Source organism: Bradyrhizobium sp. NP1 (genome assembly GCF_030378205.1).
Lineage (GTDB): Bacteria > Pseudomonadota > Alphaproteobacteria > Rhizobiales > Xanthobacteraceae > Bradyrhizobium.
Genome location: NZ_CP127385.1, coordinates 1781535 through 1839205 on the forward strand (window position 1 = coordinate 1781535; position 57671 = coordinate 1839205).

Genomic DNA, 57671 nt, shown 5'->3' on the forward strand with positions numbered 1-57671 from the left:
TTCCTCGTCGATCGGTTCGGATCGAGCGCCAGCTGATCGCGCGCTAGTCGGTGGCTCTTTCGCGCGACCAGCGATTGCCGAGCGCGAGGCCGTATTGGTAGAGGGCGTTGCCATGTTCCAGCTGCAGCCGCTCTGTGGATTGGAGCGCGACGTCAACATTCGCGCGCGCCAACTTCAATGCGCGTGCGAGAACCGAGGCCTCATAGGCCGCCTTGGCGGTTCCGCCCGCGGTGTGAGGCCGCACGACGAAAGCCGCATCGCCGGTCAAGAGGGTTCGACCGAACAGGGTTTTCGGTACTGTCACGTCGAGGATGGTCTGAAGGAAAGGATCGCGCGTTTCCGAGACCAGCGCGGCCATCTTCGGATGGATCTCGCGCAAGGCGCGTGCTCTCAGCTTCGCGACGGCGTTCTCCGGTGCGGTGCCGCGCGGAAGCGAAGATCGATGGCGAATGCCGTTCTTGTCGGTCAGCACATTCGCCAGATCGGCTGCATCAACATGCACGTACCAGACCCAGTTGAGGCGCCGCGATCCTCTTGTGACGACGCCGTCGCTTCCCGGAATGAAATAGGCCAGCATGTGGCCTCCGCAGCGGGCTTCCGAGAAGGTGAAGAGATTGTCGAAGAATGGCAGAAGGTCGGGAGGAACGTCGCTTTCGTCCAGCGTGCCTCTCCAGGCGACGTAGCCGGCATATCTCGCATCGATATCGGGAAGCATTTTGCGCCGTATTGCAGAGCCCGAACCGTCGGCAGCCAGGAACAGATCGCTTTCCACCACGGAGCCATCGCCAAGGGTCGCCAAGACCTTGGAGCCCGTCTGGGACACCTTCACGACCTCAGAGCCTGCCTGATAACATTGATCCGGAACAGCGGCCCGCAGTGCCGCGTGGATGGCTTCCCAGGACGTGAATTCCTGCGGCATATCCTGAAGGACGCCGTCTCCGCCGTCCGGGTTGAGATATCGCCGACCGCGGCAGGACGTGAAGGGGAGAGGACCTGCACCGTTTTCCTCGAGCAGCCCGATCAATTCGTTTTGAACGACGATGCCGGCCCCTCGGGCCATCATCGGGCCTGGCACACGTTCGTGAACCTTTACGGTCGCACCGATCTTGCGAAGCGCGATCGCGTTGCAAAGTCCGGCAACCGATCCACCACTGATCGTAACCGTGAAGGCATGGTCGGCGTGCCAACTCATTCAGCTTCTCCCGATATTCACTGTTTCGACCAACGGAAGGCTCATGCGAGATGCGCGCTCAATTCGCGGCCTGACGCGGCGATGGCTGCACCCGCCTTGACCCGTTCTTGTCTGTATTCCCGGAGCGCGTCGCCGAGCGACGCCGATGAGAGGTGCTTTCGCAGCGCAAGCGCGTCCGCCGCCGCCTTCGCAATGCCCATCCCCGTATGCGGTCGCACGACGAATGCCGCGTCTCCCACGAGGGCAACCCGTCGCGAGGTCATTTGCCGTGTTTCGTAGTCGAAGATCCCCTGCACGAACGGATGGGCCGTCGCTTCGATTGCGGCAGCGAAAGAACGCGGCAACAGCCGCCTGGCGTCGTCGACGAGCCGCTCGCGGGCTCGTTCGGGAACCGCGCCTGGAGGAAGTGAATAGGGGTGGATGCGGCCTTCGAGGTCCGTGAGTACCTCGTCCCGCGCGGCCGGTTCGACGGCCGGCCGATACCAGACCCAGTTGTATCTGCGATTTCCGGTTTCGGTTTCCCCGTTTGGTCCGGGCACCAGGAAACCGATCACGTGGGAATGCGGCATCCGGAAATATGCGAAGCGCTCGAGGAGCTCATCGGCTGCAAAGCCCGGCAAGGCATGTTCCGGAAGAAGGCCACGCCATCCGACATAGCCGGCGTACACATTGGCGGCCGTTGGGCCGTCGACCATGGCGCGTGCGACGGATGCTATTCCGTCAGCACCAATGACGACGTCGGCCAGCGCCTCGCTGCCGTCGGCGAAGCCAACAACAATCTGATCGGCTTCTTCGCGAAGATGTTCGACCCTTCGGTCGAGCAGGTATGAGCCGTTCGCGATGTGCCGTCGAAAGACACGATAGATGGCGTCCCACGATATCTGCATCTGAGGCGCCATCGTTTGATCGACGGTCGCCCCCATATCGCCGAACACGATGCGCTCCCGCGCAACTACGCCGACGCGCGCCACATGCTCGCATCCGGCGGCGCGCAGAATGGCAAATGTCTCGCGCTTACCCAGCAGGCCGGCCCCGCGCCCTTCGAGCCCATGGACCGATCGCTCGTAGACGGTGACATCGTGTCCATCCTGGGCAAGCAGCGTAGCCGTGAACAGTCCCGCAAGAGAACCTCCGACGACCGCGATGCGCATGCGTGGCAATCTCCAAATGAGGCCGTTCTCAGAACAAGAGCGGGCGTCAGTGATGTGATGCTTTCCAGCCGGTCCGGGACAAGAGAGTCGGCAATTGCAAAAGCAGGCCTGCCGTCGCCAGCGCCGCGCCATAGGCACAGACGCCCAGCCACGACAAATGCGCATAGGCCCAACTGCCGCCGAGCGATCCGAGCGACCCACCCATGAACATTGCTGTCATGAACACGGTGTTCAGCCTGCTCCTTGCCTCGGGACGCAGGGCGAAAATCAGATGCTGATTTGAAACAAGCGCGGCATTCACGCCCACGTCGAGCAGCACCACGCCGACGGTCAGCCCCGCGAGGGCGTTCCAGCCTGCGAAAACGATCCAGGAGGAAAGCGTGATCGCGGCGGCGATCGCAACCACGAGATGAGGACCGCGCTTGTCGGCCAGTCGACCTGCGAGGGGTGCCGCGAGTATTCCCGACGCACCGATGACGCCAAACAGGCCGGCGATCTCGGGACCGAGGCCAAACTCCGGTTCCTGCAGATGGAGAGACAAGACCGTCCAGAAGGCGATGAATGAGGCGAACAGCATCGCTTGCGTTGCGGCGGCCAGCCGAAGCGCCGGCTCCTCGATCACCAGGTGGACGAGCGAACGCAGCGCGGCAGCGTATCCGATCTCTTGCGTCGCATGGTGGCGCGGCAGGGTCAGACGGACCAGCGCTGCGGCACCAAGCGCCAGAGGGGCGCCAAGCCAAAACATCTCGCGCCACCCAAAGTGCGATCCGACGAAGCCGGCTATCGTGCGGCTGAGCAGAATGCCACCGAGGATTCCGCTCACCACCGTTCCGACTGCGGCGCCCCGCGTCCGGTTGTCGGCGAGCGTCGCAGCGAATGGGACGATCTGTTGCGCCACTGTGGCTGATACGCCGAGCAAAAGGGACGCGACGATCAGCGCCGATGTGGACGGTGCGACGGCAGCAAATGCGAGAGCCACCGCCAGGACAATGAATTGCACGGTGATGACGCGGCGTCTCTCCACGAGATCGCCCAGGGGGACCAGCAACAGGAGACCGACCGCGTAACCAAATTGCGTGGCCGTGGGTATCAGGCCGATGGCCGAGGAATTCGGATAGCTTGCTTCGATGAGGCCCAGCAAAGGCTGATTGTAGTAGATGTTTGCAACGGCAATACCCGCGCAAACCGCCATGGCAAAAGTTTGTGCGCGGGTGAGTTGGGTGGCCGTCGTGAAAGTTGACGCTGACATGGCTGCAATCCTCGTTCGTCGGCAGTTGCGCGGCTCGTATCGGGCCTCCCTTGACCTGCAGGCAGGATCATAGTTAATTATCGATCGATAAATAGCAAGGGAGTGGACGATGAATAGCCCCTACGTCTGGCCGGCCGCGCCGGCACAGTGGCCACAGCCGCTGCGCGAGGAGTTCGTTGCGAAGCGCGGCAACGGTCGCGTGGGCAGCACGCTGGTTTCGCAGACTGACAAGGTCCGTGTCTGGCACCTTACGTTGCTGCCTGGCGAGCGTATTGGATTCCACACGCACGTTTTGGATTATTTCTGGACCGCGATGACGCCGGGCAGGGCGCGCTCGCATTATGGCGACGGCGATATCCGCGAAGTGAGCTATGCGGCGGGCGATACTAAGCATCACGAATACGGTCAGGGCGAATTCATGATCCACGACCTGGAGAACATCGGCGATACGCCGCTGGTCTTCGCCACGGTGGAATTCCTGGAGAGCGCAAACAAGCCGCTCTTGCTCGACTGACGGGAAGCCCGGCCAGGGGCAGTGTGCGCACGGCTGGTCGGGGGGCGCCGCCTCGTCAGGTCATCTCGAGGATGTACAGGCCCGCATTGTAATCGGTCGCGTAGATCAGGCCGGAGGCATCGACAAAGACATCGCTCGACTGGACCACGTGAGGTCGATCGGGGCGATGATCCATCAGGCGCGCAGGCGTTGGCGGCACGAAGGCCGCGATCTCCTCGGGGCGGTAAGGGTTGGCGATGTCGAAGACCCGAATTCCCGCGTTCTGGTAGGTCGCGAAGACGAGGTTGGAATTGACGAAACTGCCGGGTCGATTTTCATGCAGGTTGTGTGGCCCGAAATGTCCGCCCTTCCTCGCGTAGTCAATCTCGCGCGGGACCGGGAAGGTCGCGATCGAGATCGGGTTGGATATCTCGCGGGCGTCCATCACCCAGATGTGCTTGAGCCCGTCCTCGAGATTGTCGAGCACGGCCTCGTCGAGCACCACGATGAGATCGCGGTCCGGGAGCGGCAGACAATTGTGGGTGCCTCCGCCGAAAGGCGGTGACCAGTTGCGGTGCACGATCTTTCTCGGGGCGTGACGGTCCTTGACGTCGATCAGGACCATGCCGGCGTCACGCCAGGCCGCATAGGCGACGTCACCGTGCACGATCGCATGATGGAGGCCAAACCTGCGTCCAGAGGTCCAGCTCGGCCTCTCGCCGGCCGCGGCGTTCATTCCCTCCAGCCAGAACCTGCCTGCTTCCACAGGACGCGTGGGATCGCTCATGTCCACGGTCATGAAGATGTAGTCGGTGAAGCCGTCAAGCAGCGCAGACACATAGGCCCAGCGCCCTCCGGTGTACCAGATGCGATGTATCCCCCCGCCGTCGACGGGCATGAAGCCGATCTTGCGCGGCGCCTCGGGCCGCGAAATGTCGTAGACGGAGAGTCCGGCGGTCCAGTCCCGGCCTCCGGAGGCTTGTTGTGGCGCGGCGGTCCCGACCTTCTCGCCCAGTGAACCCGTGTAGTACGCCCTCTCATCCTGAAAGATGCTCGCGGCGAACATGTCCTTGGCTTCGATCACCAGAAGAAGGTCGCCGTGGGTCTGCAGATGGATGTTCCAGGTGTTCGGCGGGGCTGCGACATAGGCAGCGGCGCGCGGGTTGGCGGGATCACGCACGTCGATCACGCTGAACCCTTTCGAGAACATGTGGCCGACATAGGCATGTCCCCGCTCGACCATGACCTGGACGCCATCGCTGCGACCGGCCTGATCGCTGTAGCCGACCAGGCGCATGTTGCGGGCAAATTCCGGTCGGATGTGTCGATCCGTCGCCATCGTTCACGGCCGCAGAAAATGGTCCGCCGCGGTGTTGCGCAGCAGATCGTCATAATCATGTGTGGCGGCGCCATCCGCTTGCGTCAGAAGAGCGCCGAGCTCGCGGCCTCGCGCGACGACGCGATCCCCGATCGGCTTGCGGATGTCGTTGAACGTCCGCAAGCCGGCCGTGACGTCGTCGCCTGCGGCCGCAAGCGAGTCCGCGAGGCATTTTGCATCTGCCGCGCCTTTGGTGACCCCGAGGCCGACGTGCGGACGCCCGACGAAGGCGGCGTCTCCGATCAGCGCGACCCGGCCGAAAACCATGGCGGGAGAGGCGAGATCGTAGATCGGCGTGAAGAAGGCGGTCTTCACTGCGCGCAGGACTTGCAACATCGGTGCGCACATGAAGGCCTCGGCAGCTTCTCTCATCTCGCGCACGACGTCTGCCCTGACGAGCGGAGGCGGAATCGAGATCGCATGTGCGCGGCCGCTGTCGTCCGTGAGCATGTCGTCCAGACGCGCCTGGTCCGTGTTGCGATACCAGACGAAATTGTATCGACGCTTTCCGGGCCGCAGATCGTTGTCCGGCCCCGCGATCGGATAGCCTATCACTTCGTGTCCGGGCGCGACGAAGAACGTGAACTTCTCGAATACGGCCGCGTGGGTTTCAGCGTCGAGATCGGCTTCGTCGACAAGCGCGCGCCATATCACATACCCGGCGTAGATCGGCTGAACCGCCGGGGCGAGCCGGTTCCGCGCTGCCGAGCGGAAGCCGTCGGCGGCAACCAGCAGATCGGCCCGTTCGGTGTGGCCGTTCTCGAAACGGACGGTGACGCCGTCGTCGTCCTGCGCGAAATCCAACAGATTGTGATTGAGGTGATATGAGCCCTGCGGCTGTACGCTGCGGCAAAGATTCTGCAGGCGGTCCCACGAGGTGACGATTTGCGGATGGTGGTGATGTCCGATCACACGGCTTTCGCGGTCGAACAGCACGCGATCTTCGACATAAACGCCGAGATCTGCGATCCCGGCGCCGCTTTCGACCAGAATGTCCTGCAATTCCCCGTGGCTGACGATGCCGGCGCCGCGCCCCTTCAGTTCGACGTCGGAACGCTCGAACACGTCGACCGACCATCCGGCCTTTCGCAGCAAGGCGGCCGCAAACAAGCCGGAAATCGAACCTCCGACGACGACGGCTCTTTTGCCCATGGCTGTCGCTCCCAGTTAATTATCGATCGATAAATAACAGGGCGACCCTTCCCGAGTCAAGCAGAGCGATTGCTAGCGGTGTTTGGCGACGACGGCGGGCATTCCCTTCAACAAATTGTCCACGCTCGCCTCGATGAAGGCGGGGAGGTCGAGATGGACCGGGACGCCATAGGCAAAGCGTCGGACCCCGTAATAGAAGATGCCGCCGTGGAAATCCCAATACAGCTCAAGTTCAAGGCCGCTGATCGGCCCGCTCCTGGCAATGCCGTTCTCGGCGCGGATCTCGGCGCACACCCTCTTGTGGACGCGTTCTTCCACAAATTTGATGTACCAGCGGTTGAGGTCCAAAGCCTTCAGCCCGGCGAAGAGGAAGATGCGCATCCACTTCGGATGAAAGATGACGTCGGTATAGCTGTTGTAGAACTCAATCAGCCGATCCCGCAGTGGGCGCGAGCGATCCTCGAGGAGATGCTCCCACTCGATGCGCCATCGCGACAGGAATACCTCGCTATAGACGGCCTGAAGAAGGTCGTCCTTGTTAGGAAAATAGCGAAAAATAAGCGGTTGCGTGACGCCAAGCCGCGCGGCGAGGGGACGCGTGCCGGCATCGAAGCCGACTTCCGCGAAATATTTGATGGCTTCCTCGACGATCAGCTTCTTCCGTGCGTCCGGCGATAGCCGGGCACTGCGGGATGGCTTGGCGCCGGCGGCAAGCGCTTTCCTGGCCGGTTTTGCCGCCTTCTTCCGTTTGCTTGCCCTGGTCCGGACCCGCGAAGTGTCTAGATTGGTCACGTTATCTCTCTTGGCTAAGGGCGTCAGGCGAGGCTGACTGGCTATCGGCTGCATGCACTGGTTGTCGAAGCGGCCACGAGCCGCCGGCCACGGGTCCCGAACTGTCCCATAGCACGGTCTCCCGGGCGCTCTCGACCCGGCGCTTCCGAGATAATCTCCGAAAAATTGCGCTGGATCAAAGACAAACGCGCCCAGTTGACTCTTGACGCAATTTATCGTTTGCTAAATACTAATTGAGCGATCGATAAATAAAATCGGTTTTCGACAGCTGCAAGGAGGCAACCGTGACGTCCCATCCTCGTTCGGGCGGCTTGAGCCGCCGTTCCGCGTTCAAAGTCGCCACCGGCGCCATGCTTTTCTCCGCGCTTGGTCGGCCGGCCAGTGCGCAGCCGGCACCGATCAAGGTGGGTTTCCCGGTGCCGCTCACCGGCCCCTACGGCTCCGAGGCGGCAGACCAGGTGCGCTGCGCCCAACTCGCGATCGAGGACTTCAATCGGACGGGCGGGCTCAACGGACGGCCGGCAGAGCTGCTCGTCAGGGACGACAAGCTTAATCCCGCCGAGGCGGTCAGCCGGACCCTTGAGCTGATCGAGAAGGACAAGGTCGACATGGTCGTCGGATCGCTTTCGGGCGCGGTGCAGCTCGCGGTCAACGATGCCTGCAAGGCGAGGGGCATGATCTACAACGCACTCAGCCTTTCCGACCGGATCAACGAAGCCTCGGACTTCGGACCCACGACCTATCACGAGGGAATGGCGCCGCACTTCTCCGTCGGAGCGCTCGGGCGCTACGTGTTCGCGAACATGGGCAAGAAGGTGGCCTATCTTATCGCAGACTACGAGTTCGGATACGAGATGCGGCGCGCCTTCCAGACGATCGGCGACCAGATGGGCGCGCAGGTCGTTGCCGAAGTGAAGCATCCGCTCGGCGCGCAGGACTTTAGCAGCCTGTTTCCGAGGTTCATCAGCGCCAAGCCCGACATTCTGTGCGTCCTCAATTTCGGCCGCGATCAGCTCAACGCGCTGAAGCAGGCCAACGAGTTCGGCCTGAAGGATCGCATGAAGATCGTCGTCGGCGCCCTTTCCAGCACCCAGAGGATCGCGGGCGGCGCCGACGCCTACGCCGACGTGGTCGGCGCTTCCAACTATTACTGGGCGGCCGAGGACATGTACGCCTCGTCAAAGGCCTTCAACGCTGCCTACGCCGCGAAATACAAGGGCGGCGTGCCGTCCGACTACGGCAGCTACGGCTACGGCGGCGTCCGCTCGATGTTGGAGCTCGCCAGAAAGGCGGGAGCCGTCGATCCTGCGGCGCTCTCTGCCGCCGTCGGAACGGGGTTCGACTTCGATCTCTACAAGGGCCCGCAAAGGATCAGGGCATGCGACCACCAGTCGGTGCAGTCGGTGTTCATCCTGAAATCAAAATCCGAAGCGCAGATGAAGACAACACACGACACGTTCGAAATCGTCTCCGTTGCCCAGGCAGACGAGGGCATGCTGCGGAGCTGTGCCGAACTCGGTCACAAGAGCTAGGAGCCGTTCATGGGTGACGTCTCCCTCGGGCTCCTCGAACTGCAGTTCCTGACGGGTCTCGCGCTGGGCTGCATCTTCGTGCTCGTCGCGACCGGCCTCACGCTGATCTTCGGGCTCCTTAACGTGGTCAATTTCGCGCATGGCGCGTTCTACGCGACTGGTGCCTATCTCGGCGTATTTGCCTTCGGTTTGACCGGAAGCTTCTGGATTTCGCTGGTCGCCGTTCCGCTCGGGATGGCCGCTTTGGGAATGGCGATCGAGAAATTCCTGCTGCGGCCTTTGTATGGACTTGATCCGAGTTATCCGCTGCTTGCCACGTTTGGTGTCGGCTACGTGCTGGTCGAGCTGATCCGTATCCTGTTTGGCACGGACGGCATCCCGTTCAGCGCACCCGGGGCGTTTCGCGGAAGTGTTCTGCTCGGCGACATATCCTTTCCGCGCTACCGGATCTTCGTGATGTGCGCGACCGTCGCGTTGCTGACCGCGCTGTGGCTGTTCATCGAGAAGACCTCTTATGGCCTGATCGTGAGGGCCGGCGCAAAAAGTCCCGAGATCGTCGAAGTGCTCGGCGTCGATACGTCCAAGGTATGGCTGCTCGTGTTCGCGATCGGTACGGCAGTCGCGGGCCTCGCCGGCTTCCTTGCTGCGCCGATGCGCGGGGTCATTCCCGAGATGGGTGTCAACGTCCTGATCGAGGCGTTCGTGGTGACGGTGGTCGGCGGAATGGGATCGCTGGCCGGCGCCGTGATCGCCGGATTGGCGATGGGGGTCATCATCAGCATCACCTCGTTCTTCGCCGCGGATTTTTCCAATGTGGTGATGTTTGCGATCATGGCCGCGGTGCTGCTGGTGCGGCCGCAGGGCCTGTTTGGACGATTGGATGCGGCAAGATGAGGCTCATCGCGGTGCAGACACAATGCAATGAGGCCTCATTGGTCGACGAGCGACCGTCGCCGTTTGGGTGGCCGGAACGCCATCGTGTGCTGGTTTCCGCCGCGGTCCTGGCGGCGCTGCCCGCGGTAGCGCCGCATCCGGCCCTCGCGATCAACATCCTGATCTATGGTCTGTTCGCGACCGGGTTTAACCTGTTGTTCGGCTATACCGGGCTTCTTTCGCTCGGGCACGCCGCCTTCTTCGGTGCAGGCGCCTATGGCTGCGGCTTGGCGATTGTTGCGCTCCATCTGCCCTGGTATGCGGCCATTCTCGGCGGCATCGCGTTCGCCGCGCTCGCCGGTGCGGTCATCGGCGGACTCGCGATCCGGACCAGCGGGGTCTATTTCGGCATGGTAACCTTGGCGCTCGCGCAGTGCCTCTATTTTATCTTCTATCAATGGACGTCCGTGACCGGAGGCGAAAGCGGATTGCGCGGCGTGTCGGTGCCGGCGATAGACCTCGGGCCGCTTCATCTGTCCCTGCTGGATCCGCTTTCAAAATTTTATTTCCTGCTGTTCTTCGTCGTCCTGGCCCTGGCCGCCTTCTCACGCATCCTCGAATCGCCGTTCGGCGCCGTCATCGAAGGTATCCGGGAGAACGAAAACAGGGCGAGGGCATCGGGATACGCGCTGCGGTCGACCAAATGGATGAGCTTCGTGCTGTCGGCGGCCTTTTGCGGCCTGGCTGGAGCGCTCAATACGATCCATCTCGGCATCGTGTCGATCGATACACTTTTCTACACGACGTCCGGAACGGTCGTCATGATGACGGTGCTCGGTGGCATGGGAACTTATTTCGGACCCTTCATCGGCGCTGCGCTGTTCCTGTGTCTCGAAGACTTGACGACGAACTGGACCTCGCATTGGCAGTTGATTGCGGGACTGATCTTCATTGCCTGCGTGCGCTTCTTCCCAGCCGGCGTCTGGGGCTCGCTCCTGGAAAGGATCCGAAAGTGAGCGATCACATCGTGCTCAGTGCGGAGAACGTCACCCTCCGCTACGGCAGCTTCACGGCGGTCGAGGGCGTCTCCGTTGCGTTTCGGGCGGGAGAACTCACCTCCATCATCGGTCCGAACGGAGCAGGCAAGAGCAGCTTCTTCAACGTGATTTCGGGGGCTCGAACGCCGAGCGCGGGACGAATTATCTTCGAGGGGCGAGACATTACCGGATTGCCGCAGCATCGTTATGTGCACGCCGGGATATCGAAGTCGTTCCAGATCACCAACGTGTTCCCGGCGCTGACGGCGCACGAGAACGTCAGGTTGGCGGCCCAGGCGACGGTCGGAGGCAAAAACTTCTGGTCGAAGCGATCGGCCCTGACGGCGACGGACGAAACGGCGGTCCGATTGCTCAATGAGGTAGGTCTGAGCGGTGTTGGAAGGCGACGCGCTTCCGAACTCGCTCACGGGCAGCAGCGCGCCCTGGAGATCGCGATGTCGCTGGCTTGCTCTCCCCGCCTGCTTCTGATGGACGAACCGACGGCCGGGATGAGTCCCGAAGAGACGAAAGACATGGTCTCGCTGATCGAGCGTCTCGCGCAGACAAAAACCGTGGTGCTCGTCGAGCACAAGATGAAGCTGGTGCTGGGCATCAGTCGACGGATCGTCGTCCTCCATCATGGGAAACTGCTCGCCGACGGCACCCCGGACGAGGTGCGCAACGATCCCGAAGTGAAGCGGGTCTATCTGGGGCAGGAGGCGCATTGATGCTGGTCGTAAACGGTCTCAATGCCTGGTACGCCCGCAGCCACGTGATCCAGGACGTCACCTTCGAGGTGGAGCGCGGCGAGATCGTCACCCTGCTCGGACGTAACGGCGCGGGCAAGACGACGACGCTTCGGGCGATCATGGGGCTTGTGGCCAGGCGTTCGGGATCCGTGACCTTCAAGGGCAGCGAGATTCTCCCGCGGCCCACCTGGAAACGCTTTGTCGACGGGCTGGCCTACGTTCCCGAACAGCGCGGGATCGTTCCGGGCCTGACCGTCCTCGAAAATCTCCGGCTGGGCCTGGTCGCGGCGCCATCACGACTGGACGAGCAGGAGGTCATCGATCGGATGGCCTCGACATTTCCACGTCTCAAGCAGCGGCTGAACCAGGAAGCTGTGACCCTGTCCGGCGGCGAGCAGCAGATGCTCGCGATTGCAAGGGCGATGGCGTCGGGGCCGTCCCTGGTAATGCTCGACGAGCCGTCCGAAGGGATCATGCCGGTCCTCGTCAAGGAGATGTTCGATTACTTCGCACGACTTCGCGATCAGGGAACGACCATTTTGCTGGTTGAGCAAAACGTCGAACTGGCCCTCAAAATTTCTGATCGCGCCTACATCATCGATCAGGGCCAAATCGTGCACGAAGGTCGCGCCGCGAGCCTGCTCGCCGACGCGGCGATCCAGGAGAAGTATTGCTCGGTATAGGCCAAAATCCAGGGCACGACATGAGACGAGTCCGGCGCGTCGACCGTCTCGGCGGTGTGCCGTCATGCCCTTGGCGCAGGGTCGGACCGTTCGGCGCAGATCGTTCAAAACGCGTGGCAAAGAGACAAGAGCCGATTTCGCCGACCTGATACAGCCGCTGTCATCCAGGAGGCTGGCCGGGTGAAGTTCAGATTTGTCTTCTTTTCGTTGGCTTCAGCCGCGATCGCAGGGAGCCTGGTTGCGATATTCTACGCCTGGCAACCGTCAATCGCGCCAATTGTCTCCGAGGGTCCGTTCGATTCAGCGCTGGTGCGCAAGGGAGCACAGCTTGCGCTGCTCGGCGATTGCGTTACGTGCCATACCGCCGACGGCGGAGCGGCCTATGCCGGCGGCCTTGCCATGCCGACCCCCTTCGGCACCATCTATTCGACCAACATCACGCCCGATCCGGACACCGGAATCGGTCACTGGTCGGAACAGGCCTTTGTCCGGGCACTTCGCGCAGGTGTCGATCGGGAGGGGCGCCATCTCTATCCGGCCTTTCCCTACGACCACTTCACTTTGGTGTCGAATGAGGACGCCAGGGCGCTTTATGCCTTCTTCATGTCGAGAGATCCGGTCAAGGCGGCGGCACGACCGAACGAACTTCCGTTTCCGATCAATATTCGCCTCGTGCTTGCTGGCTGGAAACTGCTTTTTCTGCGGCAAGATCGTTTCGTCCCTGACCCCGCGCGTGATGCGAAGTGGAACAGGGGGAAGTATCTCGTCGACGGACTCGGCCATTGCGGCGCCTGTCACTCGCCGCGCAACCTGATGGGAGCGGAGGAAAAATCTCGCGGTTTCGCGGGGGGCGAAGCGGAAGGCTGGCACGCTTATGCGCTCGGCGCCTCTTCGCACGCGGCCGTTCCATGGGACGAAGCATCCCTCGCGGAATATTTGGCGAATGGGTTCCACGCTATGCACGGTGTCGCGAAAGGACCGATGGCGAATGTGCTCGACAACCTTGCACAGGTCGACCGCGCGGACGTGGACTCGATGGCTCACTATCTCGCTTCATTGGCTGACCGCCGCAGCGAGGCGCCTGTTGAAGTTGCACCAAACGCTCGAGCTGCGGCGCCGTCCGGTCCGGGCAAAATGCCCCAGGCGGCGGGTGCACAGGCTGCGACGCCGGCGGTTGCGGGCGATGCCGGTGCGGCCATCTATGCTGCAGCGTGCGCCTCATGCCATGAGAGCGCGCGGCCGTTGCCGCTGGGCGGAGCAGCTTTGTCCAGGTCCTCAGCGCTGACCGGGGAAAGCCCGACAAATCTCGTGAACGTCGTCATGCAGGGTTTGCCGGCCGCTGACGGCACGGCACGTCCCATCATGCCGGGCTTCGCTGACGTGCTCAGCGACAGCCAACTCATCGACCTCGTGCACTTTGTTCGCGAGCGCTTCTCCGGGAAGCAGGACTGGACGGACGTCGCAACGGCAATCCGCGCTGCAAGGTCGACGCGAGAATTTGCGCGGCGTTCTACCGCTAACAACGCTCGATGAGGCCGCATGTCAAACCTTACCATCAATGAAAAAACGATATCAGTCAGCGCATCGCCGGACACGCCGTTGCTCTACGTCCTGCGCGACGAGCTCGGCCTCAACGCCGCAAAGTACGGCTGCGGGCTTGGGCAATGTGGTGCGTGCACGGTGATTGTCGATGGAGCCGCGGTGTTATCCTGCGTAACGCCCTTGGGTTTGTTGGAAGGGCGTCGCGTGACGACGCTTGAAGGTTTGGGCTCGGCGGACGCTCCCGGCCCCATGCAGCGGGCCTTTATCGCCGAGCAGGCCGCGCAGTGCGGATTTTGCATCCCCGGCGTGATGATGCGCGCCCAGGCGCTTCTGGATCGCAATCCCAACGCGACAGACGCCGCTATTCGCGCTGAACTCCAGCCGCATCTGTGCCGCTGCGGCACTCATATGCGCATACTCCGTGCGATCAGGCGCGCCTCTGACGAGAGGAAAGCCAAGGCGGCCGATGCGAGGTCGCCGCAATGACGATCTCCATCTCGCGACGTGCGGTGCTGGCCGGTACTGGCGCTCTGATCGTCGCGTTTCAAATGCATGGCGCCTCGGCCCAAACCGAGACCGGCAAGGGCGACGGTCCGTCGAAGCGTGGCCTGCCGGGTAGTCTGGATGACACCCCGAGGATTGATTCCTGGATTCGTGTCGAAGCCTCGGGCGCCGTCACGATTCTGACCGGAAAGGCCGAACTTGGGCAGGGTCTCAAGACCGCGTTACTGCAGGTTGCCGCCGAAGAGCTCAAGGTCCCCATGGAAAAGCTCTCCCTGGTGACGGCTGACACGGCGCGCACAGCTGACGAAGGATATACGGCGGCCAGTCATTCGATGCAGGATTCCGGGACCGCGATCCGAAATGCGGCCGCCCAGGCCCGCGACCTTCTCGTCGCGGAAGCGGCCCGGCGGCTCGGCCTCGCCGAGGCGGACCTCAAAGCGGCGAACGGAGCCGTTCTCGGTCCGAATGGCGCTCGGATCGCATATGGCGCGTTGGTACGCGACCAACTGCTTTCCGTCGACGCGAAGCCAACTTCCCGTTTGACCCTTCCGTCCGATTTCACAGTCATGGGCCGCCCGCTGCAGCGGGTTGATATCCCCGCCAAGGTGACGGGCGGCACGGCATATGTCCAGGACCTTCGCCCCGAAGGCAAGTTGCACGGTCGCGTGGTGCGACCACCGAGTTACGGCGCGACGCTCCGCGACATCGACATTGCGTCCATAGAGGGCATGCGAGGAGTCGTGAAGGTGGTGCGCGACGGCAATTTCGTTGGCGTGCTCGCAGAAACCGAATGGGCGGCGATCCAGGGCATGCGGGCGCTCGCGGCAAGTACCACCTGGATTGAAAAGGAAGCCTTGCCCGATAGCGCGATGCTTGCTTCGGCCCTCATGAGCCTGCCATCCAAGGATACGACGATCCATGATACAGGAGTTTCCGGCACGCCCGGTACCGTTGTCGAGGGTACCTTCAGCAGGCCCTATCTGACGCACGGCTCGATAGGTCCGTCCTGCGCGGTGGCCGAACTCCGCGACGGCATGCTCACTATCTCGACGCATACGCAAGGCGTCTTTCCTCTCCGCCGGGCCATCGCCGGAATGCTGCGGATGCCGAGCGAAAAGGTCCGTTGTATCCACGTCGAGGGAGCAGGCTGCTATGGGCAAAACGGCGCCGACGACGCGGCTGCGGACGCGGCGATGCTCGCTGTCGCCATGCCCGGAAGGCCCATCCGCGTCCAACTGATGCGCGAGCAGGAGCATGCGTGGGATCCGTTTGGTCCGGGCATGGTCGTGAAGCTTCGCGCATCAGTCGGGGTGAGCGGCGCGATTGCGGACTGGCATCACGAAGTCTGGAGCCAGTCTCACATGATGCGGCCCGGCCCGCCGGGCACGCTGCTTGCCGCCCGCCTGAAGGCCGACGCAGCTGTGCCGGCGCCGCCCGTCGAACTCGCACAGCCGGAAGGCGGCGGGGATCGCAACGCCATCCCGCTTTATTCGATTCCTAACGCCAGGGTGATCAGCCATTTCCTTCGCGACATGCCGTTGCGCGGCTCGTCCATGCGTTCGCTCGGCGGCTATCTGAACGTGTTGGCGATCGAGAGCACCATGGACGATCTGGCCCGCGCTTCCGGTCAGGATGCGGTAGCGTTCCGGCTTCGTCATCTCGATGACCCGCGCGCCCGAGAGGTGGTGGAGACTGCCGCCTCCCGGTTCGGCTGGTCTCCGCATGTCGAGGGACCGTCCGGCGCCGGCCGTGGTTTCGCCTTTGCTCGCTACAAGAACCTCGAAGCCTGGTGTGCGGTAGCTGTGGAGGTCGTGGTCGAGCGCGAGACAGGCCGGGTTCGCGTGAAGCGCATGGTCGCGGCAGTCGATACCGGTCAGGTCGTCAATCCCGACGGGATCCGTAACCAGGTCGAGGGCGGGCTGCTGCAGGCGCTGAGCTGGACCCTGTTCGAGCGGGTGACGTTCGACCGAACCCGCGTCACGTCGGTGGATTGGTCGGCATATCCGATCCTTCGTTTTGGCGACGTTCCCGATTCCGTCGAGGTCCACATCATCGATCGCCCGAACGACGGTTTCTATGGCGTTGCCGAAGCCGCCCAGGGCCCATCCGGTGCGGCGCTCGCCAATGCGATCCGCGACGCGACGGGTTTGCGCTTGCACGAGCTTCCGTTCACCGCTTCGCGAATCAGGGCGGCGACAGGATCGCGATGACGACCTTCATTCGCTGGAATCGGATCATGGCAAGGATCGACGGCAACATGATGCCGACGGAATTCGAGCGGTCATGGTTGACGCTACGCACGAGGTGACCGCTCGTCTCGGTCTGCGCGATCTGCTGCGTCATCCTGCGCTTCACGCGCTTCTCGCCGTCGCCATTGCCGCAACGGCGTGGATCGTCGCGGGGCAGTGGGACAGGTGGACGGGCGCCTTCCGCTTCCAGCGCACCGACGACGCCTACATGGCGGGCGACATCACCCCACTGGCGGCCAAGGTGTCGGGATATATCGTCCGCGTTTCGGTGCAGGATTATCAGCGCGTCAATCGCGGTGATCCAATCGTCGAGATCGATCCGACGGATTACCAAGCGCAGTTCGATCTTGCCTCCGCCAACCTGGCGGCCGCCAGGGCTGCCGAAGCGCAGATCGCGTTCCGTCGGGAAACGCAACGGACGCTGATCGAGCAGGCGCAAGCGACCATTCGGGCCAGCCAGGCCGAGCTGGACCGGGCCTCCGCCGAGGCCAGGCGTCAGCGTAACCTGCTTCAGACGCAGATCGCCGGCACCGAACAACGCGTCGAGCAGGCCGACGCCGATGCCCTTAAGGCCGAGGCGACGCTGGCCCTCAACCGGGCTCAACTCGAGCAGCAAAAGGTGCTGCTGTCCGAGCTCGATGTCCAGGAGAAGCAGCTCGCCGCTCAAACGAAGGCCGCCGAGGCACAGGCGACGCTGGCACACAACAACCTCATCGACACGCGGATCGTGTCGCCGGCGGACGGCATGGTCGGAGCCCGGCAGGTGCGCCCCGGTCAGTTCGTAAACGTCGGTAGCCAGGTGGTTACCGTCGTGCCGTTGCCGCATCTGTGGGTGGTAGCAAATTTCAAGGAGACGCAAATGACGCGCGTGCGCGCCGCGAATCCCGCGCGCGTCACGGTGGACGCCTTTCCCTCGCTCGTCTTGACGGGACGGGTGGACAGTTGGTCCCCCGGCACTGGGGCGACTTTCGCGCTTCTCCCTCCGGACAATGCAACCGGTAACTTCACCAAGGTCGTGCAGCGCGTGCCGGTGAAGATTGTGTTGGACCCAAATCCTGCGCTCGGTACGCTGGTCCGACCGGGGATGTCGGTTGTTGCGACGATCGACACAGGTTCGAGTGCCGATGCGCTTTTCGCGCCCCTCGCGGCCGGCGAGACCGCGCCGTGACGGTTGCCGTCACGGCGCCCGCGGCCGACGCCCGTGAGTCGGGATCATTCGCACCCTATGTTGGCCTGCTCGGCGTCATGCTGGGCTCGATGATGTCGACCCTGAATACGCGAGTGACCGTGTTCGGGGTGGCGGATCTGCGCGGAGCGCTCGGTGCCGGCTTTGACGAGGGCGCCTGGATCACCTCGGCCTTGGGAATCGGTCAGTTGATTGGAGGCATTTCCTGTCCATATCTTGCGACGGTAATCGGCCCTCGGCGTATGCTGATGGGCGCGATCCTGGTCTTTTTCGCAGCCAGCGTGCTCGCGCCGTTCTCGCCGAACCTCAAGGCCTATCTCGCGGCCGAGTTTATCAGCGGACTGGGATCAGGGACCTTCATCCCGCTCACCATAATCTTTATTCTCCGTCACGTTCCCAAGGGGCTGACACTCTACGGCCTCGCCATCTACGCGATGAACTCCGAGTTTTCCCAGAACGTCGCAGCTTCCCTGGAAGGCTTCTATACCGACCATTGGTCCTGGCGCTGGATCAACTGGCAATATGGCCTTCTGCTTCCAGCCATGTTCGCATGTGTATGGTTCGGCATGCCTCGCGATGAACCCTACGACCGTGCGAAGTTGCGCCTGCTCGATTGGCCGGGCGTGCTTTACGCCACGCTCGGCTTCAGCCTTCTCTATGCGGGCATCGATCAGGGCAATCGGCTGGATTGGGTGCGCAGCGGCATGGTCAGCGGATTGCTTCTGGCCGGCGCGCTCGCGGTCGCATGCTTCGTAATCCGCGAACTGACTGCCGCGAGCCCGGCGATCGACTTGCGCATCCTTTCGCGCGGCTATCTCATCCTTTTCTTCACGCTTTTGGCAGGATTTCGGTTCATCATACTGTCCACTGGCTACATCATCCCGAACTATCTGCAGACAGTTCAGAATTATCGTGCGCTGCAGGTCGGTAGCGTGCTCGTGTGGATCGCGTTGCCGCAATTTCTCATCGTCCTTCCCCTGGCGGCGACGTTGAAGCGAGTCGATCCGCGATGGACGCTGGGCATCGGCGCGGCCCTGGTCGCGGCTGCGTGCCTACTGGCTACGGGTCTGACTGACCAATGGGCGACCGAGGATTTCATCCGCTCCCAGGCCTTGCAGGCGATCGGTCAGTCATTCGCGTTGACCAGCCTGATCGTACTCGTGGCTCGCACGATCAGTCCGGCCGAAGCTGTCACGATCGGCACCTTCATGCAGACCAGTCGCCTGTTTGGCGGGGAGGTAGGTGTGGGGTTCATGCAGACTTTCGTCCGTGAGCGTGAGCAGATCCATTCCAATCTTCTCGGCCTCCACATCCAGTCGCAAGACGCTCTCACAACGTCCAGGCTGCTGGACTACGGGCGCATCGTCGGCGGTCATCTGGCCGACGCTTCCGAGACAGCCATACAGTCGATGAAGCTTCTGGCGAACTCGGTGGCCAAACAAGCATCTGTGCTCGCCTATATCGACGGGTTCGAGGCCGCGGCTGCGGTCGCGGTGATATGTTGGATTCTCGCCGCCTTCGTGCCCCGCCCGCCGGCTGCCGGCGAGTGTTGCGCTCCACTCCAAGCCAGACACTAATCCGCGGAAAAGAACGCCTGGATTTCGGTTGCGAAGTACACAGGGGTTTCCTGCATCGGATAGTGACCCGAGTTCGCAATGATCTTGAGCGAGCTATTCGGATAGTCGGCAAGATAGGTTTGTTTCATGGCTTCCGCTGTCAGGCCGGCATCGTGCTCGCCGACCATCACGAGGATGGGCATTGCGAGACCGCGGGCTGCGTCGGCGAACCCGCCCGCGCTCCACGACCGGAAGTAATCCGCGAACGCTCGCTGGTTCGATCGTTCCATGGAAAGCTTCGCGATCGTCCTCGACCAGGCTCCGGACAGCCGGCTTCCGGTCGAAAAGTCGATGATGGCCTGGCGTGAATCGGGTTGTTCGGTCGCGCTCTCGAAGAGCTTCTTCGCGGCGGGGTCGAAGGGCACGCCGTGGGCCGGAACGGGCGTCGCAGCGAGTATCTTCGTGATGCGATCCGGCGCTGCAACCGCCGTTCGCAACGCCGCGGCGCCTCCCATCGAGTGGCCGAGAAGGCCGAAGCGGTGCCATCCCAGGGCGTCAGCCAGATCGAGCGCGTCGCTTGCGATTTCCGCGAGCGTGTGTTCGCCGGCAATATCGCGCGACTTGCCGTACCCCCGGTAGTCGATGAAGGCTATCGACAGCGCTCCGCCGTCGAGCGATTGGAGTATCGGGTCGAAGATCGAGGAATCGCCGAACCAGCCGTGCAAAGCGATGACCTTGTTCGGTCCGCTGCCGAAGAGAGTGTGCCCGATCACGTGGAGAAGCCCTCGATGGTGTCGATACCAGACACCTTATGGCGCATCGCCTGCTGTGGCACGGGCCGAATTGGCCGAATCGTCCGATTAGTCGAGGGAGCCGGCAGATCGCGCTTCCTCAAGGACATAAGCGCGGCGGCGGAAGATACCCGGCGAGAGTCCCAGGTGTTGTCGGACAAATCTGGTGAAATGCGTCAGTTCGGCGAAGCCCAATTCTGCTGCGACTTCCTGCAATCTGGACGTTCGATAGACCAGCGCTTCGGTGACGAGGCTCATGCGAGCCCAATCAAGGTACTGCTGCGGCGATGCACCGACGGTTCGCTTGAATTGCTCGAAGAAGCGCGATCGAGACATCCCGACTTCGCAGGCGATCGCCTCCATGCTCGGATTTTCGTGGGCTCGATCCCGAAGGATGCGGACGGCGCGGCGGATCCGAGCATCGGTCATGCGACGCTCACCGCGGTGCTCGCTCGACGCATCTGCGTCCGTGACCGCTCGGAGGAAATCGGCAACGAGCGTCTCGTAGATTCCGTCCGCTTCGACGGCAGCCCCTGCTACAGCGTGCGCAAGCCTCCTTGCCTTCCGCCTCACTTCGTCGGTGTTCGGCACCAGCTGGCTGGAAAAGATTGCGTCGGCGTGGGCCGACGTGGTCGGTAAGATCCGGCTCAGCCAATCCGGCTTGATCAGAAGCGCCAGGACCTGCGAGGGACCGTTCGCACTCGGCTCCTTTTTGTGCGGCTGCCAAGGATTGAACGCGATCGTCACCTCCTCGCTGAGGTGGAGCGGCCGCTTTTCCGAGATGAAGAGCGGGTCGGGGCCCTCCAGCCGGAACAGCAGGTTGTACTCGGCGTGAACATGGGGGACCAGCGCGCGGGCTATTGGACCGACTGTCACCCGTCCGAAAGATCCCTGAATGATGCCGGCGCCATAAGACTCGCCGTCTCTGATGATCCGATGTGGTCCAAGGCGATGAGGCATCCGCGCGGCCTGTTCAATTTCCGGACGATTCGATCAGTCGTGGGACGGTCGGACGTCCCGAGTCTGATCGGCCCCTCCTATACCAGCATGGAAGCGTCCTGGCACCGAACCTGCCCGAAGGAGGAAGCCGAAACAATGTTCTTCTATTTTCCCGGTAATTACATGTGGTCGTTGGGAGTCAACCGCTGCCTCGCGGCCGGCGGTCACTTTGGCGAGATCAATTGGGCGCTGCAAGGGCTTCAGGCGGCCGCCAAGGCGCCTCCTCAGGGCGACTCCGAAGCCTGGTATGCAGCATGGCTGAAGCTGGCGCATCAAACCGCAGCGATCGGAGAAGAAGCCGAAAGCAAGGGGCACCGCATTACCGCCTCCTCGCAATTCTACCGTGCCGCTCAATACTATCAGTGGGCGGAGGCGTTCCTCGATCCGGACGACGAGCGCGCTTCGCCAACTTACGGGCTTCACCTCAAGAGCTTCGATCGCTTCGCCTTGCATGCGCCTTCCCGTGTGGAGGTCGTAGACGTGCCCTTCGGGTCGACCACCCTGTCGGCCTACTTCGTTCCGGCGCGCGGAACGACCGACCGTAGTCCCGCTGTCATTCTCTGGGACGGCCTGGACGGCACCAAGGAAGAGATGTTTCCGATGGCGTCTCATCTGGCCGCGCGCGGCATTTCGTGTCTCGGAATCGACATCACAGGCCAGGGTGCCTCCCTGCGCTTGAACGGTCTGAAGGCACGGCACGATACCGAAGTCTGCGCCACGGCCGCCTACGAGTGGCTCAGCGCGAGGCCCGAAGTAGATGCATCTCGGGTGGGATTGATCGGTGCGAGCATGGGCGGCTATTCCGCCCCGCGCGCGGTCGCATACGAGAAAAGGATAAAGGCGTGCGTCGCATGGGGGGCGATCTACGATTATCACGATGTTTGGGTTCGACGCCTCAACTCGATCGGCAGGGGCGCGACCCTGGATTACGGGCAGGCGCTGGGCACGACGGGCAAGCACCTGCTCAACATCGTCGGGGCCACGGATTTCGACGAGGCGCTGAAGCTGCTCGAGCCTTTCCATCTTCGCGAAGCGGCGCTGCTGATCTCCTGCGACATTCTCCTGGTTCACGGCGAGCATGATCGGCAGACCAGCCTCGAGAACGCGAAGGCGCTGTTCGCCGCGATCGGATCGAAAAACAAGCAAATGCGCGTTTACACCGCGGAGGAGGGCGGCGCTGCCCACGTGCAGCTCGATCGCCAGGAGCCGGCGGCGAGTCTGATCGCCGACTGGTTCACCGATCACCTTTGACTCGCTGATGGCGTAACTCGAGCGACGGGAGGGTGACGTGGGTTCCCTGCAACTGCGTGTCGTCCTCCTTTGCTCGGTGGTGGCATTCCTGGACGGGTTCGACATGCAATCGGTCGGGCCCGCCGCGAAGGAAATTGCGACCGATCTGAATGTTCTGACCGTCCATTTCGGTTGGCTGTCCAGCGCCTTTCAGATCGGCTTTCTTACCGGCTCGATGGTGTTCGGACCTCTCGGCGACCGGCTGGGTCGAAAGTGGCCGCTGGTCGGCACGACGGCGCTGTTTGCCGTTTGCTCCCTGGCGATGGCCGTTACGAGCTCTTTCGATCTGTTGTTGTTGTTTCGGCTGTTTGCCGGCATCGGTCTTGGAGGTGCCACGCCGATTTATGTGAGCCTCGCCTCCGATCAGGCTCCGCCCGACAAACGGGCGCGCGTCGTCACTCTGATGTCGGTGGCTGTGCCGCTCGGCGGCATGGCCGCCGGCCTCGTCAGCTCGGTGCTGATTCCCATGTTCGGTTGGAGAGCGGTGTTCTTTCTCGGCGGGATCGTGCCGCTCGCGGCCACGGCGGTCATAGCCGTCGCCCTGCCCAAGGAGGACGTGAAGCGGCCACCTGCGGCAGGACAACGGATGGGCACGACGACAACGGTCCAGCAACTTTTCGTCGCCGAAGAGCGAGTAAAGACGACGTGGTTGTGGCTCACCTCGCTGATGGTGTGGTCTGCGCTTGTCGTGAATGCTTTCTGGTCGCCGACCCTCATGCAGCAGGCGGGCTGGTCGGTTGCAACAGCCGGTCAGATGACCGGCGTCTACAATCTCGGCGGGGTTTTGGGAACGATAGCTATCGGAGCCGCGCCCGCGCGGCTGCGGTCCGATCAGGTACTGATGATCGCGCTCGCGGTCGGCGGCATATTGATTGCGCTCGTCGGCCTTTCTCTGGGCAGCAAGCCGCTTATGACAGGCGTAGTGTTCCTCTCCGGATTTTGCACGTCTGCGGCGGGGTATGCCTTGCTGGCGTTTTCCGCGACCGTCTATTCGGCCTTCATGCGTGCGACCGGCGTCGGCTGGGCGCTCGGATTTGGTCGCATCGGCGCGGTTCTGGCGCCGCCGGCAGCGGGGTTTTTGGTAGCGGGTGCTTTCCCCGTCGAACAGATGTATCTCTTCTTCGGCGTACCGTTCGTTCTGGCAAGCGTCTTCGTCAGTCTCCTGTGGCGAGAGATGGAACGACGTCCGAGCCATACGAGGACGACAACGGGCGCGAATCCTGAGAATGTTGCGCCGTGAACAGAAACCAACCGGCGCCGTTCAGGACACAACCGGGCGAGCTCTCGCCTGGAAACGGCATGCGCGCGCCGGATTAAAGGTCCTTCTGCGCAAGCTCGCGAAACGCGTCAGGGACGGAACGGGCGAAATCCAGCGCGACGGATCCATATCCGGCCGCCTCGTGCCCGAAGCGATCGCGGATCAGGTCGATGGCGTGGTCAGCCGACCAGCGCGCCATCCCTTGCCTCGTGCCGGGCCGGCGCTTCTCGTCGTCGAGTCCGAGTGGCAGTTCGAGTTGCATGTCCCAGCGCGTCTCGAGGTGCGACACAGAGATCGCCAGCAGCGAGATCGTCTTCTCGTCGGGATGATCAGCAAGCACCCTGCGTACGAGCTGCTCGGCGATCTCGGCCAGGATCGCGGTCGCCGAGATCGGCGCATCGAGCGTGACGGAGCGCGTGACCGATCGAAGGTCGGCGAAACGAACGCGGACGGTCACGGTTCGCCCGGGCCGCACGCTCGCCCGCAGCCGGGTGGCAACCCTGTCGGCAAGATGACGCAGCGCAGGGCCGAACACCTGCTCGTCGGCAGGCCTTTTGCCGAGTGCCGCCTGCGCGCCGGCCGAGTGCGCCCGGCCATGCGCTTTGATCTCTCGCGCATCGCGGTTCCACGCCAATGCTGTCAACTTCTTCCTGGCCGCGCGACCGAGTAGCTGCTCGAGCGACGATCCCGGCGCCCTCGCAAGCTGCCCGATGGTATGGATGTCGATTTCGGCGAGTCGGGCTCTGGTGACCGGGCCGACACCCCACATCAGCTCGACGGGTAGCTCATGCAGAAAAGCGAGCTCGGCGTCGGGATCGACCACCACCAGCCCGTCGGGCTTAGCCACTTGCGAGGCGACTTTGGCCAGGTGCTTGGTGCGTGCGACGCCAATCGAGATCGGCAGGCCAAGCTCTGCGCGGACGCGGCGCCGGACCGCACTGGCGATCTCGCCCGGCGATCCGAACAGATGCGTGCAGCCTGCAACGTCGGCGAAGGCCTCGTCGATTGAAATCCGCTCGACCAGCGGGGTGAAATCATTGAGCACATCGATCGCCGCATCACCCAGCCGCTTGTATTGCTCGAAATGGCCGTCGACGAAGATCAGGTGTGGACAGAGTTCGCGCGCCCGCCATCCGGACATGCCACCGCTGACGCCGAAGGCCTTGGCTTCGTAGGACGCGGCGAGCACGACGCCGCCGCCGACCGCGATCGGCTTGCCGCGCAGAGATGGGTTGAGCAGCTGCTCGACGGATGCATAGAAGGCGTCGAGATCCGCGTGGAGGATGCTGGCCGTCGTTTCCATCCCGACCGTTCCGCCGCGACATTTGGAGTATTTGACCATAAGAACAAAAAGAGAACATTAAGTCAATGGTGGTTCTGCCTCCCGGGGCTCCGGCGTGGCGCTTCACAATGCAAGCCAAAGAGGCGGACGCGGGAGGCACGTGCCCTTTCAACATTCGACTTTGGGCACGCAGGAGCTGAGCTCGTTCAGGACGAACTAACGAGCTGCATCATGCGTAAGGTCCGACAGGTAACAGATCGCACCTGAGACATCGGTGACAACCTCGTGCCGAACGGGTTGTCGAGGGGCTGCGAGGTTTTCTGCGCGAGGTCGAAATATCCATCGCGACTACTCGCTGGCCCGACGCCTCGGGTGACCGGATCCATCACCTAATCTTGTTGGATTAAGGCTGCGATAAATCGGTCTCGAAGGAAGAAGAGCCAGCCCTTTCCGGGTCCGCTCTATGGTGCGCCATAACCCTGCTACACGGGAGAATCGCAGTGAGTGCTGATCGATCGCGACGTGCTGTTCTCGTTTACGCAATGTTGGCAGTGAGAACCATTGCGCTTGGCATTCCTGCCGCGCGTGCACCTGACGCCGCGTATGTTCCGGACCAGTATGTGGTCCGGCCGAGCGTCCAAGTTCGCCACGTGGATTGCGGATCCGCGCCGCGAACCGTGCAACCCCATATGCCTGCGCGCGATCCTTTCGCGCAGATGTTGCTGGGGTAAATGGCCCTCAAGCTCGGCGGCCGCAGGATGGTCACCGCTCTGCCGCGCAAGCTTCTTCACTCGTGGAGTCGGTGACTTTTGACTTCGTTCAAGATCGACAACTGGGAGCGAGCCATGCCAGGCAAGATCGTTTTTGTTGGTGTAATGGTTCTGGCGTCGTTGTTGCCGGCGAGCGCTGGATTGGCAGAGGATGCTCGGCTACCTCACAAAGGTGAGTGGCCGATTCAAAATGGTCGCAACTACCAACCAACTCAGCACGATTTGAAAGCGTTGGATTTCGAGGATGTCACGCCCGATCAGGCGCGCGAGCTCGACCGATTGTACGATCAGCTCCTGTCAGGCGGTGAGAAAGTTCGCAACCGGCGTCCAGCACGCGCACATTGATCGCCCTGTCTCGGCCAACACGTATTCCTGCTCGCGTTGCAGGGATCGGGCGCGAGCGCGGGCCGGGAAATCGAGCCGAACAGCTCCTTGAAGTTAACGTGGCTTCACGATGCAAGCCAAAGAGGCGGGAGGTGGAGCGGAGTTCGTCTATGAAAAATCCGGGATGCCATTTGGGCAAAGCGACTCGGCAATACCTTGGATGTCGCGGTTCTCGAAGACCGGACCTCGGCGCTCATCCGTTCGCTGCAACGTGACCTCGACCATCACTCGGGCCAGATCGTCGGCGCGGATCACCTGGTGGGGGAACAGCACCCGAAACGCAGGGTAGATCGCGCGCAACAGGCGGTAGCTGAAATTCGGTTCCCTCCGCGGCGTCCCCGGGTAGATATATGCGGGTCGGAAGAGGTAAACGCCGGGGAAGCCCGCCGCGAGCAATGCGTTCTCGGCCTCGCCCTTGTAGCGTGCAAAGGGCATCCGACTTCGTCCGGTCGGGTCTGCGCCAGCACCGCTTAAAAATGCGAATGCCGCGGCGGGGCTGCTGCCACGGAGAACGCGCGCGAACTCGATCGTGTAGTCTACGGTTATCGTGCGTAGCTCTTTGTCCGATACCGTCCCCGTGTAGGTCCCCAGGCAAAACACTGCCGCGTGCTGACCAGAGAGCGCCTCCGCGAGTGCCGAGCAATCCGCGAAGTCTCGATGAAGAACCTCGACGAGCTTCGGGTGCGGGATGCCGACCGGCTTGCGCCCGACAGAGGTCACATGCCCAACGGCGGGGTGATCGAGCATGTAGCGGAGCGCGTATCCACCGACCATTCCCGTCGCGCCCACGATGACAAGATTCTTCTGGCCCGCCGCCGGAACGTTCGTCTCCGATTCCGAGGCGCTCGTTGAACCCGTCTGGCTCGCTGTCATGAAAGTGCGCGCTCCTCCAACCAGTCGACGTAGAGCCGGCGCTCCGCAAACAGCCACGAGCCGTCCATCTTCACGAACGTGTCGAGGTAGCGGAGCGCGGCGAGCATCAAGCGCCGCTTTCCATCGTCGACCGTAACGTGATGTGCCAGGCAGTAGGTTTCCCCTGTGGCTCGGTCGGGCGACAGCGAAAAGATTGTGCTCTGTCCGATAAAGTGTGTCGTGGCATCGTATTTGTTCAATTCCGCGAAAACTGGAGCAAGCGCCTCGCGCGAGTGCAGTTCCTGCGACGGTATCGGATCCTTGGCGTTCATATACACCACGAAATGCGTGTCTGCGGTGAAGAGCGCCATCTGGCCTTTCGCATCGCGCCGATCGGCGCAGTGTGCGTAGGCATCGACGAGCTCCCGGATCGCAAGGCGATCTGCGGCTTCGCCGGGCGAGATGGTAACGTGTTCGCTCATGAGCTGGTCTCCGTGTCTCAGCGGGACAGGGTGCCCTCATTCGAGAGCGCGGTCTTGAACAACAACGCTATTGCAGACCGGGGCGGAACTTGGACCCTGTCGTGCCCTGCACACGGGCTCCCGGCCAATCATTGGATGATCGGAGAAGTCACCGTCCAGTCCAACGTGCTTGTGCCTGCGGCAGGGCACAAGCGCCGCCAACTGTGATCCTGCACCCGAACTTCGCTTTCACAATCTCCAGCTTGCTTGCAATCAAGCTGACCATTATACTATACAATCGTAAAGATTAGTCAAGACCGGCTGCGCGTAGGCTGGGGAAGGTGAAACTGATCCGAAAGGCCGATCACGGACCATGATGCGCGACTTTAATGACCTCCAGTTCTTCGCGGCCGTCGTTGTCCATCACGGGTTCTCTGCCGCAGCCCGTGCATTGGGCCTGCCGAAATCACGCGTTAGTCGTCGCGTCGCCTTGTTGGAGGAGCGGCTCGGAGTGCGGCTGCTCGATCGAACCACGCGAGGACTCGGCCTGACCCAGGTCGGCCAACAGGTTTTCGAGCACGCCCGGGCAGCGGTGATCGAGGCCGAAGCTGCCGAGGAGGCCGCGTTTCGAATGCAGGCCGAGCCTCGCGGGCTTGTTCGACTGAGCTGCCCGCTCGGACTTCAGGGCGCGATTGCCGGTCCCTTGCCGGGTTTCCTTGCCGCCCATCCCCAACTGCGCGTTCAATGCATCACAACCAACCGCCGGGTCGACTTGATTCACGAAGGGGTCGATGTCGCAATCCGCGTTCGGGAACGTCTCGACACCGACGCCGACCTGCAAGTGAAGCGGATCGGCGTCAGCCGACGCATCCTGGTCGCGAGCCCGGACCTGCTGGCGACGGCGGGTGTTCCGATGTCGCCGGCAGACCTTGCCAACTTCCCTGTCCTGGACCAGGAAGAACAGAGCGGCGGCACTTGGCAACTGACGGCCGAAAACGGTGATGTCAGCAGCATAGCCGTCGAGCCTCGTCTTGCGAGCGGCAGCTTCGACATTTTGATGGCGGCCGCACGCCAAGGCGCAGGGATTGCGCTGCTGCCAGCCAGTTATTGCAAAGACGCGCTTGCAACCGGCGCGCTCGTACGAGTGTTGCCCGAATGGAGCGGCACCGACGGCATCATGCATCTCGTCTTTGCCTCGCGGCGAGGCATGTTGCCAAGTGTTCGGGCGGTGATCGACTTCGTTGCCGCAGCGTTGAGATCGTCAGCCGTCCCATAGAGCGGGCAGTCGGTCGCTCGTTCACCAGATGGAACGACGCGTCCATAATCTGCTGACTAATCCGGCCGTCGGTTCGGCGCCATAACCATTCCTGAAACAGACACCCATCGAGTCTGAAGTCGAGGAACGGTCATGTTGCAACTTCGATCCAAAGAAACGCTTGATCATGGTGATCTTGGCTGGCTGAAGGCGCACCATCACTTCGTCGTTTCGGCCGGCGGCAATAAGGCGAATGGTGCCCTCGGCGCCCTCGTGGTCTGGAATGACGACGAGATTGCGCCCGGCACCGGCTTCGGCCGCCACTCCCATGCTGACATGGAAATCGTCACCTATGTCCGCCAAGGTGCGGTGACGCACGAAGACAGCACCGGCAATGTCGGCCGGACCGTGGCCGGCGATGTCCAGGTCATGAGCGCTGGAACTGGGATCAGTCATTCCGAACACAATCGCGACGAAGACCCCCTCAAGCTCTTCCAGATATGGTTGCTTCCGCGCCACCGCGGCGGAAAACCGCGCTGGGACAGCCGGAAATTCCCCAAGGCGGATCGCGCCGGGCGCCTCATCGAGCTGGCAAGCGGAGATCCGAAGAGTGCCGATACCCTCCTGATCCGCGCCGATGCGCGGGTCCTGGGCGCCACCCTTCTTGCCGGAACCACCCTCACTCACGCGCCGGCTCGATTCCGGCACGCCTATCTCGCCCCCACTCAGGGCGTGATCCTTGTCAACGGGCAGCGGGTTGCGGTCGGTGACGGCATCGCCGCCATCGACGAGCCCGAACTCACCATCACGGCTGAGGAGAATGCTGAATTCATCCTCGTCGATGCCGCCTGAACTCACACCAGCAGAAGGAACAAACGTTATGGACGCTACCCGCTATCTTCCGTTCCTGGGCCGCCTGTTGATCGGGCTTCCGTTCGCCATGAGCGGGCTCGGCAAGCTTGCGGCTTACGGTCCGACCACAGCGAAGATTGCCGCAGTCGGCCTGCCGCTGCCGCCACTGGCCTATGCCATAGCCGTCGTCCTTGAGCTCGGCGGCGGCCTCTTGCTGATCGCCGGCTACCAGGCTCGTCTGATCGCAATGGCCTTGGCGCTGTTCTCGCTGGCGACGGCGGTGTCGTTCCACAGCAACTTCGCCGACCAGAATCAGATGATCCACTTCCTCAAGAACGTCATGATGGCGGGGGGCCTGCTCCAGATCGCGGCCTTCGGTGCGGGCGCGCTCAGTCTCGACCATCGTCTTTCGAAGGGCCGCGGGGCTACTGCGAGTGCCGTACCGGCTCGCTGATCCGTTCGGCTTCGCTGCCATAAGGGGCTGGCCAGGGAAGGCTGCGTAAAGCTTGTGCGCCGCAGTGGCATCGCGGAGGCCGGCACCGATTGTCCTGCCAGTAGGACACGCCGTCCCATCAGCGGCCCGGAACGACGGAAAATTATACTTTACGATCGTAAAGTAAAATGGCATAGTCCCCTGGTCGGGCGGAGGATGCATGGTTCGTCACCTTCTCGGCCCATCGCCAAAAGTCGACCACGCGCGTCGCCAAAAGCTGGAGTGAAACGATGATCGAGGAGCGGGACATCAGCGTCGCCATGAGGGACGGCACGCGGCTTGCGGTCGACGTCTACCGCCCGGATGCGCCAGGCAAATATCCGGTGCTCTACGCGTCCGCGTTGCACAACAAGGACATCCAGGGGCCCGACATCGCGGACATCTTGCCGCCGCAACCGGCGCATGCCCCGCTCTGGTTTGGTCCGATAGAGGCGGGCGATACACGGCGCTTCATCGCCAACGGCTATGTTCATGTGATCGCGCAGCCGAGGGGCTCCGCCAAGTCGGAAGGGCACTACGGCCACGAGGACACGGACCACTACGATCTGATCGAATGGATCACGCAGCAATCGTGGTCAAACGGCAAGGTCGGGATGGTCGGCATCTCCGGTTATGCCGGTGAGCAATGGCGCGCTGCCGCCCAGGGACATCCCGCGCTCAAGGCCATCTTTCCCTACGACGCGTGCAGTGCGTATGGCGGCATGTTCGGATTCCGTGACTTCAATCCGGGTGGCGTTTTGCACAGCTTCCCGTATCTGCTCGATGTCTTCAGCACGGTTCACGAGTCCCGCGACAGGCCCGCGGAACTCCCCGCCGCCGAGGAAGAGCTCTGGCGCTGTGCCATGCGCAATCCGGACTACAAGCAGTACATCAACCTCTACAACATCCTCACGCAAAAGGGGCAGCGCACGTTCGTCATGTATCTCATGATGACGCACCCCTGGGAGTTCGACGGTACGGTCGAGCGCGCGGAAGAAATCTTCAGGAAAATCAAGATTCCGTTCTACACGGGCTCGGGAGCCTATGCCTACAGCTACAAGCTTCATTGGCTCGGCGCGCAGCACTATTTCCAGAACGTCGATGCGCCAAAGAAGCTGCTGTTTACCGGGCCGGCCCATCTGGAGCGGCCATTCCATCAATACCACGACGAGATCATCCGCTGGTACGACCATTGGCTGAAGGGGCAGGACACCGGCATCATGAATGAGCCGCCGGTGCGTTACTGGCTCATGGGCGCCAACGAGTGGCGAACCGGAACGGATTGGCCGCTGCCGGAGACCCAGTGGACGAAATACTATCTTTCCCATTGGGAGACCCTGTCGACCGAGCCGCCGCGACCCACTTCGGATGTTGGCGCTGCGGCGCGCGAGCCGGACGTCTTCACCCAGATGCCGGTGACGCGGACGACGAAGGTCGAGCGCCTGCGCTACATGACCGATCCGTTGCCGCATGACGTCACCGTCGCCGGCCCGATCACCCTGACGCTCCATGCGGCGATCGACCAGGACGACACCAATTGGATCATCGTGCTCAAGGACGTCGGGCCTGACGTTTCGGTTCGCACCGCGCGCGAGGGCGAACGGGATGTGCCGTCGTCGTTGCCCGAGCGTGAACTGACGCGAGGCTGGCTGAAGGCGTCCTATCGCGCGCTCGACGAAAAGCGTTCAAAGCCCTGGGAGCCGTTCCACAAGCTCACACAGGACGCCATCGCTCCCGTCAAGCCGGGCGAAGTGGTCGAGTACCAGATACAGATCCTCGCCACAGCGAACCAGTTCAAGGCGGGGCATCGCATTTGCCTCGAAATTACATCCATGGATGTCCCGACCGGCACCGGGGCGATGACCAACGTCGAGTACATCCCCTACCACGTCTGCAGCAGTACGACGGTCACCCACAAGATCTATCGGGATGCCGAGCGGCCGTCGCATCTGCTGCTGCCCATCATTCCGGGCCCCACCGATCAGCGTCCGGCTGACGTCGGCATATAGGAGGAGGAATTGCAATGACGACGATCCGATTTGAACGAGACGGCGCCATCGGAAACATTGTGCTGGCCAATCCCCCCTTCAACCGGCTCGACCTGCGCTTCGCGGAAGCCTTGCGAGTGGCCGTGCACCAGGCCAGCGAAAGCGACATCCGCGTGCTCGTGGTTCGCGCCGAGGGACCGCACTTCAGCTTCGGCGGCGAAGTGCGCGAATGGCCTGGAAAGGACATCAACTGGTTTAGGACGTTCGTCGCGGACGTGAATTTCTCCTATCGCGCCATCGAAATGCTGAAGATACCGACGGTGGCGGTGGTGCAGGGGATCGCTTTCGGCGGCGGCTTCGAACTTGCGCTGGCCTGCGACTTTCTCGTCGCAGCCGAGAATGCGACCTTTCGCTGCGTTGAAGTCACGACCGCGATGCTGCCGATCGCGGGCGCCCTGCAGCGGATCGCCGAGCGCGCCGGCCGGGCTCGCGCGTCGCGGTTTGCCATGCTGGGTGAACCGATTTCCGGACGTGAAGCCGGCGCGCTTGGAATTGCGACGCATGTGGTGCCCGAGAACGAGCTCTCGGCAACCGCAGCCGCATTGACCAAACGGCTCGCGACGGGGCCGACCAGGTCGTACGCCGCGACGCGCACTCTGCTCAAGGCTTGGTCGAGCGGCGGTGTGGCCGCCGCCGATCTTATGATGCTCGACGTCGCGATGGAGCTCTACCACGGCGCCGACGCCCAGCGCGGCTTCGCGAGCACGGCGGATGCCTTCAACAAGGACATCGAGCCGCCAACGCTCGTCTTCGAAGGAAAATGAGCCGCCCGTGCAAGGTTGGCATGCAGCGGCGGTTGTCCAGGATTTCGTAAATCGACGGGAGGTATTCGTGCAGCGCGAAAGCTACGTGCATGGCAATAGTGGACCGCCCTTGATCGGAAAGACCATTGGTGCTCTTCTCGACGAAGTGAGCGCAGCTGACGGGTCTCGCGAAGCGCTGGTCGTTGAGCACCAGAAGATTCGCTGGACCTACGCCGAGCTCAAGTCGCGTTCCGACGCATTCGCCTCGGGGCTTCTGGCCCTCGGCCTGGAGCCCGGAGATCGGGTCGGCATCTGGTCCCCGAACTGCGCGGAATGGACGATCGCGCAGTTCGCGACGGCGAAAGCCGGTCTGATCCTTGTCAACATCAATCCTGCCTATCGCCTGAGCGAGCTGGAGCACGTCCTGCGCGCCGTCGGATGTCGCGCGCTGATAAGCGCTGCTCGCTTCAAGACCAGCGACTATATCGCAATGATCCGCAAGCTTGTCCCGGAGCTGGGAAACGGAGGCGGCGAGCTGCATAGTTCGCGCCTGCCGGAACTGCGACACGTCATCTCGATTGCAGGGCAACACGATGGCTGCCTGTCATTCGACTGGGTCCTGGAGAAGGGCAAGCAAGCTGGTAGCGGCCGAATCGAAGCCCTGTCGGCCACGATCCAGATGGACGACGCGGTCAATATCCAGTTCACCAGCGGCACTACCGGATTGCCGAAGGGCGCAACGCTCTCGCATCACAATCTGATCAACAATGCCTTCTTCGTGGGCGAGGCGACCGGAATCGAGCGTGGTTCCCGCGTGTGCATCCCGGTGCCGCTGTATCACTGCTTTGGCATGGTGATGGGCAATCTCGGTTGCGTCACCCACGCGGCGACGATGGTCTATCCATCCGAGTCGTTTGATCCGTTGAGCACCTTGGAGGCCATCGAGGCCGAGCGTTGCGATGTGCTCTACGGCGTCCCCACGATGTTCATCGCCCAGCTGAACCACCCCGAATTCTCGCGCTTCGATCTGCGCTCGCTCCGGCGAGGGATCATGGCGGGCGCGCCGTGCCCGATCGAGGTCATGAAGGAAGTCGCGTCGACAATGCACATGGGCGAAATAACGATCGCCTATGGAATGACCGAAACCAGTCCCGTGAGCTTCCAGAGCAGCCGCGACGATCCGCTCGAGCTGCGCGTCTCGACGGTCGGTCGGATACAGCCACACCTCGAGGTCAAGATTGTCGACCGTCACGGCCGGATCGTGCCGCGCGGGGAGGCCGGCGAGCTGTGCACCAGGGGGTATTCCGTCATGCTCGGCTACTGGAATGACGAGGCACGGACAAAGGAGGCCGTCGATTCGGCCGGCTGGATGCATACGGGTGATCTGGCGACGATCGATGACGATGGATATTGCCGCATTGTCGGACGGATCAAGGATATGGTCATCCGCGGCGGCGAGAACATCTATCCTCGTGAAGTCGAGGAGTATCTGTATCGGCATCCCGATATTCAGGACGTCCAGGTTTTCGGCGTGCCGGACGCAAAGTATGGCGAAGAGCTCTGCGCCTGGATCATTTCGAAATCCGATGCCACCCTCGACGAGGAGAGCGTCCGCAGGTTCTGTCAGGATCGGATCTCGCATTACAAGGTCCCTCGCTACATCCGTTTCGTGGAGAGCTTTCCGTCTACGGTGACCGGAAAGGTTCAGAAGTTTGCGATGCGTGAGGCGATGATCGAGGAATTCGCCCGCGCGACGAAGGCCCGTGCGTGAGATTCGGCGAAGCTCCCCGACGACGCTCATAACGGGCGACGACCTTCCTGACCGAGGACATGAGTATGACATCGACCGGCTCGGCCAATGATCCGAGAGAAGAGATCTTCCCCGAACTGACGCGCGACGTGATCGCTCGCATGAAGGACGGCGAGAGCAAAAGGCTGCGTGAGATCATGTCGTTGGTTGTCAGCCACGTCCATGCGATCGTGCGCGAGGCAAAGATCACGCATGATGAATGGTGGCAGGCGATCGACTTCCTGACCCGTGCCGGCAAGATGTGTTCGGACAGCCGGCAGGAGTTCATCCTCTTGTCGGACATTCTGGGGATTTCGATGCTGGTCGACGCCATCGATCACGTTGGGGGACCGGGACTGAGCGAATCGACGGTTCTGGGCCCGTTCTATGCCGGACAGCAGCGCGAGCTTGCTTCAGGCGAGAGCATTCTTCTGCGCGAAGAGGAGGCCGATCCCTTGGAGATGCGTGGCCGCGTTACGGACTCAGAGGGACGGCCGATCGCGAACGCGCTGGTGGAGGTCTGGCAGACCGCGCCCAATCAACTCTACGACGTCCAGGACAAGGATCAGCCGGAGGGGCATCTGCGGGGCAGCTTTCGCAGCGACGCCGCTGGCACCTTCAGATTCCGAACCATCCTGCCTGTAAGCTATCCGATTCCGGATGATGGTCCCGCCGGCCAGTTGCTTGCGGCGATGGGGCGCCATCCGTTCCGGCCGGCACATATTCACTTCATGATCAGCGCGCCGGGATATCGCACTCTTGTCACGCATCTTTTCCTGGACGGGGACGAATATCTGGGGAGCGATGCGGTATTCGGGGTCAAGCCATCTCTCGTCATTCGTCCCAGGCTGATGGACGGCATCAACACGGTCGAATATGACTTCGGGCTTGCCGACGAGCGAGAGTCGACGCGAGTGCAAGTCGAGGAGCTCCGTCGGCAGCGTCGATAGCTTTGGATAATCGGTCACGCGGCAGCCCGTGATAGACTCTTGAAGGGACATTCCGTACTTTGCGTGGCGGGAACCATGTTAATCGAAGGCGAAATGGCGAAGAAAACTGCCCGGCGAGAGCGCCCGCGCAAGAGAGCCGAACAACAGCGCTCGATTGAGACGCGAGTCTCGATCCTCAATGCCGCCATTGCGGAATTTGCCGAACGGGGATTCGAAGGAGCGAGCATTCGCGCCATCGCCGATCGGCTTGGCCTGCAACATCCGTTGATCACCTATCACTATCGCAGCAAGGACATTCTCTGGCGGGCAGCGGCGGAGCATGCCTTCGCCCAGATACGGTCCGAGTGGGATATTTCCGCGCCCGAAGAATCCGGTTTGTCACCGCTGGCGCGGCTCCGCCGAGAATACAACACTCTCTTCCGATATACCGTCGCGTTTCCTGAATTTCATCGGTTCATGCGCCAGGAAACTTTGACGAATAATCCGCGGCTGAAATGGGTGGCGGAAACGGTCCTGGCTCCGCTTCTGGGGCGGTTACTGCCGCAGATCGTGGAGGCTCAGAAACAGGGTCTCCTTCCGGCGGCTGATCCCATTCTTTTCCACTACATGATGGTTAGCCTTACCGCGACGCTCTCGGAGTTTGGACCTGAAATGCAGGCGACGAGCGGATTATCCTCCGAGGATCCGAAAATTGTCGAAGCGTATTGGCGTCTGGTTGACGAGATGGTGTTCGGCAAGGAGTCGAAGCGCGTCGGAAAAGCGCACAACCGCTGAAAGCCTGTTGCGCGGCTCCCGATCTTGCGGCCGGGGCCGCCGGCCTGCTTTATGCCCGCTCGGTCGCTGGGATATCGACGGGCTGCGCGCCGTTTACGCTCGTCTTGTCTTCGACCGGATAGCGATACGGACCGAGACAGAGTATCACGGCGCTTGCGAGCAGCATGAACACGCCAAATGACCAAAGGGCAGGCTCATAGGAATGCAGCCGCTCAAAAGCCAGGCCCATCAGGTACGGTCCAAACGCCGAGCCAACGACGAAGCTGGCGAACAGGTAGCCGTATAACTGGCCGAAGCGCTTCATTCCGAAATACCGCGACGTGAGGAAACCGATCATGTCAATTTCGGTACCGGATGCCAGGCCAAGGCTGATGATGCCCGCGACGGGAGAGAGGGCGCTATCGAGCAGGTATATTCCAAGGCACGGCAACAGGAAGAAGAAGGTCGCGACGAACGGCGCGAAAATCCTGTCGACAAGATATCCCGATAACAGGCGGCCAGCCATGGTTGAGAGGCCGACAGCGATCATGAGGGCCGCGGCGGTCTCGGGTGAGTAACCCTTGTCCGTCAACAGAGGTACGGTATGCACGACCATACCTTGAGTCACGGTCGAGACGAGCAGCAGAGCGACTGCGATAAGCCAGAACCGGCGGCCTGCGAGTGCCTCTCGTACCTCCAGATCGGGTAGCCGAGCCGGAGAAATTGCAGAAGGCGCGGTGGGGGCGCGATCGGCGGCCTTTTCGTTGATAGGCTCGCTGATGAACAGAAACACGGCCGGAAACGCGATCATCAGGGTGAGCAGGCCAAGCCCGACATAGGCCGTGCGCCAGCCAAAGCTGCCGATAAGCCATTGGGCATATTGCGGGACCAACGCGGCTCCAAGGCCGATCCCGCTCATCGTTATGCCCAAGGCCAGGCCGCGCCGATCGTCGAACCAGGCGGAAACGCACTTCGCGTAACCGAGCGGCCCCTGGCCCGACCCCAGGAAACCGGCAATCGCAAAGAAAAGCATGAATGCGACGACCGAATTTGGCGTCAGGGCGATGAGTGCGATGCTGGAGGCCGACAGGACGACGACCGGAAGCAGAATGGTCCGGATGCCCCATCGATCGATCAGCCAACCAACGAACGGGACAGCGATCGCGGACGATATTGCGGCAAGACCGCCGGCGGCGGAGATGCTGGCACGATCCCAGCCGAAATCCTGGTTCAACGGTTTGATGAACAGGCCGAGCGTGTAGAGAATGACCGGTCCCTGAGCGACCAGCATCGACAGCGTCGCGCCGAATACGATCCACCATCTGCTTCCGAAAGCTGGCACCTCAGCCATGTTTCTCCCCTTTGGTTGATAACCGCGCGTCTGCGCGCAATCGAGGCTTTGGCCGGGGCGATCGCGCGGCGGCTCCGTCCTCAGCGACCGGACTCGGAAAGAGCATCCGCAGCGGCTCTTTCCGCATCGTGCTTGAAGACCCACGTCCCCTGCGCGATCCATTCGCCAAAACGCTCGGCCTTCTCCGCAGCCGAATCGTGCTCGGATCGATAGAGCTTGCCGGCCGCGCGCGCGAGCGCCTGGACCTTGCTGGTCCGCTCGAGCCTGATCGTCTCATAGAGCTTGAGACGGTCCGCGACCTCTTTGGTGGTGCACCCCTCCAGAAGAACCGCAAGCGTAAAGCCGTCTTCGATCGATTGACCTGCTCCCTGGCCGACGTGGGGAACCATGGGGTGTGCTGCATCGCCCATGAGCGTGATGCGCTTGGTCGACCAGTACGGCAGCGGGGCGCGATCATAGATGCCCCAGCGATACGTTTCTTCGAGCGCGCTGATGGTGTCCTGAACGGGCTGGTCCCAACCGGCATATTCGGCCCCCAGCGCCTTCAACTCGCCCGGCGCAGACCACGATTCCTCTGAATCCGTGTCGGTAGGAACGAATGCGACCATGTTGATCAATCGCCCCCGAGCCACAGGATAAAGCAGGAAGCTCCGGCCGAATCCCAGCCAAAGCGTAGGGTCCTTGAGGTCGCTTGCCCATGAAAGCCGCTCGGCGGGGATCAGTCCCCGGTAAGCCATGATGCCTTCGCTGGTCGGGCGACTTTGCAGGCCGATTCCTCGTTGGATGACGGAACGTATTCCGTCGGCCCCAATCACGACGTCGGCCTCTGCCGAAGCGCCGTTCGCGAAGGAAAGACGGACCCGGTCGGCTTCCTCCCTAAGCTGGATGCAGCGATGACCGAGCGTGACTGTCCCTTTTGGCAGTGCACCAAAAAGCAGATTCAAGAAGTCGGCGCGATGGACGTTGTACCCCTGATCGCCTCCGGAAAACGCGGGCATTGCGGGCCCCTCCGGAGTAGCGATCGCCTTGCCCTGCGACGTGCGCAGCGCGATGCCGCTGATCGGCGAGCCGATCTTCTGAAGTTGGTCCTCGAGACCAACACGTCTCAGCAACCGTGCCGCATTCGGGTGGATTGAGACCCCGGCTCCGATCTCCCTCAGGACCTCGGCTTGCTCGAAGACGCTTACATCGAGGCCCCGCTTCCGAAGCGCGAGCGCGGCAGCTAGCCCCCCGATGCCGCCACCGACTATTGCAATGCGAAGCGAGCCAGGCATTTCCCTAAACCTTTGCGTAAAACCGCATTCACGGACGAGGCGTGCCGGTCGAGTGGTTGCGGTTGTGGTTGTCCGCGAGATATCTTGACCGATACGTCATGATAGAAACTGGCTGAGGCTGGCGATCGGAACCGCGGAGCAAGGTCAGATGCCAACCGAACGTATCGACAGGGCCAAGGTAGAAGCAGGACCGGACAGAAGTCCCGAAAGGCTCCCGAAATTTTCCGAAACCTCGCGCAGTGATGGCTTGGGTAAATCCGGTCAGACCGTGTCGCTTGGTGACCGGATCGTGGACCTTAGCCGCGATGTCCTGTTGGACCGCCAGGGAACCGTCATGCCGCTACGACCGCGGGCCTGGCTGGTTCTAAGATTCCTGGCGCAGCGAGCCGGTCGGCTCGTGGAAAAGAATGAGCTGCTTGAGGAGGTCTGGGCCGACTGCGTCGTGACCGAAGACTCGCTCGTCCAGGCGATCGGAGATATCCGCAGAGCCTTGGGTGACGTCGGCCGCGCGGCCTTGAGGACGTTGCCGCGGCGCGGCTACATTTTGGTGCCCGATCAGGTCAGCTCTCGAAATGCTGGCGACAATATCGGAAATCGCCTGCGCGCCAGGGCGGAGAAGCGCTTTGTCGGCAGAGATTTCGAACTGGCCGAACTCGGCCACGCGCTTGCGGCGGAACCGGGTGGCATCCAGCTGTGCTTTATTCATGGACCGGGCGGGATAGGCAAGACCACGCTTCTGGAACGCTTGAAGGGTGACGCAACGCGCGCAGGCATCGTCTGCGCAGCCATCGATGCCTCCGCGCTCGCTCCCACACCAACCGCAATGCTAGCAGCGATTGCCGAGGACCTCGCACTTACCGAGACGACGGTTACGTTGCAGGATATCGGTCCCGCAATGACGCGTTCGGATTGCCGGTTGCTGTTGATCGATTCCTTCGACGCCATGGGAGAGGCGAGCGGATGGGTGAGAGAGAAGTTGTTGCCGGCGTTGCCGGGCGAGGTCAGGATTGTCGTAGCCGGACGAAATGCGCCTGACACGTTTTGGACGGCTCATCCGCTGTGGTCGGAGGCGATGCGCAGCATCCGATTGAGCTCGCTTTCCCGCGAAGAATCATCACTTCTGCTGGAAGGGCATGCGGTCGGCAAGGCGGCGCATGAAGCGATACTCGAGCTCTCGCACGGCCATCCGCTCGCACTGGTGCTGCTCGCTGCCGAAATGCAGAAGCACGGGAGAATTCCTTCGAGCCTCGGCCACGACGTGGTGAGAGAATTGGTGAAGCGTTGCGTATCTGATGCTCCGACACCTCTCCACAGAAGAGCTCTGGAGGTAGCGGCCCGAGCCCGCACGACAACCGTGGCGCTGTTGGCGGATGTCGTCGATCCGCCCCTGGCGTCGGTCTTGTTCGACTGGCTGAGCGAGCAGTGTTACATGAACCTCGGGGCGAGGGGACTTTCGCCGCACGATCTCGTCCGCGATGTGGTCGACGAGGATCTGCGGTGGCGGGATCCGGAAGGCTCTCGGGAGCTGGATGGCGCGCTTAACCGCTGTCTTCTGCGACAACTCCGCGACGGCCGGCACGACTCTCAAACCGCCATGGAGCTGCAATTCCTCGAACGCAGCTCTGCCGTCATGAAGCGGTATTTCGACTTCGGCGCGCTGGGAAGCGTTTCCATCGGGCCAGCCATCGCGACAGATAGGGATGGGATCTCGCGCTTGCGCGACGCCGGCTTGCCGCCTGAGGAGAAAGAGATGTTTGATCTCTGGTCCGGTCATCCTGCTGCCCGGATGTTCGTGGCCCGCCGGCCAAATGGCTCGGTCTGCGGCGTCACGCTGATTCTCGAGATGGATCGCGTGGACGATGTGACTGCCGGCAGGGATCCGATCGTCTCCGCAGTCCGGCGATCACTAAGCCGCCCGCTTCGTGGCGTGAATGGCGTCTCCCTGATGTCGAGGTTTACCCTGCCGGAAGGGGATCGCCGCGAGGCCAGCCCCGCAATGAATGCTCTTCAAATATGCCATTTGGTGCATTGGGCGACCGAGCAGGATCTGCAGTTCTGGGTCATCGTCGCGCATTATCCTGACCATTTCGCGCCCTTGCTCGCTGAGATGCATTTCGACCGCCTGCCGGGCTGCGATCGGACTTTTGGCGAAATGCCGGTGGGTTGTTTCGTGCACGACTGGAAGTCGGAGCCTTGGCTCGCGTGGCGGGATCGTTCTCACACGCAACACTGAGGCACGACCGCCTTGCGGATTCCGATGGCCTGCCTTTGGGATGAGACGTCCATGGGCATTGCGTCTTCATTGAGCACGCTAGCAAGGACCGAACAGCCGGCAGCGCATTCTCACGCCCGATCCTCGTTCGCAAGGCTGACCAAACGACAATCGCCGGCGAACGGGAAGTTCGCCGGCGATGCATCGCATTCAGCAGAGTGGCACCTTATCGGCGCGTCAGGCGGACCACGTCCTGCCTCAGGAGGTAGAGCGAGACCGCAAGCAGAACGACGTCCTTCATCAGGAAGGGCACGTTACCCGTCATCGCGGGGAAACCTCCCGCGGCGACGTCCCAGCCCTCCGGCATGAACGGAATGATGGTGACCGTCGCGATGAAGGTGCCGGTCGAGCCGAGGGCGCCAAGAACGCCGAGCCGCTTGTCCCAGAACCCTGCGAGCAGCAGCGACCCGAAGGTCCACTCCGAGGCGCCGAGGAAGTAGCTGGCGCCGGCATGGCCAAACACCGGATACAGCCACCAGATCAGCGGCCCGTTGCTGATGAACGGGACCAGTCTTTCGAACTCATACGGAAACCACTTCTGGTAGCCGAAGAAGAGGAACATGATCACCATCGAGGCGCGCACGACGTGGTAGTCGAGATCCTCCGCGAGCAGGCCGGATCTGTGCAGCGCGCGCACAAGTGGATTTTGGGCGGTGGTGGAAAGCGTGGTCATGGTCGTGATCCTTTCATGTTCGAGATGTGACGCGGCGCGGTCGCTTCACGCGACTGCGGGGAAGTCGATCTCGGTGTCGTTGATGCGGTTGAAGACGTTGGTGAAGACGGTGGTCGCAAACGCCAGGCTGATCTCGACCAGCTGGGCGTCGCTGTAGCCCGCGGCCTTGATCGCGGCGAAATCCTCGTCGCTCACCGTGCCGCTGGATTGCGCGATCTTGCGGACGAAGCGAACCAGCGCATCGCGCTTCGCATCGCCCGTGGGCTGGCCTTCGCGGACCTGCTTGAGCGCGTCCGGCTTCACGCCGGCCAGCTGCGCAAGATAGCTGTGCGCGGCGACACAGTAGTCGCAGCCGCCGGCGGCGCTGATGACGAGCTTGATTACCTCCTGATCGCGCTTGGTCAGCGTGCCCGCAGCGAGAACTGCGTCGGCGGCGAGGACTGACTTGAGCGCGGCAGGGCCGTGGGCGGCGATGGCCGCGAAGGTTTTCGGCACGCTGCCGATCGCCTTCTTGATCTGAGCATAGACCTGGCCCGACGGACCGGCATCGGATTCGAGGTTCGGGACTGAAAGGCGGGACATGGTGACACTCCTTGGTTCGGGTTGAGCAACGATTGCGGAGTGAATGTACGGACTGATTGTGAGACACTGAATGTCTTGAAATATCGATTGCATGCTCCATCGTCTCAAAGAGGACGGATTGTCCCAGCTTGCGAGTGGAAGGAGAGCCCTGCTGCGGCGGCGTTGGGCGATGAGCGTCAGGCTTCGCGTTCAGAGCCGTTGGCGCGCAGGCCGATCTATTGGCCGGCGGCAGCCGGGGATTCCGGAAGCGATCGCCATCGCGTCCAGAAGATGTCCATCGACACTGCTCGAGACGTTCGAAGCTGCGGGAGATCACTCCGGATGAGGTCGGCCCGGCAGTACTCGCCTGCAGCTGTTGGCGGCGTGAACGAAAGCCGTCGTGCACAGCGCCGCGATCGGCACTGCGCGCCACTTCAGAACCCGAGACGTTGAATGTTGGTATGGCGTTTTTATATACTCAATCGTCTCAAAGAACGGATGTTCGTATCCCCTCTCATGGATTGGCTCAGTCGATTGTTCGAGATGATGCCGGTGCGCGGGCGCCTCGATCTGCGCTGCTCCTACGGCGCGCCCTGGCGCATCGACCAAGGGCCGGGCGAGGCGAACGAAATTCCCTACCACGCCGTGCTTTCCGGCTCTGCTCTCCTGGAGAATCCCGCAGGCGGCCGTCCCCTGCAGCTCAACGCCGGCGACATTCTTTTGCTGCCGGGTAATCAGCGGCACGTGATGCACGACGGCAGCGGGGCCGCGCCCCTGCCGGCCCGCAACCGCGCGTCCTTCAACTTCACGATCAGCGAAAATCTCGGTTCGGACGAACGGCTCGATCTGTTGTGCGGACACTTCGCGATCGCGCCCCCGCACGACCGGCTTTTGCGCAGCTATCTTCCGCCGCGCCTGGTCGTGCATGCCGGCACCGTCGCCGGGCAAACGCAAAGCGATCCTGCCCCACAACTGGCAGGTCTCGTCGCCCTGATGCGCAACGAAACGGCCGACAATCACCTGGGCGGTCGCGCGATGCTGAACGCGCTATCGACGGCAATGTTCACGCTTGTGCTGCGGCTCGCCAGCGAGACCGAAGGCGCGCCGCGTGGGCTCCTTGCTTTGGCTGGTCATCCGCGCCTTGCACCGGCTGTGGCCGCTCTGTTCAATGAGCCGGCTCGCCCATGGTCGCTGCCCGAGCTTGCGCAAATATGCAACATGTCGCGGGCAACCCTCGCGCGCCAATTCCAGGAGAAGCTCGGGCGCTCGGCCAGCGATCTTCTCACCGACATCCGCATGACGCTCGCGGCAAACGAACTGAAGAAATCTTCTCTTTCCACAGGCGCGGTGGCGGAAGCGGTGGGGTATCAATCGGAGGCGGCCTTCCAGCGCGCGTTCAAGAGCCACATGGGTGTCACTCCAGCGCAGTGGCGCCGGATGCAGGAGCCGTCCGGCCGGGATGTCTTTTCCGGTTTGGCGGTTTCGGGCGACGCGAATCCAGCAAAGGGTTGAGGGTCCACGGCATTGCCGGCGAACGGAAGGGCGAGGACCTCGATGTAACCGGTCGCTTGTATCAGCTTCCGTTTTTGTCCCGACAAGGCCAACCGATCTCGCCGCCGGTTCACCCTTTCCCATGGAAGATGCAGCGCGCGAACAACTCCAGATGGGGCATGGTGAGCATCAATAGGGTTGCGAACGCGCTGCCTGTCACAGCGTAGGCATAGAGGGCATCGGCAACGGCAAGATTGAGCGTGCGTACCGCCCCAGCGACAGCGCTTTTCGCGCGGCGTCCGGAGCGGAATGCAGATGGCGTTGCGTTGTAGCGGTCCGCATAAGATAGTCTGTAGGGGGTCATCGATCGTCTCCGTCCTGGCCCAGGCAGGCGCTTGGGTCGGGAGAACAGATGGCCAATTTTCTTCCGTCGTGGCAGACAGGAGCCGGCAATATCGCTCATTCCCGGGAAGAATAAGGAGAATAACGATGGATCGCCTGGCTTCGATGGAGACCTTCATCCGGGTGGTCGAGACCGGGTCCTTTTCCGGTGCCGCACGGCAGCTTCGTGTTGGGCAGCCCGCGGTGTCCAAGACGGTGGCGCAGCTTGAAAACTATCTGGGCGTCAAGCTGCTCACGCGCTCAACACGCGGACTGACGCCGACCGAGGCGGGACTCGGTTATTTTGAACGCGCCAAGCGCGCAATCGAGGAGGCTGACGAGGCCGAGCTCGCCGCGCGCGGCGCCGGCACCGGGCTGAAGGGACGGCTGCGTGTTTGCGCCGCCGTCACATTTGCTCGCATTCATCTCATTCCGCTGTTGCCGCTATTCCTCGCGCAACACCCGGACCTCGATCTGGAAGTCGTGCTCGATGACCGCCAGATCGACCTCGTGCAGGAGGGCATCGATCTGGCGTTGCGGATGGGAAAGATGCTGGACTCGACGATGACGGTTCGCCGCATCGGTCGATGCAAGCGACTGGTATTGGGAACGCCCGCCTACTTCGAGCGCGCGGGCAGCCCGGCAACACCAGCCGATCTCAGCAAGCATCAGGCTGTTGTTTATCTGCAAGGCGAAGGCAGCGTGTGGTCGTTCCGGCGCGACAGCTCTGAAGCTGCGGTCAAGGTCCAAAGCAGGCTCAAGGTGACCGCGGCCGAAGGCGTCAGAGCCGCGGTGCTTGCCCATGCAGGGCTCACCATTTCATCCGAATGGATGTTCAGCCCGGAGCTGCGCTCGGGCGCAGTGCGCGCGGTGCTGACGGAATGGAGCCTTCCACCTCTCGATCTGTGGGCGGTATTCCCGACCGGGCGCGCGGCGACTGCGAAAGCGCGGGCTTTTGTTGATTTCTTTGAACGCAGCTTTAATCCGTGACAGCGAGCTGATCGAGGCGACGCCGTTTCCACCGCAGATGAGACGAACGAGCAGCTTTTCGATCCTATCCGGCATTCAGTGTTCGGGAGCGCTGAGTAGGCTGACCCCATAAGCGGCTTTGCTCATCCTGAGCCCGCGACAAGGAGTGTCACGCCATGTCCACCTCGAGCAAGAATCATTCTGCACGCGTCGCCGCGGCGCTTGTTGCCGGCGCTGCGCTGTTCGGTCTGCTTTCGCCTGCTGCAGCGTCCGATCAAAACAATCCAGCCGTTCTAACCTCGCATTCGCCCTGGCTCGCGCCGACCGGTCATCGGCAGCCTGGAAGGGCCGACGTCCCCCAGGACGACGTTCTATCGGCCTGGGAACGCCAGCAGCAGTATCTCGATGTCGAACTCGATCGAAAGCTGGTCATTTGCCGCGGCTGCTGAAGCCCCTATTCCCAAGCGGAATAGGGCCTAGTCCGTCGGCCTCGCTACCCTCCATGGCGGCCTCCTTTAGGTTCTGTCGCGTGAGCTCGATCCGCAAGCCCACGCGAAACCCAGAGGGAGTCGACCATGTCATTGCAAGCCAAACTCGACGCGTTCAAGGCCGATTTCGAAGCCGGCAAGCCGCCCTACAATGTTCCTCATTCTGTTATCGAGACCATGCATCGCGCCACCGCCGAGCTTGTCGCCTCGGGTGCTGCGCAGCGCGCCAGGAAAGCCGGCGACGTGGCGCCATCGTTCTCGCTGAAGGACCCCGAGGGCAACATCGTCAGCTCGGACGAGCTTTTGAAAAAAGGCCCGCTCGTCGTCAGCTTCTATCGCGGCGTGTGGTGCCCATACTGTAACATGGAGTTGCAGGCGCTGGAGGCCGCCAAGCCCGCCTTCGACAAGTATGGCGCCTCGCTGCTTGCGATCTCGCCGCAGACCGCGCCGAACAGCCGCAAGTCGGTACGTCAGAACAAGCTGAGCTTTCCGATCCTGTCGGATGCGAAGGGCAAGGTCGGCGCGGCGTTCGGCCTGCGCTTCGAGCTGCCCGACTATCTGATCGAGCTCTACAAGAGCCTCAAGAACGATCTGCCGACCTTCAACGACGATCCGAGCTGGACCCTGCCGATGCCGGCCCGCTACGTGATCGGCCAGGACGGTACGATCCTCTATTCCGAAGTGAACCCCGATTACACCCACAGGCCCGAGCCGGAAGACATGATCCCGGTGTTGCAGCCGGCGACCGCTGTGGGCGTCTGAGAGTGGAAGAAAACAGGAAGCGCGATTGCGATCCCCATCGCACTTCCCGAGAGACGGCCGATGGGGCGCCACATCCAGCGACCATCGGCCGTCGTCATCCAAAACCGAAGGAAACAACCATGAGCACCCTGTTCTCGCCAGTCAACATTGGACCCTATCAACTGTCCCACCGTGTCGTGATGGCGCCGCTGACGCGGATGCGGTCCGATCCGGGCGACATTCCGAGCGACCTGATGGTCGAGTATTATTCGCAGCGCGCATCGAAGGGGGGCCTGATCGTTTCCGAGGCAACGCCGGTGTCGATCCGTGGCTACGGCTATGCCGGCGCGCCCGGCATCTATTCGGACCGTCAGATTGAAGGATGGCGCCGCGTCACCGATGCGGTTCATGCCAGGGGCGGCCGGATTTTCCTGCAGCTGTGGCATGTCGGCCGTCAGTCACACACCGATCTGCAGCCGAATGGCGAGCCGCCGGTCGCGCCATCCGCGATCGCGGCAGAAGGCTACGCCTATGCCCGGCGAGGTGAAGTCCCGTTCTCGATGCCACGTGCGCTCGCGCTGGAAGAGATTCCAGGAATTATCGAGGAGTTTCGCGCTGGCGCCGCGCGTGCACTACGCGCCGGTTTCGATGGCGTCGAGATTCACGGCGCGAACGGCTACCTGCCCGATCAGTTCCTGCAGGACGGCACCAACAAGCGCACGGATGAATACGGTGGTCCCATCGAAAACCGTGCGCGCTTCCTGCTGGAGATCACGCAGGCTGCGATCTCCGTCTGGGGGGCCGATCGTGTCGGCGTGCGCCTCTCGCCGAGCAGCACCTATGGCTCGATGTCGGACAGCGATCCGGCCGCGACTTTCGGCTATGTGGCAGGCCAGCTCGATCGTCTGGGCATCGCCTATCTTCACGTGGTCGAGCCGCGCATCAAGGGCACCGAGGATGTTGCCAAGGGCCAGGCTCCAATCGCCGCCCAGCATCTACGGCAGAAATTCAGCCGCACGCTGATCGCGGCGGGCGGTTTCACGGGAGAAAGTGCCGCGGCCATCGTCGCGGAAGGCGACGCGGATCTCGTGGCGTTCGGTCGACACTTTATCTCGAACCCTGATCTGCCCGAACGGCTGCGGCGCAAGTTGCCGCTAAACCGCTATGACCGCTCGACGTTCTACGGCGGCGACGGGCGAGGCTACGTCGACTATCCGGCGCACGCCGACATGATGGCGGCGGCACTCTAATTCCGAGCCAGGTCTGTAATTCCGAGCCGGGTCTGTGGCGCGCCAGAGCATGGCGCGCCAACTTGCGGGAGCCGTCGGCGGCGCCGGTAGCCGGATGTTTATGGTTGTCGGAAGCGTCGGCGTTCTGCCGGACCCTCAGCGTTTTGCTTGTTAAGGCTGGATCCAAACAGTCATTCCCGGTTCAAGGCCTGCCGCGGCCTCCTGTGGGTCGAGGCGCAAGCGCAGCGTACTGCGGTCATGATCGCCAATAACTCGCTCGGCCTGCCAGGTGGCAAAGACCCCGAGCGGTCGCAGCTCGGTGACGACCGATTTGACCGCGCCGTCGGGACCGTTCCGCGTCACGCTCACCGTCTTTCCCATCGTGAGGCCACCGAGATGGTCTTCGCGCACGTTGAACGAGAGCCATTGCCTGCCTGCGGCCTCGACCATCAGGACCGGTTGACCCGGGCGAACATTCTCGCCCACCTCTGCGGCGATAACGCTGACCACACCGTCGGCCGGAGCACGCAGGACCATCTTTTCAAGACGGCGCTCGAGCACGGCCACCGCGGCGGCCGCGGCCTGCACCTGGGCGTCGGCGATCGCGCGTTCCTCCCGGGTCGGGCCCGCCACGGCCGCATCATAATTCGCTTGGGCCTCCGCCACGTCGGCGCGCGCGCTTGCAACGTCGTTTTCGGCCTGGTCGAGCGCCTGCTGGGACTCAAAGCTCTGCCGCGCCAGCGTGCTGGTCCTTGTCAGTTGTGCCTGCACATAGTCGAGGCGGGCGCTCGCCTTGGCGATCGCAGCTTTCAGTGAGTCGACCTGTTCACGACGGACACCGGCATAGACATTGTTGCGGGTCGCGGTGGCCGAGGCGAGCGCGGCACGCGCCTGGTCCGCCTGCGCCGTCAACTCCACCGCGGAGAGTCGCGCCAGGACGTCGCCGGCGTGCACATGCGCGCCTTTGTCGACCTCAATCGACATGAGTTGGCCGTTCACCTCCGGCTCCACCCTGACTTCGGTCGCCCGCACGACGCCAACAATCGTGGTCGCCGATGCGGATCGACGCCCGGAATAGACCAAGGCAGCCGCGACCAGCACGAGCGGGATCGCAACGATGGCGGCACGCCTAGCTTTGCGCATGTTGCCGTCCTCTCTTGACCGCAAACGCCGAGATCACGGCGAGCACGAAATAGGCGACGGCCAGGCACCACAGTGCGAGCCAGTCATGGGCGACCTCCCAAATGCTGGCACCAAGCTGGTTGACGCGCACGAGGCCATCGATCGCGGAATCGGCGGGGAAAATCCGACCGAATGCGAGGGCGACATCGGGGATTGCCTCGCGCGGCCACGCAAAGCCGGCCATGAAGAACTGAGGCAGGCTGGTTGCCAGGAGGAGGATGGTCGCGTTCTCCGGTCGCGTGAACCAGGCCCCGACGGCCTGCCCCATGAAGCTCGTCGCAAGGAGAAAGACACTCGCAAGCGCGAAGATTTGTGGAAGATGGCCGAGTGTCGAAAAGCCGTAGATGCGCGGCAGCACGATGACATAAAGCGCAAGCGCCGGAAGGTAGATGGTCAGGTGGGCGACGCCGCGGCCGAGCACGCCGGCAAACGCTCCGCCCCCCGCCGCCAGCGCAGTGCCGGTCAACATGGCCGCGCCGATCAGGAGGGTTTGCTGCAGGATCAGGATGAACGCCGCCGGGACGACGTAGCTCGCATAACCGCCCACCGGATTGAAGATCGGCTGCAGCAGAACGTCGGCCGGGCTCGAGCTCGCCAGCTTCGCCTTGACAAGGCTTCCGTCCGAGCGCGCGCCTCGCGAAACGAGTTCGGATGTCAGCGCTCCGATGGCCGTGGCGACCCCGCTGGCGCTGGATCTGAATATGAAGAGGTAGGTCGCATCCGCGTAGATCGGGATGTGGGCGGTGATGCCCTTGAGCACATCGCGCTCGGTGTTGGGCGGGATTTCGACGGCCGCAAAAGCCTGCCCGCGATCGATCGCGGTGCGCGCTTCGGCAAGCGTGCGGGTGCGAACCACGACGCTCAATGCTCCACTCGCATCCAGCGTCTCGACGACCTGGCGGCTGAGATCGCTCAGATCGTTGTCGACGACCGCGATGGGAAGCTTGCGAAGGATCTGGTTCAGATAAGGCTGCGGATAATAAATGCCGTAAACCAGGGGAGCCAGGAACAAGAGGCTGAAGGCACTTCGCATCCCGAGCACGCGCCGCCACTCTGCCTTGAAGGCGCCGCCGACGCCTCGCGGCGGTTCCTCCGCTTCGGGCGGCTCGGCCGGTCGCGCCGTCTCAAACCAGCCCTTTCGCGTGACGCTCGCCATGCGCAGCAATGCGAGGCCGGCAAAGAGCACCGTCAGGCCCGCGAGCGCCGCGAAGGGAAGGGCGGAATCCGAGACCGGCAATCCGCGCGCCGCCTGTCCCAGCAAGACAGCCATGTACCAGCGCAGCGGCAGGATAGCGCTCCAGCCTTGCGCGAACGCATTCATGCCGATGGTCGGAAACCCGACGCCGGCGTAGCCGAATGCAGGAGAGGCGATGAGGCCCGCAAGTCCGAGCCCCGTGGCCAGGTCGCCGACCAGGAGCTGCAGCAGGGCGCCCAGGGACAGATAGGCAATGATCAGCAGGGAGGCCGCGGCGATCATCAGCGGCAAGTCTCCCCTGAAGGGAATTTGCAGCACGCCCTCCAGGAACAGCGGCTCGACCAACATGACCATGAAGAAGATGCCGAACAGCGGCGCGAGCTTGCCGGCCAGCGCGACCACCGGGTCGCCACCGGCGCTTTCGAGCCAGGCCCGCCCGTCGCGACGGCGGAATTCGGATCCGACGGAATAGCCGGCGGCGAGCGTGATCACCACATGGATGATCGTCGGCAGCAGCGCGCGCAGCAGGAACTGCGCATAGTTCTTTTGCGGATTGACAAGCGCGATGGTCTCCCCGGTCATCGTTCCGATGGAGGCCGGCGCGGGGGCGGCGCGCTTTGCGGGGGCAGCCGCTGCCGCCGCAGCGGATAGCGCGTCGTTCAGGCCAGAGGATGCAATGCCGGACGGGGTCAGGAACTGCTGGTTATAGAAGCCTACGACCTGCGGGCGGCGTTCGGCCTTCAGGTCGCGCTCGAAATCGGTCGGAATGTAGATCGCGGAGATTGCCTTGCCGGACCGGATGTCCCGCACGGCTGTGGACAGCGTGCCGGAGCGGTCGACGATATGCAGGCTCGGAGACGCCGCGACGTATTCCACCAGAGCACGCGAAGCATCCGACCTGTCTTCGTCAACGACCGTCACGCCGAGCCCCCGGATGACCGGATGGCTGAACACGGTCGTGAGAACCACGAACGCAAAGAGAGGCACGCCGAAGATCAACAGCAGCGCCACCCGATCGTGAAACAGCCAATGGCACTCGCGCCGCGCAACCAGCAGAAATCCGGGTTTCGACGCCAGCCTCATTGCCGTGATCGCCAGTCGAGATAGGCGCTCATTCCCGGTCGCAGCTCGGGCACCGGCTGGATCGGGTAGGCGCGGATCGAAAACGTCCGCAGGTCGAAATCGCCCGAAGCGCGCGTGGCCCGCCAACTCGCATATTCGCCCTTGGTTGCAATAAGCTTGACTTCGACGGTTACACGGCGGTCATCAAGAGCCGGAACGTGCACGTCAAATCGATCGCCGACCTTCAGGCCCTTCACCAGATCTTCGCGAAGATCGAAATGGACCCAGACATCGGCCAAATCGATCAGGGTGACGAGCGGAACGCCCGGAGACACATATTCGCCCGGCTCCACATTGCGCTGATAGACCTGCGAGGCGACCGGGGCATAGACCACGAGTTGATCGATGATCGATTGAACGCTCTGGATATCGGCATTGGCCTTTTCGAGGTTGGACTTGGCAATCGCCCGTTCCTCTTTTGTGTAGCCATTGACGGCCTGCTCATAGGCCGATTTGGCCTGATCGACCGCCCGCTCGCTTTCGTGCAGCGTATCAGTCACCTGGTCCAGGCGGGCTTGCGGCGCATTGCCTTGCTCGGTCAATGTATGAGTGCGGTCGAAAGTCTTCTGCGCCAGCACCAGAGCCGCCTGCGCGCGCTCCATTTCCGCTTTCCGCGCGGCAATGGTTTCCACCCGCGTTCCGACGAGTACATTGGCGAGTTGGGCTTCCGCAACTGCGGCTGCCGTCCTCATTTGCTCGTGTTTGGCCACGGTTTCAGGATTATCGATCCGTACGAGGACGGCGTTTGCCGGAACGTTCTGGCCACGTTCCACGGGTATCTCCTTGACCCGTCCGTCGACGCGCGCGGCGATGTCGAGCCGTGTCGCGTCGACCTCGCCCTGCACCAGCAGTGGTTCAGGTCGCAACAGATAGAAGACGGAAAGCGCGACGACGGCGGCTGCAACGGTGCCGACGATAATGGAAGGCGTGCGCGTCGGGGTGCGCGTGCTCTTTTCTTGTCCGTCACTTGGGGCGTCGGACCTGCCCTGAATTTCGTCATCAGAGGTCGGCATGTTCGTGCCTGACTCCACTTAGCTCATGACCGGGTTAGCCGCTCTTTATGTTTCGGTTGATGAATTTCCGTCCCATCTCGAGTCGTCGCGCAGCATGGGCCGCCACCGTGTTGCGAAAGAAGAGCCGTCTATCGATTGTCTATCAAAACCGGTGATGCTTCCCGCTGCTTGGATGTCCCTGCTGCAATAGGCAATATTGCGGCCTCAAACGCGGATCCTCTCGCTTCATGTATAACCGGTCTTGGCCAATTCGTCGATGAGGCGGGGCGGCGGGCCGTCGTGCCTGCCCGGGTTTGTGAATAAGGCTCGTAGTTGTAGGTGGAATGACGCGGATCAGAGTGATTTGACTACTCCTCCCTGATCTTGCTGGGTGACTTGTTGGTCCAGCGCCGAAAAGCGCGGCGGAAATTTGCGGCATCACTGAACCCGAGCGCCAGCGCAATATCCTCGTTCGCGAGCCTTGTTGTGCGCAGGTATTTCAGCGCGATCTGCATTCGAAGTTCATCCAGCAGGCCGCGGAAGGAGATGCCTTGCTCCCGCAGCTGACGTCGCAACGAGCGATCGCTCATTTCAAGCAGCTTTGCGATGGCAGCGAGGGTGGGAGGGTTGGCGATATCCCGGAGCAGGAGGGCGCGAATCTCCCCGGCTATTCCAATTCGCGATTTCAGATCGTTGAGCAGGTCGTCGCAGAGCGCCACGACCGCCGGGTACGTCGTCTTGTTGCCGAGATTTGCTGCTTGATCCAGCCATGCCGACCGGAAAATGATCCGGTTGGTCCTGCTTGCGAAGCTTAGACGACATCCGATCTGGTCCGCTGGCAGGCCGAAGTCATGAGCTTCCGGATAGGCGACGCTGATCTGATCAGGAGTGAACGAGGGGCCCATGATGTCCCGCATCAGCGATATGTGAATGCCGATCTGCATCTCGGTGACGAAGCGGTAGACCTTCGGATCGGTTGCGGTGCGCGCATTGGGCTCGATGGTCCAGGTCGCGACCCCGTCCTCCTCGGTGAATTCGATCGTCGCCAGCGGCGTCGCGAGCGCGTGGTAAAGTTCGGCAAAAGCCATCGCCTTGCGAAAGTCGGGGCAGCAAAGAATGGCGAAGCCGTACATGCCGTAAGTGGAGATGTGGATTGATGTACCGATGCGGTATGGCAGATGCGGGTCGCTTGAGAGCCGAATTGCGTTCTTGCAGGCGGTCATCAAATCCGCGAGCGAAATCCTCGACCTTGGAGAGTGCACCTCGTCCGCGGTCAGGTTGACGTTTCTCAGCACGTCGCCGGCTGGGCAGCCCTGGTCGACGAGTATGTCGAACAGCGCGGCGAGTTTTGTCGATTCGTAAACACGCTCATCCAATCCAACGATCGGCCTTTCCCTTGCGCTGCTCGAAACGGAACGCAAAGCGGGGGACCTCCCGGGCTGCTTGGAGTCGCGCAACTGAACCTGCCCTTTAAAAACACACGGTTCGAAGCTTCTGTCACTTGTCGTCGGGCCAGGATAACATTTTTTCGATCGCGCGTAGGCTCAGGCCGCTGGGCTGCGGCTCGCTTTGGGCGTAAAATGCAGCAGTTTTTTTCAAGACCCGGTGCCTGATAAGAGGCAACTTGTCCGGCTTGGACCCGCTGTTCGTCCGTTTCGGACCTTCACAAGGACCAGGCTGCGCGCGAGGCTTGGGACTGGCGTTGTGCGGTGCGAGGCAGGTCAGGCGATCCGCTCACCTAGAATGGCGGACGCCGAAACGGCCGGAGGAAGACAATTCGAGGGAGGCCGTCATGGTGGGAAGGCTGATCCAGGCCACCAAATCTGCTTATCAATACCCTTTGATTTTCAAGCAATTGTGGCACACGCCGCGCTTGCAGGCGCCCGACCAGGAGGTCGTCTACCGCGACCTGAAGCGCTTCACCTATCGCCAGATCAGGGAGCGCATCGGCCGCCTCGCATCGGCTCTTGCCAAGGCCGGTATCGCGCCGGGCGATACCGTCGGCGTGCTCGACTGGGACAGTAACCGGTTTCTCGAGGCTTTCTTTGCAATCCCGATGATGGGCGCGGTGCTGCAAACGGTGAATGTCCGCCTGTCGCCCGAGCAGATCGCCTACACGATCAATCACGCGGGGGCCTCAACGCTGCTCGTCAACGACGAATTCGTCGAATTGCTCGAAGGCATGAAAGCCCAATTGCCGAAGGTGAAGCGGCTGATCGTGATGTCGGATCAGCCTGCGCCACAGACCGGCAACCTCTCCTTCATCGGCGAGTATGAAAACCTGCTTGCCGCGGCCTCGCCCGACTACGACTTTCCGGACTTCGACGAGAACACCCAGGCGACCACTTTCTATACGACGGGCACGACTGGTCTGCCCAAAGGCGTCTACTACAGCCATCGGCAGCTCGTGCTGCATACGATCTGCGGACTGGCGCTATTCGGTATCGCGGGTCAGCAGGGCCGGTTCTCGCGTGACGACGTCTACATGCCGATCACCCCGATGTTTCATGTCCATGCCTGGGGCTTTCCCTGGTCGGCGACGCTTGCCGGTGCCAAGCAGGTCTATCCCGGTCGTTACGAGCCAGCGATGCTGGTCAAGCTGATCAAGAGCGAGGGCGTCACCTTCACCCATGGCGTCCCGACGATCCTGCAGATGCTGCTCAACGCCGCCGCCGCGGCCAAGGTCGACCTGCGCGGTCTGAAGATGGTGATCGGCGGTTCAGCCCTGCCGAAAGCGCTGGCCAAGCAGGCGCTTACCGCAGGCATCGACATCTTCGCAGGCTACGGGATGTCGGAGACCGGCCCGCTTGCGGCGGTTTCCCATGTCCGGTCGAAGGATCTCACTGGCGATCCTGACGGCGAGGTCGATTTCCGCAGCAGAGCCGGCATGGCGGGGCCACTGGTGGATCTGCGCATCGTCGACCCCGACATGAACGACGTGCCGCATGACGGCAAGTCCGCCGGTGAGATCGTGCTGCGCTCGCCCTGGCTTACGCAGGGCTACTTCGACAATCCTGAAGGTTCGGAGCAACTGTGGGCCGGGGGTTATCTGCACACCAGCGACATCGCCGTGGTGGGCCCGGACGGCTACGTCCACATCACCGACCGCATCAAGGACGTGATCAAGACCGGCGGCGAGTGGGTCTCGTCGCTGCAGATCGAGGATCTGATCTCGCAATGCGCCGGCGTCGCGGAGGCCGCCGTCATCGGCGTGAAGGACGCCAAATGGGGCGAGCGGCCGATGGCGCTCGTGGTCAAGAAGGCGTCCGATGCGAATGGCGTCACCGACACCGCCATCAAGGACCATCTCAAGGTGTTCGCCGACAAGGGCATCATCTCCAAATACGGGATCCCCGAGACGATCCTGTTCATCGACAGCATTCCCAAGACGAGCGTCGGCAAGATCAACAAGAAGGAGCTGCGCGAGCGGTACGGTGACATGTAGCTGTTCGGGCGCAGCCACAAGAAGATGGAGGAGCGAACGTGGGCAACCTCACCCTTGCCGGTTTGGGCGAAAGAATAGGACAGGAACTCGGCCTTTCCGATTGGGTTACGATAGACCAGCCACGCATCGACACCTTTGCGTCCTGCACCGGCGATCATCAATGGATTCATGTCGATGTCGAAAGGGCGAGACGAGAGAGTCCTTTCCGCGGTCCGATTGCGCATGGCTATCTGACGCTGGCGATGGTCGCCCCGCTGGCGATGCAGATCGGCGTCATCCCGACCGACGCCGCCGCCGGGCTGAATTACGGGATCGATAAGGTTCGCTTTCTGGCACCGGTGCCGGCCGGGGCGCGCGTGAGGCTGCGCGTCGTGCTCGCCGGGCTCGAGCCGAGGGAAGGCGGACAGGTGATCATGAAGACCCAGAATACGCTGGAAGTGGAGGGATCGGAGAAGCCCGCCCTTATCGCCGAGACGCTGGCGCTGCTGCTTCCCGCCAAGGGAGCATGACGGCAATGAGCACAGACAATCGCAGCCCGATATCGTCGACGGCGGACCTTTCCGAGGAGGCATCCCGAAATACGCTGGCGCTCAATCCGCTCGTCGGCATCCAGGGGCAGGATCTCGTCGAGAGCGCCGGCATCCTGTTCAAAGCGGTCATGAACGAACCAAAGGTCGCGACCGAACAGTGGCTCTCCTTCGTCGGCGAGCTGGGTTCCATCGTCGCGGGCAAATCCGAGCGTGCGCCGAGGACGGGCGACAAGCGGTTTTCGGACCCGACCTGGAAGGAGAGCTCGCTGCACAGCAGCCTGCTCAAGGCCTATCTCGCCTGGGGCGAGGCGGTCAACGGCCTGGTCGACAAGACCAGCCTGAGCGACATCGACAAGGCGCGCGCGCACCTGATCACGGAAATCCTGATCGACGCCGTTGCGCCGACCAATGCGATGCTCACCAACCCGGCGGCGGTCCGCAAGTTCATCGACACCGGCGGACAAAGCCTGTGGCACGGGTTGAAGAACTACTTCGGCGATCTCACCGGCAATCGCGGCATGCCGTCGATGGTGGACACCAGCGCCTTCAAGGTCGGCGAGAATCTCGCGGTCACCCCGGGTGCGGTCGTGCTCCGCAACGAATTGCTCGAGCTGATCCAGTACACACCGATGACGGCGACCGTCAGGAAGCGGCCACTGCTCGTGACGCCGCCGCAGATCAACAAGTACTATGCGCTCGACCTCTCTCCGGACAAGAGCATGGTCCGCTTCCTGCTCGAGAGCGGAATCCAGACCTTTGCCATTAGCTGGCGCAACCCGACGGCAGCCCATCGCGACTGGGGGCTGGACACCTACGTCGCGGCGCTCGACGAGGCTGTCGACGCGGTGCGGGAGATCTCCGGCAGTGAGGATATCTCCATGATGGGATCCTGCTCCGGCGGTATTACCTCGACCGCCTATTTCGCGACGCTCGGCAGCGCGGCCGAAAAGAAAATCAGAAACCTGGTGCTGGCGGTTTGCCTGCTGGATCCCAACTCGGCCGAAGAGAGCGCTTTCGGCTGCCTGATGACGCCGGAAACCATGTCCGCGGCCAAGGAGACCTCGCGGTTGCGGGGTATCGTCGACGGCCATGATCTGGCGCGGATGTTCGCCTGGATGCGGCCCAATGACCTGATCTGGAACTACTGGGTGAACAACTACCTGCTCGGCAACCAGCCGCCGGCTTTCGATATCCTTTACTGGAACGCCGATACGACCCGCCTTCCGGCGGCACTGCACGGCGACTATCTCGACCTGTATTTCACCAACCCGTTCGTCAATGCCGGCAAGCTGACGCTGAACGGGAAGACCGTCGACATGGGCAAGGTCAAGGCCGACAGCTACGTGATCGCCGGCGTCACCGACCACATCACGCCGTGGAAGGGCGTCTACAAGACAGCCCAGATCATGGGTGAGGGCACCACCTTCGTGCTTTCGAACAGCGGACATCTGCAAAGCCTTCTCAATCCGCCCAGCAATCCGAAGGCGTCCTTCATGATCGGGTCGGTC

Annotated in this window: 52 protein-coding genes (2 of these 52 cut by a window edge); 32 read left to right on the forward strand and 20 right to left on the reverse strand. The window is 62.4% G+C overall.

Annotation, left to right across the window (positions count from 1 at the left end; all coding sequences use genetic code 11):
* Nucleotides 1-36: the 3' portion of a LysR family transcriptional regulator gene (locus tag QOU61_RS08540; RefSeq protein WP_289657670.1), read on the forward strand. Its footprint begins 858 nt before the window's first position; the window shows 36 of its 894 coding nt (coding positions 859-894); its start codon lies off the left edge, out of view; its stop codon occupies nt 34-36.
* Nucleotides 37-43: 7 nt separating this feature from the next.
* Here the strand turns inward: QOU61_RS08540 and QOU61_RS08545 are convergent, their stop codons facing one another.
* The 3 genes from QOU61_RS08545 to QOU61_RS08555 are packed head-to-tail and all read right to left on the reverse strand — an operon-like array spanning nt 44 to nt 3592.
* A complete protein-coding gene (locus QOU61_RS08545; RefSeq protein ID WP_289657671.1) occupies nt 44-1192 on the reverse strand; it encodes an FAD binding domain-containing protein in 1149 nt (382 codons plus the stop codon).
* 41 nt (nt 1193-1233) lie between these two features.
* On the reverse strand, nt 1234-2343 hold the full coding sequence (locus QOU61_RS08550) for an FAD binding domain-containing protein (RefSeq protein ID WP_354142520.1): 1110 nt from the start codon (nt 2341-2343) through the stop codon (nt 1234-1236).
* Nucleotides 2344-2389: 46 nt separating this feature from the next.
* Entirely contained in the window at nt 2390-3592 is a 1203-nt protein-coding gene (locus QOU61_RS08555; RefSeq protein ID WP_289657672.1) for an MFS transporter, read from the reverse strand.
* Nucleotides 3593-3701: 109 nt separating this feature from the next.
* Between QOU61_RS08555 and QOU61_RS08560 the strand changes: the two genes are divergently transcribed.
* Nucleotides 3702-4106 carry a cupin domain-containing protein gene (locus tag QOU61_RS08560; protein ID WP_289657673.1) on the forward strand — a complete coding sequence of 135 codons (405 nt, stop codon included), beginning with the start codon at nt 3702-3704 and terminating at the stop codon, nt 4104-4106.
* Between the two features lie 55 nt (nt 4107-4161).
* Here QOU61_RS08560 and QOU61_RS08565 read toward each other — a convergent pair whose 3' ends face one another.
* From QOU61_RS08565 to QOU61_RS08575, 3 genes are all read right to left on the reverse strand, one after another.
* On the reverse strand, nt 4162-5424 hold the full coding sequence (locus tag QOU61_RS08565; RefSeq protein WP_289657674.1) for an LVIVD repeat-containing protein: 1263 nt from the start codon (nt 5422-5424) through the stop codon (nt 4162-4164).
* 3 nt (nt 5425-5427) lie between these two features.
* Nucleotides 5428-6615 carry an FAD binding domain-containing protein gene (locus QOU61_RS08570; protein ID WP_289657675.1) on the reverse strand — a complete coding sequence of 396 codons (1188 nt, stop codon included), beginning with the start codon at nt 6613-6615 and terminating at the stop codon, nt 5428-5430.
* 72 nt (nt 6616-6687) lie between these two features.
* The gene (locus tag QOU61_RS08575) at nt 6688-7407 is read right to left on the reverse strand and encodes a TetR/AcrR family transcriptional regulator (protein ID WP_289657676.1); all 720 of its coding nucleotides are present in this window, start codon (nt 7405-7407) and stop codon (nt 6688-6690) included.
* Between the two features lie 284 nt (nt 7408-7691).
* Between QOU61_RS08575 and QOU61_RS08580 the strand changes: the two genes are divergently transcribed.
* The 10 genes from QOU61_RS08580 (at nt 7692) to QOU61_RS08625 (ending at nt 19339) form a co-directional block, all read left to right on the forward strand.
* The gene (locus tag QOU61_RS08580; RefSeq protein WP_289657677.1) at nt 7692-8939 is read left to right on the forward strand and encodes an ABC transporter substrate-binding protein; all 1248 of its coding nucleotides are present in this window, start codon (nt 7692-7694) and stop codon (nt 8937-8939) included.
* A gap of 9 nt (nt 8940-8948) precedes the next feature.
* A complete protein-coding gene (locus QOU61_RS08585; RefSeq protein WP_289657678.1) occupies nt 8949-9833 on the forward strand; it encodes a branched-chain amino acid ABC transporter permease in 885 nt (294 codons plus the stop codon).
* Nucleotides 9830-10828: a branched-chain amino acid ABC transporter permease gene (locus tag QOU61_RS08590; protein ID WP_289657679.1), complete on the forward strand. Its 999-nt coding sequence runs from the start codon at nt 9830-9832 to the stop codon at nt 10826-10828. Before QOU61_RS08585 ends, QOU61_RS08590 begins: the two co-directional genes overlap by 4 nt.
* A complete protein-coding gene (locus tag QOU61_RS08595) occupies nt 10825-11577 on the forward strand; it encodes an ABC transporter ATP-binding protein (protein ID WP_289657680.1) in 753 nt (250 codons plus the stop codon). The genes QOU61_RS08590 and QOU61_RS08595 overlap by 4 nt, the downstream gene beginning before the upstream one ends.
* Nucleotides 11577-12281 carry an ABC transporter ATP-binding protein gene (locus QOU61_RS08600; protein WP_289657681.1) on the forward strand — a complete coding sequence of 235 codons (705 nt, stop codon included), beginning with the start codon at nt 11577-11579 and terminating at the stop codon, nt 12279-12281. Before QOU61_RS08595 ends, QOU61_RS08600 begins: the two co-directional genes overlap by 1 nt.
* A gap of 180 nt (nt 12282-12461) precedes the next feature.
* On the forward strand, nt 12462-13814 hold the full coding sequence (locus tag QOU61_RS08605; RefSeq protein WP_289657682.1) for a c-type cytochrome: 1353 nt from the start codon (nt 12462-12464) through the stop codon (nt 13812-13814).
* 6 nt (nt 13815-13820) lie between these two features.
* Nucleotides 13821-14309, forward strand: a complete 489-nt coding sequence (locus QOU61_RS08610) for a (2Fe-2S)-binding protein (protein WP_289657683.1) — start codon at nt 13821-13823, stop codon at nt 14307-14309.
* Nucleotides 14306-16537, forward strand: a complete 2232-nt coding sequence (locus tag QOU61_RS08615) for a xanthine dehydrogenase family protein molybdopterin-binding subunit (protein ID WP_289657684.1) — start codon at nt 14306-14308, stop codon at nt 16535-16537. The genes QOU61_RS08610 and QOU61_RS08615 overlap by 4 nt, the downstream gene beginning before the upstream one ends.
* A 73-nt stretch (nt 16538-16610) precedes the next feature.
* A complete protein-coding gene (locus QOU61_RS08620) occupies nt 16611-17744 on the forward strand; it encodes an HlyD family secretion protein (RefSeq protein ID WP_289657685.1) in 1134 nt (377 codons plus the stop codon).
* A complete protein-coding gene (locus QOU61_RS08625) occupies nt 17741-19339 on the forward strand; it encodes an MFS transporter (RefSeq protein ID WP_289657686.1) in 1599 nt (532 codons plus the stop codon). The genes QOU61_RS08620 and QOU61_RS08625 overlap by 4 nt, the downstream gene beginning before the upstream one ends.
* On the opposite strand, the gene QOU61_RS08630 is transcribed toward QOU61_RS08625, so the two are convergent.
* Together QOU61_RS08630 and QOU61_RS08635 are read right to left on the reverse strand one after the other, a co-directional pair.
* Nucleotides 19336-20043: an alpha/beta fold hydrolase gene (locus QOU61_RS08630; RefSeq protein ID WP_289657687.1), complete on the reverse strand. Its 708-nt coding sequence runs from the start codon at nt 20041-20043 to the stop codon at nt 19336-19338. The two genes, QOU61_RS08625 and QOU61_RS08630, sit on opposite strands and share 4 nt — an antisense overlap.
* A gap of 135 nt (nt 20044-20178) precedes the next feature.
* Nucleotides 20179-21069: an AraC family transcriptional regulator gene (locus QOU61_RS08635; RefSeq protein ID WP_289657688.1), complete on the reverse strand. Its 891-nt coding sequence runs from the start codon at nt 21067-21069 to the stop codon at nt 20179-20181.
* A 135-nt stretch (nt 21070-21204) separates the two neighbouring features.
* Between QOU61_RS08635 and QOU61_RS08640 the strand changes: the two genes are divergently transcribed.
* Complete coding sequence (locus tag QOU61_RS08640) at nt 21205-22359, forward strand: alpha/beta hydrolase family protein (RefSeq protein ID WP_289657689.1); 1155 nt, start codon at nt 21205-21207, stop codon at nt 22357-22359.
* Nucleotides 22360-22396: 37 nt separating this feature from the next.
* Nucleotides 22397-23638, forward strand: coding sequence for an MFS transporter (locus tag QOU61_RS08645; RefSeq protein WP_289657690.1), 1242 nt, complete (start codon nt 22397-22399; stop codon nt 23636-23638).
* A 73-nt stretch (nt 23639-23711) separates the two neighbouring features.
* On the opposite strand, the gene dinB is transcribed toward QOU61_RS08645, so the two are convergent.
* Nucleotides 23712-24959 carry a DNA polymerase IV gene (gene dinB / locus QOU61_RS08650; protein ID WP_289657691.1) on the reverse strand — a complete coding sequence of 416 codons (1248 nt, stop codon included), beginning with the start codon at nt 24957-24959 and terminating at the stop codon, nt 23712-23714.
* Between the two features lie 824 nt (nt 24960-25783).
* Here dinB and QOU61_RS08655 point away from each other — a divergent pair.
* A complete protein-coding gene (locus QOU61_RS08655; RefSeq protein WP_289657692.1) occupies nt 25784-26053 on the forward strand; it encodes a hypothetical protein in 270 nt (89 codons plus the stop codon).
* Between the two features lie 147 nt (nt 26054-26200).
* Here the strand turns inward: QOU61_RS08655 and QOU61_RS08660 are convergent, their stop codons facing one another.
* On the reverse strand, nt 26201-26965 hold the full coding sequence (locus tag QOU61_RS08660; RefSeq protein ID WP_289657693.1) for an NAD(P)H-binding protein: 765 nt from the start codon (nt 26963-26965) through the stop codon (nt 26201-26203).
* The gene (locus QOU61_RS08665) at nt 26962-27426 is read right to left on the reverse strand and encodes a nuclear transport factor 2 family protein (protein WP_289657694.1); all 465 of its coding nucleotides are present in this window, start codon (nt 27424-27426) and stop codon (nt 26962-26964) included. Before QOU61_RS08665 ends, QOU61_RS08660 begins: the two co-directional genes overlap by 4 nt.
* A 352-nt stretch (nt 27427-27778) precedes the next feature.
* On the opposite strand from QOU61_RS08665, the gene QOU61_RS08670 reads away from it, so the two are divergent.
* The 8 genes from QOU61_RS08670 to QOU61_RS08705 all read left to right on the forward strand — a co-directional run bounded on the left by QOU61_RS08670 (nt 27779) and on the right by QOU61_RS08705 (nt 36288).
* Nucleotides 27779-28681 carry a LysR family transcriptional regulator gene (locus QOU61_RS08670; protein ID WP_289657695.1) on the forward strand — a complete coding sequence of 301 codons (903 nt, stop codon included), beginning with the start codon at nt 27779-27781 and terminating at the stop codon, nt 28679-28681.
* Nucleotides 28682-28813: 132 nt separating this feature from the next.
* Entirely contained in the window at nt 28814-29512 is a 699-nt protein-coding gene (locus QOU61_RS08675) for a pirin family protein (protein WP_289657696.1), read from the forward strand.
* Nucleotides 29513-29540: 28 nt separating this feature from the next.
* The gene (locus QOU61_RS08680) at nt 29541-29966 is read left to right on the forward strand and encodes a DoxX family protein (protein ID WP_289657697.1); all 426 of its coding nucleotides are present in this window, start codon (nt 29541-29543) and stop codon (nt 29964-29966) included.
* A gap of 269 nt (nt 29967-30235) precedes the next feature.
* Nucleotides 30236-31993: a CocE/NonD family hydrolase gene (locus QOU61_RS08685; RefSeq protein ID WP_289657698.1), complete on the forward strand. Its 1758-nt coding sequence runs from the start codon at nt 30236-30238 to the stop codon at nt 31991-31993.
* Between the two features lie 14 nt (nt 31994-32007).
* Nucleotides 32008-32796, forward strand: coding sequence for an enoyl-CoA hydratase/isomerase family protein (locus QOU61_RS08690; RefSeq protein ID WP_289657699.1), 789 nt, complete (start codon nt 32008-32010; stop codon nt 32794-32796).
* A 67-nt stretch (nt 32797-32863) separates the two neighbouring features.
* A complete protein-coding gene (locus tag QOU61_RS08695) occupies nt 32864-34546 on the forward strand; it encodes an AMP-binding protein (protein ID WP_289657700.1) in 1683 nt (560 codons plus the stop codon).
* 65 nt (nt 34547-34611) lie between these two features.
* Nucleotides 34612-35514 carry a dioxygenase family protein gene (locus tag QOU61_RS08700; RefSeq protein WP_289657701.1) on the forward strand — a complete coding sequence of 301 codons (903 nt, stop codon included), beginning with the start codon at nt 34612-34614 and terminating at the stop codon, nt 35512-35514.
* A 93-nt stretch (nt 35515-35607) separates the two neighbouring features.
* Nucleotides 35608-36288, forward strand: coding sequence for a TetR/AcrR family transcriptional regulator (locus QOU61_RS08705; protein ID WP_289657702.1), 681 nt, complete (start codon nt 35608-35610; stop codon nt 36286-36288).
* Between the two features lie 49 nt (nt 36289-36337).
* On the opposite strand, the gene QOU61_RS08710 is transcribed toward QOU61_RS08705, so the two are convergent.
* Nucleotides 36338-37618 (reverse strand): MFS transporter, encoded by a 1281-nt coding sequence (locus QOU61_RS08710; RefSeq protein ID WP_289657703.1) that lies wholly within the window; start codon nt 37616-37618, stop codon nt 36338-36340.
* A gap of 80 nt (nt 37619-37698) precedes the next feature.
* Nucleotides 37699-38892 carry an FAD-dependent monooxygenase gene (locus tag QOU61_RS08715; protein WP_289657704.1) on the reverse strand — a complete coding sequence of 398 codons (1194 nt, stop codon included), beginning with the start codon at nt 38890-38892 and terminating at the stop codon, nt 37699-37701.
* Nucleotides 38893-39040: 148 nt separating this feature from the next.
* On the opposite strand from QOU61_RS08715, the gene QOU61_RS08720 reads away from it, so the two are divergent.
* Nucleotides 39041-41125 (forward strand): winged helix-turn-helix domain-containing protein, encoded by a 2085-nt coding sequence (locus tag QOU61_RS08720; RefSeq protein WP_289657705.1) that lies wholly within the window; start codon nt 39041-39043, stop codon nt 41123-41125.
* Between the two features lie 205 nt (nt 41126-41330).
* On the opposite strand, the gene QOU61_RS08725 is transcribed toward QOU61_RS08720, so the two are convergent.
* Nucleotides 41331-41837 carry a YkgB family protein gene (locus tag QOU61_RS08725; protein ID WP_289657706.1) on the reverse strand — a complete coding sequence of 169 codons (507 nt, stop codon included), beginning with the start codon at nt 41835-41837 and terminating at the stop codon, nt 41331-41333.
* A gap of 45 nt (nt 41838-41882) precedes the next feature.
* Nucleotides 41883-42419 carry a carboxymuconolactone decarboxylase family protein gene (locus QOU61_RS08730; RefSeq protein ID WP_289657707.1) on the reverse strand — a complete coding sequence of 179 codons (537 nt, stop codon included), beginning with the start codon at nt 42417-42419 and terminating at the stop codon, nt 41883-41885.
* A gap of 495 nt (nt 42420-42914) precedes the next feature.
* On the opposite strand from QOU61_RS08730, the gene QOU61_RS08735 reads away from it, so the two are divergent.
* Nucleotides 42915-43910, forward strand: coding sequence for an AraC family transcriptional regulator (locus QOU61_RS08735; protein ID WP_289661389.1), 996 nt, complete (start codon nt 42915-42917; stop codon nt 43908-43910).
* A 109-nt stretch (nt 43911-44019) separates the two neighbouring features.
* Here QOU61_RS08735 and QOU61_RS08740 read toward each other — a convergent pair whose 3' ends face one another.
* Complete coding sequence (locus tag QOU61_RS08740; protein WP_289657708.1) at nt 44020-44253, reverse strand: hypothetical protein; 234 nt, start codon at nt 44251-44253, stop codon at nt 44020-44022.
* Nucleotides 44254-44378: 125 nt separating this feature from the next.
* On the opposite strand from QOU61_RS08740, the gene QOU61_RS08745 reads away from it, so the two are divergent.
* From QOU61_RS08745 to QOU61_RS08760, 4 genes are all read left to right on the forward strand, one after another.
* Nucleotides 44379-45260, forward strand: a complete 882-nt coding sequence (locus tag QOU61_RS08745; protein ID WP_289657709.1) for a LysR family transcriptional regulator — start codon at nt 44379-44381, stop codon at nt 45258-45260.
* 155 nt (nt 45261-45415) lie between these two features.
* Entirely contained in the window at nt 45416-45688 is a 273-nt protein-coding gene (locus QOU61_RS08750) for a hypothetical protein (protein ID WP_289657710.1), read from the forward strand.
* A 126-nt stretch (nt 45689-45814) separates the two neighbouring features.
* Nucleotides 45815-46489: a peroxiredoxin-like family protein gene (locus QOU61_RS08755; RefSeq protein ID WP_289657711.1), complete on the forward strand. Its 675-nt coding sequence runs from the start codon at nt 45815-45817 to the stop codon at nt 46487-46489.
* 119 nt (nt 46490-46608) lie between these two features.
* Complete coding sequence (locus QOU61_RS08760; protein ID WP_502876902.1) at nt 46609-47718, forward strand: alkene reductase; 1110 nt, start codon at nt 46609-46611, stop codon at nt 47716-47718.
* 150 nt (nt 47719-47868) lie between these two features.
* Here QOU61_RS08760 and QOU61_RS08765 read toward each other — a convergent pair whose 3' ends face one another.
* The 4 genes from QOU61_RS08765 to QOU61_RS08780 all read right to left on the reverse strand — a co-directional run bounded on the left by QOU61_RS08765 (nt 47869) and on the right by QOU61_RS08780 (nt 53645).
* Nucleotides 47869-48798: an HlyD family secretion protein gene (locus tag QOU61_RS08765; RefSeq protein ID WP_289657713.1), complete on the reverse strand. Its 930-nt coding sequence runs from the start codon at nt 48796-48798 to the stop codon at nt 47869-47871.
* A gap of 28 nt (nt 48799-48826) precedes the next feature.
* Nucleotides 48827-51157: an ABC transporter permease gene (locus tag QOU61_RS08770; RefSeq protein WP_289657714.1), complete on the reverse strand. Its 2331-nt coding sequence runs from the start codon at nt 51155-51157 to the stop codon at nt 48827-48829.
* Nucleotides 51154-52209, reverse strand: coding sequence for an HlyD family secretion protein (locus QOU61_RS08775; RefSeq protein ID WP_289657715.1), 1056 nt, complete (start codon nt 52207-52209; stop codon nt 51154-51156). The genes QOU61_RS08770 and QOU61_RS08775 overlap by 4 nt, the downstream gene beginning before the upstream one ends.
* Before the next feature lie 347 nt (nt 52210-52556).
* Nucleotides 52557-53645, reverse strand: a complete 1089-nt coding sequence (locus QOU61_RS08780) for an AraC family transcriptional regulator (RefSeq protein WP_289657716.1) — start codon at nt 53643-53645, stop codon at nt 52557-52559.
* Nucleotides 53646-53980: 335 nt separating this feature from the next.
* On the opposite strand from QOU61_RS08780, the gene QOU61_RS08785 reads away from it, so the two are divergent.
* The 3 genes in view from QOU61_RS08785 to QOU61_RS08795 are tightly spaced (at most 38 nt apart) and all read left to right on the forward strand, a layout consistent with a single transcriptional unit that may run on beyond the window.
* Nucleotides 53981-55633 (forward strand): fatty acid--CoA ligase, encoded by a 1653-nt coding sequence (locus QOU61_RS08785; RefSeq protein WP_289657717.1) that lies wholly within the window; start codon nt 53981-53983, stop codon nt 55631-55633.
* 38 nt (nt 55634-55671) lie between these two features.
* The gene (locus QOU61_RS08790) at nt 55672-56142 is read left to right on the forward strand and encodes a MaoC family dehydratase (protein ID WP_289657718.1); all 471 of its coding nucleotides are present in this window, start codon (nt 55672-55674) and stop codon (nt 56140-56142) included.
* 5 nt (nt 56143-56147) lie between these two features.
* Nucleotides 56148-57671: the 5' portion of an alpha/beta fold hydrolase gene (locus QOU61_RS08795; RefSeq protein ID WP_289657719.1), read on the forward strand. Its footprint extends 180 nt past the window's final position; only the first 1524 of its 1704 coding nucleotides appear in the window; its start codon is at nt 56148-56150; its stop codon lies beyond the right edge, outside the window.

Bases quoted from the DNA above. Each gene is read 5' to 3' on its own strand.
- QOU61_RS08545 (WP_289657671.1), bottom strand. From the start codon at position 1,192: ATGAGTTGGCACGCCGACCATGCCTTCACGGTTACGATCAGTGGTGGA.
- QOU61_RS08550 (WP_354142520.1), bottom strand. From the start codon at position 2,343: ATGCGCATCGCGGTCGTCGGAGGTTCTCTTGCGGGACTGTTCACGGCT.
- QOU61_RS08555 (WP_289657672.1), bottom strand. From the start codon at position 3,592: ATGTCAGCGTCAACTTTCACGACGGCCACCCAACTCACCCGCGCACAA.
- QOU61_RS08560 (WP_289657673.1), top strand. From the start codon at position 3,702: ATGAATAGCCCCTACGTCTGGCCGGCCGCGCCGGCACAGTGGCCACAG.
- QOU61_RS08565 (WP_289657674.1), bottom strand. From the start codon at position 5,424: ATGGCGACGGATCGACACATCCGACCGGAATTTGCCCGCAACATGCGC.
- QOU61_RS08570 (WP_289657675.1), bottom strand. From the start codon at position 6,615: ATGGGCAAAAGAGCCGTCGTCGTCGGAGGTTCGATTTCCGGCTTGTTT.
- QOU61_RS08585 (WP_289657678.1), top strand. From the start codon at position 8,949: ATGGGTGACGTCTCCCTCGGGCTCCTCGAACTGCAGTTCCTGACGGGT.
- QOU61_RS08590 (WP_289657679.1), top strand. From the start codon at position 9,830: ATGAGGCTCATCGCGGTGCAGACACAATGCAATGAGGCCTCATTGGTC.
- QOU61_RS08600 (WP_289657681.1), top strand. From the start codon at position 11,577: ATGCTGGTCGTAAACGGTCTCAATGCCTGGTACGCCCGCAGCCACGTG.
- QOU61_RS08610 (WP_289657683.1), top strand. From the start codon at position 13,821: ATGTCAAACCTTACCATCAATGAAAAAACGATATCAGTCAGCGCATCG.
- QOU61_RS08615 (WP_289657684.1), top strand. From the start codon at position 14,306: ATGACGATCTCCATCTCGCGACGTGCGGTGCTGGCCGGTACTGGCGCT.
- QOU61_RS08620 (WP_289657685.1), top strand. From the start codon at position 16,611: ATGGTTGACGCTACGCACGAGGTGACCGCTCGTCTCGGTCTGCGCGAT.
- QOU61_RS08635 (WP_289657688.1), bottom strand. From the start codon at position 21,069: ATGCCTCATCGCCTTGGACCACATCGGATCATCAGAGACGGCGAGTCT.
- QOU61_RS08640 (WP_289657689.1), top strand. From the start codon at position 21,205: ATGTTCTTCTATTTTCCCGGTAATTACATGTGGTCGTTGGGAGTCAAC.
- dinB (WP_289657691.1), bottom strand. From the start codon at position 24,959: ATGGAAACGACGGCCAGCATCCTCCACGCGGATCTCGACGCCTTCTAT.
- QOU61_RS08655 (WP_289657692.1), top strand. From the start codon at position 25,784: ATGCCAGGCAAGATCGTTTTTGTTGGTGTAATGGTTCTGGCGTCGTTG.
- QOU61_RS08660 (WP_289657693.1), bottom strand. From the start codon at position 26,965: ATGACAGCGAGCCAGACGGGTTCAACGAGCGCCTCGGAATCGGAGACG.
- QOU61_RS08665 (WP_289657694.1), bottom strand. From the start codon at position 27,426: ATGAGCGAACACGTTACCATCTCGCCCGGCGAAGCCGCAGATCGCCTT.
- QOU61_RS08670 (WP_289657695.1), top strand. From the start codon at position 27,779: ATGATGCGCGACTTTAATGACCTCCAGTTCTTCGCGGCCGTCGTTGTC.
- QOU61_RS08675 (WP_289657696.1), top strand. From the start codon at position 28,814: ATGTTGCAACTTCGATCCAAAGAAACGCTTGATCATGGTGATCTTGGC.
- QOU61_RS08680 (WP_289657697.1), top strand. From the start codon at position 29,541: ATGGACGCTACCCGCTATCTTCCGTTCCTGGGCCGCCTGTTGATCGGG.
- QOU61_RS08685 (WP_289657698.1), top strand. From the start codon at position 30,236: ATGATCGAGGAGCGGGACATCAGCGTCGCCATGAGGGACGGCACGCGG.
- QOU61_RS08690 (WP_289657699.1), top strand. From the start codon at position 32,008: ATGACGACGATCCGATTTGAACGAGACGGCGCCATCGGAAACATTGTG.
- QOU61_RS08700 (WP_289657701.1), top strand. From the start codon at position 34,612: ATGACATCGACCGGCTCGGCCAATGATCCGAGAGAAGAGATCTTCCCC.
- QOU61_RS08705 (WP_289657702.1), top strand. From the start codon at position 35,608: ATGGCGAAGAAAACTGCCCGGCGAGAGCGCCCGCGCAAGAGAGCCGAA.
- QOU61_RS08710 (WP_289657703.1), bottom strand. From the start codon at position 37,618: ATGGCTGAGGTGCCAGCTTTCGGAAGCAGATGGTGGATCGTATTCGGC.
- QOU61_RS08715 (WP_289657704.1), bottom strand. From the start codon at position 38,892: ATGCCTGGCTCGCTTCGCATTGCAATAGTCGGTGGCGGCATCGGGGGG.
- QOU61_RS08720 (WP_289657705.1), top strand. From the start codon at position 39,041: ATGCCAACCGAACGTATCGACAGGGCCAAGGTAGAAGCAGGACCGGAC.
- QOU61_RS08725 (WP_289657706.1), bottom strand. From the start codon at position 41,837: ATGACCACGCTTTCCACCACCGCCCAAAATCCACTTGTGCGCGCGCTG.
- QOU61_RS08730 (WP_289657707.1), bottom strand. From the start codon at position 42,419: ATGTCCCGCCTTTCAGTCCCGAACCTCGAATCCGATGCCGGTCCGTCG.
- QOU61_RS08735 (WP_289661389.1), top strand. From the start codon at position 42,915: ATGGATTGGCTCAGTCGATTGTTCGAGATGATGCCGGTGCGCGGGCGC.
- QOU61_RS08740 (WP_289657708.1), bottom strand. From the start codon at position 44,253: ATGACCCCCTACAGACTATCTTATGCGGACCGCTACAACGCAACGCCA.
- QOU61_RS08745 (WP_289657709.1), top strand. From the start codon at position 44,379: ATGGATCGCCTGGCTTCGATGGAGACCTTCATCCGGGTGGTCGAGACC.
- QOU61_RS08750 (WP_289657710.1), top strand. From the start codon at position 45,416: ATGTCCACCTCGAGCAAGAATCATTCTGCACGCGTCGCCGCGGCGCTT.
- QOU61_RS08755 (WP_289657711.1), top strand. From the start codon at position 45,815: ATGTCATTGCAAGCCAAACTCGACGCGTTCAAGGCCGATTTCGAAGCC.
- QOU61_RS08760 (WP_502876902.1), top strand. From the start codon at position 46,609: ATGAGCACCCTGTTCTCGCCAGTCAACATTGGACCCTATCAACTGTCC.
- QOU61_RS08770 (WP_289657714.1), bottom strand. From the start codon at position 51,157: ATGAGGCTGGCGTCGAAACCCGGATTTCTGCTGGTTGCGCGGCGCGAG.
- QOU61_RS08775 (WP_289657715.1), bottom strand. From the start codon at position 52,209: ATGCCGACCTCTGATGACGAAATTCAGGGCAGGTCCGACGCCCCAAGT.
- QOU61_RS08785 (WP_289657717.1), top strand. From the start codon at position 53,981: ATGGTGGGAAGGCTGATCCAGGCCACCAAATCTGCTTATCAATACCCT.